The sequence below is a fragment of the Luteibaculum oceani genome, from assembly GCF_007995015.1.
GTDB classification, from domain to species: Bacteria; Bacteroidota; Bacteroidia; order Flavobacteriales_D; family Luteibaculaceae; genus Luteibaculum; species Luteibaculum oceani.
Genome location: NZ_VORB01000005.1, coordinates 230,686 through 288,356 on the forward strand (window position 1 = coordinate 230,686; position 57,671 = coordinate 288,356).

A 57,671-nucleotide genomic window follows, 5' to 3' on the forward strand; every position below is an offset into this window, starting at 1 on the left:
GCCACCGTCCATGTAGATGCCAACACTACATTTAAAAACGCGACGATAGTCGTTAAAAACGGAAAAATTGATGCTATTGGAACCCAAGTTGCCGTTCCAGTTAATGCCGTTAGCGTCGATTTACAAGGAAAACATGTTTACCCCTCATTTGTAGAGCTTTATAGTGCTTACGGAATTTCTGAAGCGCCCAACAAAAAAGGCGAGTATCCCGTATACGAATCTACCAACCCAGGCGCCTATTATTGGAACGATGCCATTCGCCCTCAAATGGATGCCGCTGGTATGTTCTCACCCGACCAAAAATCCGCTGAAAAATGGAGAAAAGCTGGTTTCGGGGTTTCGCTAAGTCATCACCAAGATGGTATTGCTCGCGGAAAAGGACTTGCCGTTACTCTTGGGGATGGAAATACTGAAGAAAATATCATCGATTTAAAAAATCATGCCTTTTTCTCTTTTGATAAAGGGTCCTCTTCTATGAGTTACCCCTCGTCTCTTATGGGTAGTATAGCCTTGCTTCGCCAGGCATTTTACGATGCTAAATGGTACAGCGATGCCAAACCAGAGAAAAAGAACATAAGTTTAGAACACTTGTCCCGTCAACTTAATGCTCCTGGTTTTTTTAAGGTTAGCGACAAGTTAGATCTTTTGAGAGCCGAAAAAATAGCGCAAGAATTCGGGCTTTCTTGGATTTATGTAGGCGGAAACGACTACTACCAAAACCCAGATTTATTTAGAAATAAGAATATAAAATTGGTTGTTCCAATTAATCATCCAAAGGCCTACGATGTAAGCAACCCACTTGCTACTTCTATGCTGGCTATGGAAGATTTAAAGGAATACGACTGGGCTCCAATGAACCTATATACCCTCAGTAAAAACGGGGTTCGCTACGCCCTTAGCGCAAGCGCTCTGGAAAAACCTGAGGAAATTTTTAAGGAAATAAGAATTGCTTTAGACGCTGGAGCAAATGAAAAAGACATCCTGGCTGCCCTAACCACTATTCCTGCACAATTTGCTGGGATAGATAAGCAAGTGGGTAGCCTTGAACGTGGAAAATTGGCCAACTTCTTAATTACCAATAAGCCAATTTTCGAAAAAGGAAGCAAAATTATTACCAATGTAGTACGCGGAAACGGATTTGAAATAAACCCGGAACCCATTGCCGACTTTGCTGGAAAATACCTGGTACAACTTGGAGAAAAGGATTTCGAATTAAGCATTTCCGAGGATAAAGATTCTTATAAAGCAAGTTTGATGTCGCTTTTATCCGATAGTACCAAACACAAGGTAAATGTTAGTACACAAGGCTTTGGAATCAACCTATCTTTTAAATTGAGTGATGAAGAAGGTTACTATAGAATTCAGGGAAGAAAAAGTGAAAACGGACTAAAAGGAAGAGGAAGCGACCCAAAGGGTGTTCCTTTCAATTTCTCCGCCACATCCGAGGAAATGGAGGAAAATGAAAACAAAAATTCTGAGGAAAATGAAAACTTCCCAGTTTCGAGTTTCTCTTATCCTATGAAGGCATTTGGATATCCTGCATTACCAGAGAAACAATCCATCTTAATTAAAAATGTAACGGTTTGGACCAACGAAAAAGATGGGGTTTTAGAAAATACGGATGTACTGATTAGCAATGGTGTAATTGCCCAAATTGGAAAGAACCTTCCCAAGGCAAACTGGACCGTAATTGATGGAACCGGCATGCATTTAACACCTGGAATTGTAGATGAACATTCTCACATTGCAATTTCCAAGGGAGTAAACGAAGGTGGGCAAGCTGTAAGTGCCGAAGTAAGTATAGAGCACGTTGTAAACCCAGAAGACATCAACATTTATCGCCAATTAGCAGGTGGAGTTACCGCTGCCCAATTGCTGCATGGTTCTGCCAACCCTATAGGTGGTAGATCGGCCGTTGTAAAACTGAAATATGGAGAAAGCCCGGATGAAATGCTAATTAATAATGCGGATGGCTTTATAAAATTCGCATTGGGTGAAAACGTAAAACAATCGAATTGGGGTGAGCGCTTTAATAGCCGTTACCCACAAACGAGAATGGGTGTTGAACAAATGTATTACGATGCATTTCATCGTGCATTGGAATACAGAAAAGCAAAAGAAAGCGCACGTACTGCAAAAGACAAACCCCCATACAACATAGAATACGAAGTATTACTGGAGATTTTGGATCGCAAACGCTTCGTAAGCTGTCACTCCTATATCCAATCTGAAATAAATATGCTGATGCATGTGGCAGATAGCCTTGGCTTTAACATCAACACTTTCACCCACATTCTAGAGGGGTACAAGGTGGCCGATAAAATGAAGGCACACGGAGTTTCTGGATCTACCTTCTCTGATTGGTGGGCATACAAATTCGAGGTAAAGGATGCCATTCCGTACAACGCTGCAATTATGCATGAGCAAGGAGTAAATGTTGGTATTAACTCCGACGATGCCGAAATGGGTAGAAGATTAAATCAAGAGGCATCTAAAATTGTTAAATATGGTGGCGTATCGCAGGTGGAGGCCGTAAAAATGGTTACCCTAAACCCTGCAAAAATGCTACACATTGATAACAGAGTGGGAAGCATTCGAGTTGGAAAAGACGCAGATGTAGTCCTTTGGTCAGATGTACCCCTTACCCAAAAAGCAAAGGTTAAATACACTTTAATTGAAGGTAAAATTTACTACAGCGAAGACCAGGAAAAAGCTGCTTTAGAGCGCGACCAAAAACAAAGAGTTGCCATTATCAATAAAATGATGGCCGACAAATATGGTGACAAGCGAAAGCCAACCGCCGCTAAGCGCGAAAAAATGTACCACTGCGAATCATTTAACGAATCAAGCGAATCACACCATGATTAAGAAATTATTATCACTAAGCATATTGTTGGGTGCATCTATATCCCTTTTGGCTCAACAAACTTTAATTTCCAATGCCACTTTGCATTTAGGAAACGGAGAGATTATTGAAAACGGATTTATTGGCTTGGGAAGCAATGGCGAAATCGATTACCTCGGAGTATCGGCTCCCCTTAATGCCTACAAAGAAGAAATAGACGCTACTGGGAAACATGTTTACCCAGGCTTTATCGTTCCCAATACTACTTTGGGTCTGGTTGAGATATCTGCCGTTAGGGCCTCTAGAGACCATGCAGAGACAGGATCATTTAACCCCAATGTTAGATCGCTAATCGCATTTAATTGTGAGTCGGATATCATCCCAACCGCAATGGATAACGGGGTTTTAATTGGACAAATCACTCCAAGAAGCGGAAGAATTTCTGGAAGCTCTTCTGTTGTAAATCTCGACTGTTGGAACTGGGAGGATGCTGCCCTTAAAACCGATGATGGGATTCACGTTAACTGGCCAGCGCCTTCTTACCGAACCGGATGGTGGGCCGAACCAGGCGGAATAAAGCTTAATGAGAAATACGACGAACAGGTTATAGAGCTTTCAGACTACCTCAAGAATGCGAAAGCTTATAATGCGAGTACATCCAACCTGAAGGACCTAAGATATGTGGCCCTTGGGGGACTTTTCAAAGGGTCGAAAACCCTATACATCCACACCAATTCTGCACATGCAATGCTTGACGCCCTTGAGTTAAAAAAGCAATTGGGTATAGAAAAGTTGGTGTTTGTAGGGGGGTATGAAAGTCATCTTATTCTCGATGAACTGAAAACTGCACAAACTCCAATAATCTTAAGAAGATTGCATGAACTGCCCATGCATCCAGACGATCCATTACACCTCCCCTACCAGCTTCCAGCCATTTTAAATAGAGCAGGAATAACTGTAGCCTTAGACGTTGCTGGAGATATGGAACAAATTCAGGTGCGTAATCTTCCCTTTTTAGCTGGAACGGCTGCCGCCTATGGGGTGAGCACAGAAGATGCGGTGAAAATGATTACACTAAATACCGCTATAGCTCTTGGAATTGATGACAAAGTTGGCACCCTACAAAAAGGAAAACACGCCACACTTTTTGTCTCCGAAGGAAATGCCCTGGAACCCATGACGAACAATGTAATTATGGCTTTTGTAAAGGGTAAACCTGTTGATTTAAACGACAACAAGCAAAAACAGCTCTACAAAAAGTATCAGGGCAAGTACAATCAATAATATCCTACTCAACTAATTTGATAAAACAGCTGCAGATATCTGCGGCTGTTTTACTTTAAACCCATTTATAACTGGGATATTTGAAAATCTAATCCTCAACTCCAATTAATACTTCCATCACTTCAGAGGGCGAGAAATTCATATTATCTTCCACCCTCCAAAAAAAATTTAATGTCGGATAAACGTCTTTTTCTACTCGATGCTTACGCTTTAATATACCGTGCTTATTACGCGTTTATTAAAAATCCTAGAATCAACTCCAACGGCCTAAATACCTCCGCTATTTATGGTTTTACTAATACGGTAGTCGATCTAATTAGAAGCGAAGACCCCACCCATATTGCTGTGTGTTTTGATGTTTCGGGTCCAACGGAAAATCACATGGCTTATGCCGAATACAAGGCAAACCGAGAGGAAACCCCAGAGGATATTAGAATAGCGATTCCATACATCTATAAAATTTTAGAGGCCTTTAATATTAAAACCTACGGCTTAGAAGGCTACGAAGCCGACGACATCGTTGGAACTTTTGCAAAGCAAGCTGAAAAAGCAGGGTTTACCACCTATATGATGACCTCGGATAAAGACTACGCTCAACTGGTATCGGAGAATATTTTCATGTACCGCCCTGCTAAATCCGGAAAAAAACCAGAAATCTGGGGTATTCCAGAAGTTCAAGAAAAATTTGGAGTAAGCACCCCAGAACAAGTCATAGACTTTTTAGGTATGATGGGAGATAAGGTGGATAACATCCCAGGTATCCCAGGTGTAGGAGAAAAACGTGCCAAGGACCTTATTGCAGAATTTGGTTCTATGGAAGGATTGTATGAAAATACCGACAAGCTAAAGGGCAAACTAAAAGAGAACGTAGAAGCGAATAAGGAGCAGGCCTTTTTGAGTAAACAATTGGCTCGTATAAACCAAAACGTCCCATTGGAGTGGGATCCAAACGAAACGATAAGGCAAGAACCCAACAAGGATCAATTAAGAGAACTCTTTGGCGAACTGGAATTCAGAACTCTGAGCCAACGTGTTTTAGGTGAAAAATTAACGGTAGCAAGCTCTTCCAATCAACAGACCTCCTTATTCGGAGATGATGAAAACGAGGAAATAGCTGAGGAAGGTACTAGCATGCGGACCATAGAGGACGTAAAGTACGATTACCAACTTCTGGAAGGGCAAGCGGGAATGGCCACCTTAAAGGAAGTGCTTTCCGAAGCCGATGCCTTCTGTTTTGATACCGAAACAACCGATTTGGATGTATGGAAGGCCGATTTAATAGGCATGGCATTTTCTACCAAAGCTGGAACTGGTTATTACCTCCTTTTGGAGGGCACAAAACAGGAGAAAACAAATTTTCTGCAGGAATTACAGCCTTTTTTTAGTGATGCTACCAAAATTAAGATAGCCCATAACCTAAAATTCGATGCTGGTATTCTCGCCCAATTTGGCCTGGAATTAAAAAACCCCGTTTTCGATACCATGGTAGCACACTACCTTATCAATCCAGATATGCGTCATGGGATGGATGCCCTATCGGAAGCCTACCTCAATTACCAACCTATTTCGATTGAAGATTTAATTGGGAAAAAAGGAAAATCCCAAAAGTCGATGGATACGGTAGATAAGGAAAGGGTAGCCGTTTACGCAGCCGAAGATGCCGATATCACTTTTCAGCTTTACGAACTTTTCTCCAAAAAACTGAAAGAACTAAATGCCGAAAAGCTATTCACCGACCTAGAAATGCCTTTGGTAGAGGTATTGCTTGAAATGGAAACGCACGGTATTAAGCTAGATGCTGATATGCTAAAAGCCCAATCGGAGAAAATGGTTGAAGACATTCAGCAACTTGAAAAATCCATCTACCAGCATGCCGGAACCGAATTTAAAATTAGCTCACCAAAGCAATTGGGAGAGATTTTGTTCGACCGCTTAAAAATTACCGACAAGCCGAAAAAGACCAAGTCGGGCCAGTATGCTACCAGCGAAGATATTTTGGTTAAATACAAAGAGAATCATCCCATAATTGAAGATATTATGGGTTATCGCCAGCTGATGAAACTTAAGTCTACCTATGTAGATGCCTTACCTCAACTTATTAACGAAAAAACGGGGCGTATCCATACCAGTTTTAACCAAACGGTAGCGGCTACAGGAAGACTAAGCTCCAACAATCCCAACTTGCAGAATATCCCTATTAGAACCGAGCGAGGTAGAGAAATTCGAACTGCTTTCGTTCCATCAGATAGTAACCACACCCTAATTGCTGCCGATTATTCTCAAGTAGAATTACGCATTATTGCGGCTTTGGCTAAAGACGAAAATATGATTCAGTCTTTCCGAGATAAAAAGGATATCCATGCAGCAACCGCGGCGAGAGTTTTTGGGGTGAATATAGATGAGGTAAATCGCGAACAAAGATCCCGAGCTAAAGCGGTGAACTTTGGAATTATTTATGGGCAATCGGCTTTTACCTTGGCAGATCAATTGGGAATAAAACGAGGTGAGGCAAAGGAACTTATTGATAATTATTTCAATCAATATCCAGCTATAAAAGCCTTCTTAGAAAACCAGAAGGAATTGGCAAGGAAACAAGGGTATGTGGAAACCATCATGGGCAGACGCCGTTATTTAGCAGATATCAATTCACGAAATGCCATTGTTAGAGGTTTTGCAGAGCGAAACGCGGTAAACGCTCCTATACAGGGTTCAGCAGCAGATATCATCAAAAAAGCGATGATAGATATTCATCATTGGTTATCAGAAAGCAAACTTAAAACCAAGATGGTTTTACAGGTGCACGATGAATTGCTTTTTGATGTTCCGAACGAAGAAATTGAGGCGCTGTGCAAAGGAGTTGAAGAACGCATGGAAAATGCGGTATCACTTGCCGTACCGCTTGAAGTGGAAATTGGAAAGGGAAGCAATTGGCTGGAAGCCCATTAAAATTCTGATTCTGCATTAATTATCTACCTTTGCAGGCCAATTATTAAAGGGAAAATGGAACAAAGCGGATTGCGGATTGCAGTTGATTTCGATGGCACCATAGTAGAGCATAAATATCCTGCTATTGGGAAAGAAATGCTTTTTGCTTTCGAAACCTTAAAGCAGTTGCAGAAAAAAGGCCATACTTTGATTCTCTGGACCTACAGAATTGGCGAAGATTTAGAAGCTGCAGTGGAGTATTGCAAAGAAAACGGCGTGGAATTTTACGCTGTAAATGCAAACCACCCAGAAGAACAATGGACTCCAGAAATTCCTAGAAAACTGGATGTAGATTTGTTTATCGACGATAGAAATGTTGGAGGATTTTTGGGGTGGAGTGAAATTTGGCAACGACTGCATCCAGAATCTGGCCCCCTAGATTATCAACTTAAAAATCCCGATGCCCATAAGAACTTCCCGAATGAAAGTAACTCGGGTGGATTTTGGAAAAAACTTTTTAGCTAATGATCAAGCTTAAATCGGCTGAGGAAATAGAATTAATACGCCAAAGTGCGTTGGTAGTAAGTAAAACATTGGGTGAAATTGCCAAGGTAATTAAGCCTGGAATTACTCCTTTAGATTTAGATAAACTTGCAGAAGAGTGCATTCTAGACCTAGGTGCTAAACCTGGTTTTAAAGGGATGTACGATTACGAGTTTACCCTTTGCACATCGGTAAATGAGCAAGTTGTACACGGCATTCCCGACAAACGCCCCCTACAAGAAGGCGACATCATTTCTGTTGATTGCGGATCCTACATGAATGGATACTACGGAGACCACGCATATACCTTTTGTATCGGCGAGGTTAAACCCGAAGTAAAAAAATTGGTGGATACCACCCTGGAATGTCTTTACAAAGGAATTGCAGAAACCAAAGCTGGAAACCGAATCGGAGATTTGGCTTTTGCCATTCAAAACCATGCCGAAACCAATGGTTACGGGGTAGTTCGTGAATTGGTTGGCCACGGTTTAGGTAAAGACCTCCACGAAAAACCAGAAGTTCCCAATTATGGTAAGCGCGGAAGGGGTACCATGCTTAAGAACGGTATGACGCTAGCTATTGAACCTATGATAAACATGGGAGTTAAGGAAGTAAAGCAACTTTCTGACGGTTGGACCATAGTAACCGCCGATGGCAAACCAAGTGCCCATTTTGAGCACGATGTAGCCATTATTAACGGTCAACCCGAAATATTATCCACTTTTAAATACGTAGAAGAAGCCCTAGGCTTAGATGTTACAGCATGAGAAAGCTCTTTCATTTTCTATTGACAACGATACCTAGGCCAGTCCTAATTATCTTGTCCTACCCCTATAGAGCTTTTGCTCGTTTGTGGTACGCGGGAAATAAGTATACCTGCCCAATTGAAGGTAAATCGTATCGCAAATTTTTGCCTTATGGTGCCTTAAATATCAGGGAAAACGCTTTGTGCCCGGGATCTCTATCCCTAGAGCGTCACCGTTTACTTTGGCTATACCTAAAGGAGAAAACCAATTTCTTTACTGCACCAAAATTAAAGATGCTTCATGTAGCGCCTGAGCAGTGCTTTCTAGACATTTTTAAAAAGCAAAAGAACCTTGATTACACAACTGGTGACTTGGTTTCTCCTATTGCAGATGTTAAAATGGATCTTCATAATCCACCCTTTGATGATAACACCTTTGATGTGGTATTTTGTAACCATGTACTAGAGCATGTAGACGATGCAGATAAGTGCATGCGCGAGTTATACCGTATCATTAAACCAGGTGGATGGGGTATTTTCCAAGTTCCATTGGATACCACAAGAGAAGAAACTTTGGAAGATCCAAGTATTACTTCTGAGGAAGACCGTTTAAAGCATTACTGGCAAAAAGACCATGTTCGTTTGTTTGGTATGGATTATCCAAAAAGATTGGAAGCTGCTGGGTTTGATGTAAAAACAGAAGACTACACCAAAGAAATAGGACCAGAGTTAACCGAAAAATACTGCCTGATGAAGGGTGAGCTGCTTTTCTTTTGCTCTAAATAAAACTATACCAAATCGTTAAAAACTAAAAGTCAACTTTAGGGTTGGCTTTTTTTGTGCCTTATAATTCCGTGATCGCAATCTATTATGCAAAGGCAAAAGTGTTTCGATAAGCTAAAGCAGTGCTTATAGATATTTCGATTAGCAATTGAAACTGGTCAAAAATTAGTCCAACAAAAAAGGGCGATTGCATTTGCAATCGCCCTTTATTATTTCTTTACAAGTCGACTTAGTGGTTGTGGTCGCTGTGATCTTCAGTCATTTCTTCAGCTTTCTCACCTACAGCTTCCATAGTTGAGTCAACCTTCTCACCTGCTTCTTCCATGGTCTCTTCCATGTCGTTAACAGCCTCGTCGAACTTCTCGTTCATTTCTTTTTCTACTTCTTCTACTTTAGTTTCAGTTTCAGAACCACAAGAAACTGCAAACATCCCTGCCAATGCAGCAAATAATAATACCTTTTTCATTTTTAAACGGGGTTTAATTAGGATACAAATCTTAAAATATTTTGTGAGTATAAAAAATGTGCTTTACTATATTTGAACAAACTCAAAAAAATAAGATCGTTATGGCCTTTGAATTGCCTAAATTACCTTACGCACATGATGCTTTAGAGCCGCACATAGACGCTAAAACCATGGAAATTCACCATGGAAAGCATCACGCTGGATATACAACAAAATTAAATGGAGCTATTGAGGGAACAGATTTAGCTGGAAAGTCTATCGAAGATATCCTTAAAAATCTAGACATGAGCAATGGCGCTGTAAGAAACAATGGTGGTGGATATTACAATCACTGTCTATTTTGGGAAGTAATGAGCCCAAATGGTGGTGGAAATCCTAGTGGTGCCCTTGCCGATGCTATTAACGAAGCTTTTGGTTCTTTTGAAGCGTTTAAAGACAAGTTTTCTGCTGCCGCAGCTACACAGTTCGGTTCAGGATGGGCTTGGCTTTGTGCTCACCCAGGTGGAAAAGTAGAGGTTTGTTCTACACCTAACCAAGATAACCCTCTGATGCCTAGTATTGGTTGCGGTGGTACTCCTATTTTAGGTTTAGATGTTTGGGAACACGCTTACTACCTAAACTACCAAAACAGACGTCCAGACTACATCGAAGCTTTCTTTAATGTAATTAACTGGGATGAAGTTTCTAAAAGATACGAGGCAGCTAAATAACTAGCTTCCCGCAATATTTTTCATCTTTGCCCGTGTAGCTAATACACGGGCTTTTTTATGCGATTATTTTTCCTCCTTGTTATATTAACTGTAATTCCTTTTGCCTCCTCTTATGGACAGGTAAAAGAAATTTTTGTCCAAGAAAATGGTACAACCGTTATTGAGGGAGTTCCAGAATTAAAAAAGAGTACCGCATTGCTCATAACGGTGCTGCTCGGACCCGTGGGTGGGCATAGAGTTATAATGGGAACTAAATCATGGGTCCCACTGGTATATACCCTTACCCTAGGAGGTGGATTGGGTATCGTTCCACTGATCGACTTTTTTGCCACTCTTTTTTCCAAGGATATTAAAGAATATCAAAACCAGGGCCGAGTTCTAATGTGGCTAAACAAAAAAGGAGTACCCAGAGGCACTCCTTAAATATTTCATCGAGAATAATTAATTATTCCACGGTTACAGATTTTGCCAAATTTCTTGGTTGATCCACATTACATCCTCTCATTACTGCTACGTGGTAAGAGATTAGTTGTAGTGGAACTACGGTCAATAGTGGCGTAAATAATTCGTCGCACTCAGGTACCTCAAAAGAGTAATCCGCCATATCCTTAACGTCCTTATCTCCCTCGGTTACAATAGCGATAACCTTTCCGCTTCTTGCCTTAACCTCTTCTATATTACTTACCACCTTTTTGTATGATGGTCCCTGATTGGCAATTACAAAAACAGGCATGTTCTCGTCTATCAACGCAATAGGACCATGTTTCATTTCTGCCGCCGGGTAACCTTCAGCATGGATGTATGAAATCTCTTTAAGCTTTAATGCCCCCTCAAGTGCAACTGGGAAATTAATTCCTCTTCCCAAGAAAAGTGCATTGGTCGCATCCTTGTAGATTTCTGCGATTACTTTAGACTCTGCAGCCTTCTCCAATACGCGCTCTACCTTGTCCGGAATAGATTGGAATTCGAACAAATATCTGTTGAATTGAGAGGTATTGATTGATCCCTTAAAATGCGCTATGTGAAGTGCCATCAAGGTGGCAACTGTTACCTGAGCCGTAAACGCCTTGGTAGATGCAACTCCAATTTCTGGACCGGCATGGGTATAAGCTCCCGCATCGGTAACCCTTGAAATGGTAGAACCAACCACATTACATATACCTAGGGTTGTAGCACCTTTTTGTTTTGCAATTTCTAATGCTGCTAGGGTATCTGCTGTTTCACCACTTTGGGAGATTGCAATAACAATATCATCGTCGTAAATAATTGGATTGCGGTATCTAAATTCAGATGCATACTCCACCTCAACCGGGATGCGAGTAAGTTCTTCGAATAGGTATTCTGCAACCAGTCCGGCATGCCAAGAGGTACCACATGCAACAAAAATTATTCTTCTTGCATTGGCAAGGGCACGTTCGTAATCTCTAATTCCACCTAGGGCTATTAACCCCTTATCAAGGTGGATTCTACCACGCATGGTATCCTTTATAGACTTTGGTTGCTCATATATTTCCTTGAGCATGAAATGATCATATCCACCTTTTTCTATGGCTTCTAATTCCATTTCTAGCTTTTGAACATATGGCGTCTTTTGCTGATTTTTAATGGTCTTAATAGAAAGACCATCCTTTAAAGAGGCAACCGCAATTTCTTCTTCCTCCAAGTACACCACATTTTTGGTATAATCGATAATAGGTGTAGCATCCGAAGCCAAATAAAAGTCTCCTTGCTCACCAATACCAACAACTAGTGGACTTCCCTTCTTGGCCGCAATTAGCATATCTGGATTATCCTTCGATAAAACCACTATAGCATACGCTCCAACCACCTCGTTTAAGGCTATTCTTACTGCTTCCACGATATCCACCTTTTCATTAGCCTGGATATCTTCTATAAGGTGAATTAAAACTTCGGTATCGGTTTTAGACTCAAACTTATGTCCACGAGCCATAAGTTCCTGTCGCAAAGACGCATAATTTTCTATGATCCCATTATGGATAATAGCCAATTTCTTATCTCCAGAATAATGAGGGTGTGCATTAACGGTACTTGGTTCTCCGTGGGTAGCCCAACGGGTATGACCAATTCCAACAGTAGCATTGGTGTCTTTTCCTTCCAGAGCTTCCTGTAACAAAGCAACTTTTCCTTTGCTTTTTGTTACATCAATCACTCCATCTTTGTACAAGGCAACCCCTGCACTATCATATCCTCTATATTCGAGTCTTTTTAGGCCATTTATAATGATGGGGCAAGCTTGCTTTTGCCCTACGTAGGCTACAATTCCGCACATAAAATAATCTGGTTTTTATAGGCGAGTGAAATATACAATTAATTCAGGGCGAAGCCCGTCTTCCTCGGCTTTTAGTAGTAAAGTTCTATTTGCCGAAACCCCACCAGAAGCTGGAATTAATCCAAAGCCGAAAAATTCATCAGTTCGGATAGAATATTGTTGTATAAATCTAGCAATGTGGAAGGTATACCCCCCTTTTTCTTCATCGTAGGCTCCACCGAAATAACTAGACCCTTCCAATTGATCTGGAAGTAATCGTAGCGTCCCGTCCTCATTTAACTCAACCAGAATTAAATTTTTAGATGGACCGAACTTCTCTGCCATTACATCCCTTTTAACTGGAAGAAATAACTCTGCCTGCGCAATACCTATTGGAGCAAGCGCCTTCAAACTATCCAGCTTATCGATATGAAATTTGGCAAACAACCCTCCTCCAGTTTTAATTAATCCGTAGGTGGCCTCGCCTGTATTGTTAAGTTCTAATTCAGCTTCTGAACCAGTAAAGTCGTGAAGGATAGTAGTACTTCTCACGCTATTTCCCGAAACAATCAGCTGGTATTTGTAGGTAGAATCTGGATCGGATGTATAATGGTAATAGATATCCAGGTTACTGTATATGCTCGATGGGTTTACAACAGCCACCGAACCATCACCCGAACCAGGTATGCTCACCGATTTAACCTGCAACCCTTTAAAATACTCAGCGAAATTCTTGTTATTCAAGAAGTTATCATCGGTAGAGTTTTTTAATAGGTATTCACCCAGCTCCTTCTTTAAAGGCAATTTAAATTGGGCACCGAGGGTATCACCGTTAACTACTATTTCATCGGGAGAAAACTTCAACATCCCAGCAGTATCCACTACCAAATTGGTTTGCTCTGTGTTAAAAATCCTATTGGAATAGTATGTGGAGTCCACATTTAAATCCTCGGCCAATTGATACACCTCCATTTGATGTGCAAAATCTTCAGAACCATATACTGAAGAGATAGCCATGGTTAGGTTAACACTGTCAATTTCGATTTCAGCTCTATTTGTAATCACCGATGCATTGCTTGATAAGCGCACTTGAAATTGATTACTATAGTTTGCTGTTCCGGTGTGGGGATCGTTATATACTCCAAGCATTAGTGCAGATAAATTATCTGTAACAATACTATCTGCTTTTATGGTTTCCCATTGAAAGGGAGCTCCTTGTGTGGATTTAAAACTTAGGATATCACCTTCGGGGAGTAAGTCATCACTTAAATTTCCCTTTGGTTTTTCACATCCAACTAATACCAAAAAAAGAGCGGAAAACCCTAAGGCTTTCCGCACTAAAACTGAACTTATCATGTTAAAAACAATCTATTCTTCTACAAGAACGGCGCTCTCTTCAATTATTGTGTTGTATAGCTCATTACAAGCTTCAAAATGCTCATCTTCTGATGGCTGAATGGTATTTACATCCAACTCATTACAGAAAGATCCGAACTTCTCGCTTGCATCCTCGTCTGCCAATACCACTGCATCTGCATACTGCATACCCAATTGGTATAGGTTTTCCACACTTGGATTTTTAAGCACGTCTTGATTTTCTAACTCAATTCCATCGAAATTTAATTTGGCTGGAATGTTGTTATTTAATTTGTTTTCTAGCTGACCGCTATACGTTGAAAATACGACTTTACTTTCGCTAAAGTGAGGATCGTTGTGATATACTTTTTTCAGATAAACTGGAAGAAAAGCAGACATCCAACCGTGACAGTGAATGATATCTGGAGTCCAACCCAATTTCTTAACCGTTTCGATTACCCCTTTACAGAAGAACATCGCTCTTTCATCGTTATCCTCGAAAAACTCACCTTCCTTGCTAGCGTTTACCGCTTTTCTTTGAAAATATTCCTCGTTGTCAATGAAATACACCTGCATTCTACCAGCGGGTATAGACGCAACCTTAATGATCAGTGGATGGTCGTTATCATCAATGATAAGATTCATTCCACTTAAGCGGATTACTTCGTGAAGTTGGTGTCTTCTTTCGTTGATACACCCATACTTTGGCATGAAAACACGAATTTCTTTACCTGATTCTTGTGTTTTCTGTGGAAGTTTTCTACTTATGTCTGAAATTTCATTGGAAGGAAGGAAAGGAGTGATTTCTTGAGATACAAAAAGAACCTTGGGTTTTCTCATAGACATAAACTTGGGAAATTTTGAATTACAAAAGTACTAAATTTTACCCGCTTTAGCAAGTGCTAAACACGGCTATGGCCCTAATTCTCACCCACTAAACACATTATTTCCGTGCTGGTAATCGATAATTACGAAGATTTATCCCTTTACAGGGAGAAATTGGGAGATAAACGCATTGGTTTTGTTCCCACTATGGGGGCCTTGCATCGGGGGCATTTACACCTGGCAGAAACATCTATTAAACATTGCGACGCTACCGTTGTAAGTATATGGGTGAACCCGAGACAGTTTAATGATAAGGAAGATTTTGAGAAGTATCCTCGAAATTTCGATGAAGACATTAAAAAACTCCGTAAAGTGGGTGTGGATGTTGTGTTCATTCCCAAATCCGAAGAAGAACTCTATAAAGCGAATCGCTTAAAACAAGAGGCTCGCGATTTAAAAGGATTGGACAAGCCGCTTGAAGGAATGTTTCGAACAGGGCATTTTGAGGCCGTAGTTGAAGTGGTTTATCGACTTTTCTGCACGGTTAAACCATCCGTAGCCTACTTCGGAAAAAAAGACTTCCAACAGTTTCGCATCATTGAGCATTTTACGAACAGCAATGATTTAGGAATTGAAATTATTGGGTTAGAAACCATAAGAGAAGAAAGTGGACTCGCCATGAGTTCGAGAAACGAAAGGCTTAACCAACAGGAAAGAGCGGCTGCCGCTGGAATCTATAAAACACTTAGTTGGATAAAAAACTCATGGAACGATAAGCACAAGAGTCCTGAAGAAATAAAGGAAGAAGCGGCAAACCAGTTATTGGCTATTCCGGGACTTAAATCAATAGACTATTTGGAAATAGTTAACGAAGAAGATTTAAACCCGGTGAAAAACGGAAGTTCAAATACCGCAAGAGCCTTTATTGCGGTTTACCTGGGGCCAGTAAGATTAATCGATAATCTCTCTTTAAATAACTAACTTTGCACCATGCAAATCGAGGTTGTAAAAAGCAAAATCCATAGGGTATCTGTTAGCGAAGCCGATTTAAATTATATCGGTTCGGTTACCATAGATGAGGATCTTATGGATGCCGCTAACATGATTGAGGGGGAGAAGGTGCAGATTGTTAATATTAACAACGGTGAGCGCCTTGAAACATATGTAATTAAAGGAGAGCGTGGATCGGGTAAAATTTGCCTTAACGGACCAGCTGCTAGGAAAGTTGCAGTGGGTGATATCGTTATCATTATTTCCTACGCCATTTTAGATTTCGAAGAGGCAAAAACGTTTAAACCCTCGTTGGTTTTCCCCGATGAACGAACCAACAAACTAAAGTAATCCGTTGAAATCAAAATTATTTAGTGTCTTAAAAGTTGCCTTCTTCCTGTGCCTGGGATTAGCGATTATAGTTTTGTTTACCGGCAAACTATCCGAAAAAGAAAAGGCTGAAATTTGGGAAGCAGTATTAAACGCCGACTACTCTTGGATATTACTATCCATGCTATTTGGAACCCTTGCCCACATCAGTAGGTCATTTCGCTGGAAACAGCTTTTGGAACCCATGGGGCATCATCCATCATCTGCAAATACTTTTTTCGCCGTAATGGTTATGTACTTCGCTAACCTGGCTGTACCAAGATTAGGCGAAGCCACTAGATGCGTAATACTTAGACGTTACGAAAAAGTTCCAATGGAAAAGTCTTTTGGAACAGTAATAGCCGAGAGAGCCATCGATTTATTATTCCTTGGATTTATTTTTCTGATCACCCTTATTTTTGAGTGGGACATGCTTTGGAAAGGGATAGACTCCCTTAAAACAATGGGAAACAGTGGCAATCCGAATTCGGAGAGTGAACCAAGCTTAGTACTTCCCATTATGGCCATTATCGGCTTAACTATCGCTGGCATCCTTTTCTTTTTCAGAAAAACTGAAAGAGTAAGAACCATATATGCAAAGGTGGTAGAACTAATCATAGGGTTTGTCTCTGGATTAAAATCCGCCTTTAAGGTAAAAAAGCCCCTATGGTTTGTCGGGCATTCACTTTTTATCTGGTTTATGTATGTTATGATGGTTTGGATTTGCTTTTTTAGCATGCCCGAAACTTCTAACCTACCCTGGGAGTCTTCTTTTACGCTGCTAATTTTTGGATCCTTAGGAATTATCATCGTTCCAGGTGGACTGGGAATTTATCCTGCCATAATGAGTGCCGTACTTTTATTATACGGCGTACCCGAGGCCAAAGGGTATGCATTTGGTTGGATTGTTTGGTTAGGCCAAACCCTCCTTCTTGTTTTATGGGGAATTATATCGCTAATTTTACTTCCCGTATTCAACAAGAAGAATAAACATGTCTCAACAGCTGACGCCTAACCCGAAACTCTTTACACTAGATAAAGCCACAGATCTTGTTTCTGAATGGAAACAAAAAGGCGAGGTACTCGTGTTTACCAACGGCTGTTTCGACATCCTACATCCCGGGCATGTAGATTACCTTCAAAAAGCTAAAAATTTAGGTTCCAAACTCATTTTGGGACTCAATTCCGACGACTCTGTACGAAGATTAAATAAGGGACCCGAAAGACCTTTAAATTCGGAATGGTCTCGAGCTTTTGTTTTAGCTGGTTTAACAGCCATAGACATGGTAGTGCCTTTTAACGAGGATACTCCCCTTAAATTAATTTCCGCCTTAAAACCAGATATTTTGGTAAAAGGTGGAGATTACGACGAAAGTGAGTCCGACCCCACCTCTAAAAACTACATTGTAGGTAAAAGAGAAGTGGAGGAATTTGGTGGTAGTGTTAAAACCATTCCCTTTTTAAACGGATTTTCAACCTCGGATTTAGTAGAAAAAATTAAACGATTTGGCTAAACTTAAAAAAGCTTTTTTCTGCAGTAACTGTGGATATGAAGCCTCCAAATGGCAAGGCAAATGTCCTGCATGTAACCAGTGGAATACCTTTACAGAAGAAATTATTTCTAAACAGAAAAGCAGCTCCACCAGCTTTGTCGCAAAGGCCGAATCGCATCCCAACAAGCTAGTAGAGGTAAATTCAGAGGAAAAACCCAGAATTATATTAAAAGACGCAGAATTAAACCGTCTCATGGGTGGTGGAATTATGCCTGGTTCTGTGGTCTTGCTCGGTGGGGAACCCGGAATAGGTAAAAGTACCTTGCTGTTACAACTGCTTCTTCAGTTTCATCAGGAGGTATTATATGTTTCGGGTGAAGAAAGCAGCCTTCAAATTAAAGATAGGGCCTCAAGAATCTCATCTACTATTCCCAACACCTTTTACATTTCCGCCGAAACCGATATAGGTCAGATTGTGAAATACGCTAATGAGTTAAAACCCAAACTATTGGTAATTGACTCAATACAGACGCTTCAGCACGAATTAATTGATTCCGTTCCAGGTTCTATCTCGCAGATTAGAGCTTGCTGCGGCGAGTTAATAAAGCTGGCTAAAACCACCGATATCCCAATTTTTGTAATTGGTCATATTACAAAGGATGGTCAAATTGCAGGACCCAAATTGTTAGAGCACATGGTAGATGTTGTTCTGCAGTTCGAGGGCGATCATCAATATTTCTTACGACTTTTAAGAGGGGTAAAAAACAGATTTGGAAACACCAATGAAATTGCCCTGTACGAAATGCAACAGGGTGGATTAAACCCCGTAGCAAATCCTGGAGAGGTTTTTATTAGTGGAAAAGATGAAAACTTAAGCGGAACGGCCACTGGGATAATACTAGAAGGAGTTAGGCCGCTACTTATTGAGTCGCAAGCCTTGGTTTCCAGCGCGGTGTACGGAACACCTCAGCGCTCCGCAACAGGCTTTGATGTTAAGCGATTAAATATGCTTTTAGCCGTTTTAGAAAAGCGCTGTGGTTTTAAGTTAGGAGCAAAAGATGTGTTTTTAAATATTGCCGGCGGATTTAAAATAAACGATACCGGATCTGACTTAGCGGTCGTGATGGCCATTTTAAGCAGTGCTGCGGACATTTCCATCCCAGCAAAAACAGCATTTGCAGCAGAGATAGGATTAACCGGAGAAGTAAGACCAGTTACTCGTTTAAATCAGCGAATATCGGAGGCTGCCAAATTGGGCTATAAACAACTATTTGTATCCAAATACGCCAAAAATATAGATGGGGACTTACCTCAATCTATTGAAGTAGTCCCCATCAGTCAGATTAACGAAGCGGTAGCCCGTTTATTTGCTTAGTTGTTCTCCCCTTCTACTGAAGGTTGAACCGGAGCATCCGCCTTGCGATTAATTATTTCAAATATCTTATCCAGATTCGGTGTAAGAATTATCTCTATTCTACGGTTCTTAGATTTATCTGCAGGATCTATTGGGTGAAACTCAGATCTACCCGCAGCAATTAACTGGGCTGGGTTAATTTTAGAGTTCTCTACCAAAATTTCAACTACTGCAGTTGCTCTCAATACAGACAATTCCCAGTTATTTCTTGGGATAGCTTTAGAGTAAATCTTGTCTGTGTCGGTATGCCCTTCTACTAAAACCTCGATATCCTTTTGCTCCTCAAGTACCTGAGCAAGTTGCTTTAACGCCTTTTTACCCTCGTTGTTTATTGCAGTGCTTCCAGAAGGGAAGAGAAGTTGAGCTTCTACCGAAACATAAATTTTTCCATCGCGCTGCTCTACGGTTAATCCTTTATCAGAATAATTGGTAAGCGCCTCTATTAGCTGATTTGTAAGGCTTTCAAATGCCTTATCTTTCTCAGCAATTAAAGACTCCAACTCGTTTACTCGCTGTTCTCTTTGTTTTAGCTTTTCGCTAAGTTCAACCAAAGACTGTTCTTTAATCTTTAATTCTCTATCTAGCTTGTTCAGCGCATCCTCGCGTTCTTGAAGTTCTGCTTTGGTTCCCTCCAATTCCGCCAACAATTTTTGTTGTTCTATTTGAGAACCTTTTTGCAACAAAGCATACTTCTCTAACAATTCGTCATTAAGAGAGTTAATTTTATCGTAGCGCGTTTGCAGCTTTCTTAAGATATCCCCTTGTCTAAGGGTATCGCTTTTAAGCTTACTATTCTGTTGTTGCAGGCGATCCAGTTCAATTTGTAAATCCTTCAATTCCGCTTTCGCTTGATCTAGTCCACCTCTTAACTCCTGGTTTTCTGCCTTAAGTTTATCGTGGCTCGATTGCAATTCTTGGAATTTCCTAGCTGGAACACAGGCTGTGAGTCCAGCAATTAGGGCTATGATTACAGTTAATCTCATGCTATTGTTTGGATTTGGCCGAAAGTTACTTAAAGCTCTCTCTGGCTGAACCTATTTGTTCGCCAGCTTCGAATATTTTAACAAGGTAATCCCCTTCAGGAAGCTCCTCACCATTTAAATTGGCATAAATACATACATCCATCTGCTCATTCTCGTATTCTACCTCACGCATTTCGGTGTAAACCGGCGGAGCATCTGGGTCCTGACCATTTTGTTTAGGTAATATTACTTGACCCTCCGAGTTTTCGACGGCTATGTAAATTTTCTTTTTACCTGGAGCGGTGGTGATGTTTTCACCCAGGGTAAAGCAAACTTTTAATATTTCTATTCTCCTAGCTCTCCCGGTTTCTGATTGCTTCCCAGAGTTTCTCAATCTAATTCCTTCAAAAAGAACATTAAACGTTTGAAGGATGGACGCTTTTTTCACCTTTCCTTTTAGCTCTTGCGCAGTGCTATTAAGCCTATTATACTCCTGCTGCGTACTGCTTAGCTGCTGCTTAATATTGGTGTTTTCAGTGATAAGCGTTTTGTTAAGGGTATTTAGACTGTCGATGGTAACAACATAACCTTTCATAATAGTTCTAAGAGTAGTTACTTCGCGCTTATACTTTCTAATAAGAGCAATATTTCCCTTGTTTTTAGCTATCTCGTCCTGCAGCTCTTCAATTTTTTCTTTTTGAGTTATAATTTCCTCTTGCAGTTCGGTATTATCCGTTTCTAGCTCGTTGTATTGAGCAAGCATCTCATTTAACTCGTCGTTTAGGGCATTTTTATCTTGAGCAAGGTTTTCATTATAAAGGTTGATTTGCTCGATGGTCGATCTATTTTCGAACATCATCCAAGACAGGGCACCACAGGCTATTACAAGAAATGCGATAATTCCTAAGTAAAGTTTTTCCCTAGATGGAAGCTCTTTCCAATTAAAATTTCCTCCCTTTTTATCCATAATTCGTTAAATTAAACAGAAACCTACCACATGATTTCTGATTTGATCAATCTTCTATTTCCTCGACTCTGCTATATCTGCGAAGCGGGGTTAATGCCAAACGAAGATAATCTTTGCTTTGCTTGTAAGGCTATTTTACCACAAAGTAAGTTTCCTCCCTCGTATAACAATCCCACGGCAAAGGTATTTAGAAGTAGGAATAATTTAAACTGGGGATACAGTTTAATGGAATTTAAAACGGGGGGATTTTCACAAAAAATCCTACACGCCCTAAAATACCGCAATGCCAGATCCATAACAGAAGGACTCATAAACCCAGAAGTATTTACTCCCGTTTTTAATGCTTACCCAAAACCAGACCTTATTCTACCCGTGCCGCTGCACCCCAGAAAGTTAGCCATGCGTGGTTTTAACCAAGCTGAGGCAATTGGACTAACCTTACAGAAAGAGCTAGGAATAAAAATGAATTGCGAATGTTTACGTCGAAATCACTTTAATAAATCCCAAACCAAAAAAAACCGATTTCACCGTCACGCCAGCAGTAAAAACTTATTTTCATACCACGGCCCCGCACCCGAACACATCCTATTGGTAGATGATGTGATTACCACTGGGGCTACGCTGCACAGCATTTTAGATATTTTACCAACGCAAAGCCAATTTTCCATTTTCACACTTGCCCGTGCTTAGATAAGTAAATGTATTTTTGCTCCATGGCGGAAAGTTTATCATTGGAGGGATTAAGCACCAAGGAAGAAAAATACCAAAGTGCAATTCAGCAAATTACAGCGCTCACTTCTGGCGAAACAAATAGTGTTGCCAATATGGCCAACTGTGCTGCGGCATTAAAACAGTTCTTCAATCATTTCTGGATTGGTTTTTACCTAGTAGACAGTAATGACGAACTAGTTTTAGGCCCATTTCAAGGCCCAATTGCTTGTACACGAATTAAAAAAGGAAAAGGAGTTTGTGGTACCGCCTGGAAAGAAGAAAAAACGGTGATTGTTCCTAATGTGGATGAGTTTCCTGGACACATAGCATGTGCTTCGGAAAGCAAAAGTGAAATTGTGGTCCCCATCTTCTCTCAGGAAAAGAAAGTTATTGGGGTGCTCGATATAGATGCTGATTATTTAAATGCATTTGACGAAATAGATGGGAAATATTTAGAGCAACTAATGCAAATTTTCAGCAAATAATGCGATTTCTAATCCTACTGCTTTCTGTTGTTATTCTGGCTTCTTGCGCAAAAGTTGGCTCGCCAAGTGGTGGAGAAAAGGATACAACACCGCCAAAAATTGTTTCCGCTTCTCCTGCAAACTTCAGTACCAACGTAAATCCCAAACAAATAGAAATCACCTTCGATGAATTCGTTAAGCTGGGAAATTATCAATCCGAGTGGATTGTTTCACCCACCTTAAAGGAAAAACCGGAGGCTAAATTGCGAGGGAAAAAGCTAATTATCTCACTACCCGATAGCCTTGAAGAAAATACTACCTACATTTTCAATTTCGCTGGGACTATTGGCGACTTGCATGAGGGAAATGAGTTAGAAGAAAAGCTTTTTGTTTTTAGTACCGGGGCAGCTCTAGATTCTGGAATGGTAAGCGGAAACACCATGGACGCCCAAAAAGATGAACCACTTGGAAAGACGGCGGTGGGGCTTTTTAGCACGAACGACAGCAATAATTTCCCGCCGAATTACCCCCCTAAATATTACGCACAGAGCAACGATGTCGGTGGTTTTGAGTTTAATTATATCAAAGAAAACAACTATTGGATTATTGCTTGGGTTGATGCAAACAAGAACAAGATTGTTGAGCCCGAAGAACAGATTGGGTTCCTTGGGGAATCCATCAAGCCTTGGTTCGTAAAAAAGCAAGACTCCCTAAAACTCAGGCTATTCTCTAATCCACCGGATACACTTATATCAAGCAAGCAGAAGTTGTTTAATAACCGAAGGGCTGTATTTTCTTTTAACAAGGAAATTGCAGAAGATTCGTTACAAGTTCTAGCGGATGAGGTTGCTTTCGTAGACTACTTTAAAGACAGCTTGGCCGTTTGGTTTAAGCAGGAACAATTGGGAGATAGCCTAATTATTAATCTTAAGGGAAGCACCATAAATCAGCGGGTTAAAATGTACCCGATAGAAGGTATTAACAAGAGAGAGTCTAATAAGTTGAGGGTCATAAACACCTTATCCCCTAAGAAAACATCGGATAGCTTATTCCTGGTATTTTCAGAGCCTCCGGTTTCCGATTCCATCCCCGTAGAGTTATTTAACGAGAAAGATTCTAGTTGGACTGCAAGTGCCTTATATCGGAGCACAATATCCAACCAGTTTTATTTTATAAACCAGGCTCCTTTGGGTAAAACGGTAGTGATTAAAGGACCTACGGTAGAGGGTATTTACAATCATATTAGCGATACGTTGACCTTAAACTACACGCTCCCAAGTAAAGAGGCACTGGGGAACTTAGTGGTGCGCACAACATTGAACCAAACTTTTAGCGGAACCCCTGTTTTTTACTTTGGGATAAAGGGAAAAATGCGCCATTTCCCATACCACTCGGGCAAATTAGATTTGAAACAATTATCGGCCGGACAATACGATCTATTTTTAATTTTTGATGAAGACGGAAACGGAAAATATAGTCCTGGAAATGCTGGCCTCCGACAACAGCCAGAAAGGGTAATTAAATACCCAGGCGCCATCGATATTCGATCGAATTGGGATTTGGAATTGGAGTGGGTTATTCCGTCAAAGTAAAACCATCGGCATCGCCAAGCACCGGAAATTTTACCCTAAAATCGTCTAGCAGCTTTTTGTTAAGCTCAACGGTTAAAACGGTTTCATTTTCTATGGGGCCTGCAACATAATTACCGTAAGGATCTATTGCTGCCGAATGACCGTTGTAGGTAATACCCTTACCGTCTTCACCAACGCGATTAACACCAATAAGATAACACTGGTTTTCAATTGCTCTGGCAGTTAATAATGCATCCCAAGCTGAAACTCTTGCTTGGGGCCAATTGGCGATAAATAACTGTAAATCGAATGGTTTTACTGCAGAATTACGAGCAAAAACAGGGAATCTAAGATCGTAACAAATAAGCGGGTTTATTCTCCAGCCTAAATATTCAATTACCAATCTTTCCTTGCCAGCATTATAGTGCTCATGTTCTCCTGCAAATGAAAACAAGTGGCGTTTATCGTAAGTGTTAATGGTTCCATCTGGAAAAAAGGCAAAGAGACGGTTATAATAGCCATAGGAAGCGTTTCCAACCACGGTTCCTGCAATTATTAAAGCGTTTTTTTCCTTGGCAAGCTGAGAACAAAACTCCTGAACCTTTTTCTGCTCTTCCTCGCTAACTTTTTGCGGTTCCATGGTAAAGCCAACATGAAACATTTCGGGCAATACGAAGATGTCTGCGCTTATTGGATTGGTAATTTGCTGTACTTTATCGCAATTTGCTTGGAAATCGTGCCAGGCAATATCCATTTGCACTAGCGCACAAGAGAGGGATTGTTTCACAGGGCATTAAGTCTTTTTGCAGCTTCAATAAGGACATCATCCTCTTTGGCAAAGCAAAAACGCAACACCTTATTTTGTTCTGGATTATGATAAAAAACCGAAAGTGGAATTGCCGAAACTCTTACTTCCTTAGCCAGCCATTCCGAGAACTTCACATCATCCTCATCGCTTATTTCGCTGTAATTCAACAAACAAAAATAGCTTCCATCGCAAGGAAGGGCCTTAAACTTTCCTTTAGAAATTTCCTTAACAAAAAGATCTCTTTTGGCCTGAAGCGGACTTAAGAGCTCGTTTATTTTGTTTGGATATTTCTCTAAAAAGCTTGCTACCCCCAGTTGCATTGGGGTATTAACAGAAAAAACTGTGTATTGATGAACTTTTAAAATTTCGCTAAGAATAAGCTTGGGCGCAAGGCAAAAACCAATTTTCCAGCCTGTTACGTTTAACATTTTACCAAGCGATCCCACGACAATAGATCGTTCTGCTAGCTTTGGATAAGACGCCATAGAATGGTGGTCTTTACCATCGAATAAAATATTGTGGTAAACCTCATCGGAAAGAATCAGAATATCGGTACCATCAGTAAGGCGTATCAATTGATCGATATCCGCAGAACTCAATAATCTTCCGGATGGATTATGAGGCGAATTAAGAATAACCAATTTAGTTTTTCGATTCACCAACCTTTTAAATTCCTTCCAATCTATACTGTAATCCGGATACTTTAACCTACAATAAACAGGAGTAGCACCTGCCAATTCCACTGCGGGAACATAACTATCGTAGGCTGGGGTAAAGATAATTACCTCATCCCCCTCCTTAACCAAGGCCGTTATTGCCGATTGCAAAGCTTGGGTAGCACCCGAGGTAATTAAAACCTCAGATTGGGGATCGTAGCTTTGCTCGAATTGCCTTTTGGCGTATTTAGAGATAGCTGTTCTTAACTCCAGGGTACCAGCTGCTGGGGCATATTGGTTTTTATTTGCCAACATAGCCTTAGTAACCTCCTCCTGCAAAAGAGGATCTAACTGAGCATCTGGGAAACCTTGAGAAAGATTAATGGCCCCGTATTCGAGGGCCATTTCAGACATCTTAGAAAAGATCGTTTTCCCAACTGCCGGCAATTTGGTTTGCAGAGAAACAGAACTTGCTAACATATATTTTCTTTGGTTTACGACTTACTAACGTAAACTCGGAAATTTAGATTATCTGAAAACTAAATTTAGTTTCCAGTGGTAGATGCTTCAAAGTATCTACGGTTCATACGAGCAATGTGCTCTAGTGAGATTCCCTTAGGACATTCAACTTCGCAAGCACCTGTGTTGGTACAGTTACCAAAGCCTTCTTTATCCATTTGGTCAACCATTTTAAGAACACGCTCCTTAGATTCAACCTCTCCCTGAGGTAATAAATCTAACTGAGATACCTTGGCTCCTACGAAAAGCATAGCAGATGCATTCTTACAGGTAGCAACACATGCTCCACATCCGATACAAGTGGCTGCGTCAAACGCCATGTCTGCATTTTCCTTTTTAATAGGAATTGCGTTGGCATCGATAGTGTTACCCGAAGTGTTAACAGATACGAATCCTCCCGAAGCAATAATTCTATCGAAAGCAGATCTATCTACTGCTAAATCTTTGATAACAGGGAAGGCATCGGCTCTCCAAGGCTCAATATAAATGGTATCACCATCATTGAAAGAGCGCATGTGAAGCTGACAGGTAGTAATTGCTCTACCTGGTCCGTGTGCCTCACCATTGATAAATAGTGAACAAGAACCGCAAATCCCCTCTCTACAATCGTGATCGAAAACTACAGGCTCTTCACCCTTCTCAATAAGTTCGTTGTTTAACACGTCTAACATTTCTAAGAAAGACATGTCTGGGCTAATATTATCTACGGCGTAGTCGACCATTTTCCCTTCGGATTTTGGTCCGTTCTGCCTCCATATTTTCAAGTTTAATTTCATGACAATACTTTTTGGTTTAACCTAACGCGGGAAAAGGTTTATTTATAACTACGTTGTTTTAATTCTACATTTTCAAATACCAGAGGCTCTTTGTGAAGCACAGGCTCCTCTTCTCCTTTGTACTCCCATGCTGACACAAAAGTGAAGTTTTCGTCGTCTCTAAGTGCTTCTCCCTCTTCTGTTTGGTACTCTTCTCTAAAGTGACCACCACAGCTCTCGTTTCTAGAAAGAGCATCTCTACACATCAACTCACCTAACTCAAGGAAATCGGCAACTCTACCTGCTTTTTCAAGCTCTTGGTTGTAGCTATCTTCTGTCCCTGGAACTTTTACATCCTTCCAGAATTCAGCTCTTAAGGCTCTAATTTCTTCGATTGCAGTTTTAAGTCCTTCGGCATTTCTTGCCATACCGCACTTATCCCACATTATTTTTCCAAGTTCTTTGTGGAAGTAATCAACCGTTTTAGACCCTTTGTTATTTAATAATTTGGAGATGCGATCTCTAACTTGCTTTTCAGCTTCATCAAACTCAGGAGTTTCAGTTGAAATAGCACCTGTTCTAATGTCCTGAGATAAATACTCACCAATAGTGTAAGGAATAACAAAGTATCCATCTGCTAAACCTTGCATTAGTGCAGAAGCTCCTAAACGGTTAGCTCCGTGATCTGAGAAGTTTGCTTCTCCTAATGCAAAACATCCAGGGATGGTTGTCATTAGGTTGTAGTCTACCCAAATTCCACCCATGGTATAGTGAACCGCTGGGAATATTTTCATTGGGGTTTCGTAAGGATTATCGTCGGTAATTTTTTCGTACATCTGGAATAGGTTCCCGTACTTCTTCTCAACGATATCTTTACCTAGTTTGATAATGGTTCCGTGGTCTGGATTTTTTAATCCTTGAACGTTCGCTTCCGTTTTTCCGTAACGCTCAATTGCTGAAGCAAAATCTAAAAATACGGCTTGTCCAGTGGCGTTTACACCAAATCCGGCATCGCATCTTTCTTTAGCAGCTCTTGAGGCAACGTCTCTAGGAACCAAGTTTCCAAAAGAAGGATATCTACGCTCTAAGTAGTAATCTCTATCTTCTTCTTTAATATCGGTAGGCTTTAGCTTTCCAGCTCGGATAGCTTCGGCATCTTCCTTCTTTTTCGGCACCCAAATTCTTCCATCGTTACGCAGCGACTCCGACATAAGCGTAAGCTTAGATTGGTAATCACCAGAAACTGGAATACAGGTTGGGTGGATTTGAGTAAAACATGGGTTAGCGAAGTAGGCCCCTTTCTTGTGTGCTTTCCAAGCAGCAGTAACGTTAGAACCCATAGCATTGGTAGAAAGGAAAAATACATTTCCATATCCACCCGTTGCTAGAATTACAGCATGCGCTCCATGACGCTCAATTTCTCCTGTAATAAGGTTTCTAGCAATAATTCCACGTGCTTTTCCATCCACCATTACAAGATCTAACATCTCATGACGGCTATACATCTTTACTTTCCCTTTACCTACTTGGCGAGAAAGTGCAGAATAAGCACCTAATAATAATTGCTGTCCAGTTTGTCCTTTGGCGTAGAAAGTACGGGATACCTGAACCCCTCCAAAAGAACGGTTATCTAATAATCCACCGTATTCTCTTGCGAAAGGGACACCTTGCGCAACGCACTGATCGATAATGTTAGCAGAAACCTCTGCCAAACGGTGAACATTGGCTTCGCGAGAACGGTAATCACCACCCTTTATGGTATCGTAAAACAAACGGAAAACAGAATCCCCGTCGTTTTGGTAATTTTTAGCGGCGTTAATACCACCTTGAGCAGCAATGGAGTGTGCTCTACGGGCAGAATCTTGGAAACAAAATGCCTTTACATTGTACCCAAGTTCCGCTAGGGATGCTGCAGCAGAAGCACCAGCTAATCCAGTACCCACTACAATTACATCAATAAGTCTTTTGTTAGCAGGAGAAACCAATGGCACATTGGCCTTATGACTTTTCCATTTGTCAGCTAAATTTCCTGAAGGTATTTTAGAATCTAATACAGACATACAAATAAAATTTTAGTGGGAGAAATGAGAAAAATGGTGATATAGTGCTACAACCACAAATCCTAAAGGAACTACAATGGAATAGATTTTTCCAAAAGCCTTAATCCCAGGGGTGTATTTGTTATTGTTTACACCAACAGACTGGAAAGCAGATGCAAATCCATGCTGTAGGTGGAATATTAATGCGATGAAAGCCAAGCAGTACAATCCCGTTCTGGTTGGACTTACAAATTTATGCTGTAACTCTTCGAAGTATCTAAACTGATCTGTACCCTCCATTAATCCAGAGGTATCTCCAGCTACATACTTCGTTGCAATTTCTGGAATCCAGAAATCGTAAAAGTGCAGACCCAAGAATAACAAGATTACCACACCTGTAATTAACATGTTTCTAGAAGCCCAAGCAGAATTTGCCTTTGCGTTGTTATACGCATACTTGTTGCTTCTTGCACTTTTATTGCGAGCCTCTAGGATGAAACCCATTACAAAGTGAAACACCACACCAATAATTAAGATGGGCTGCATAACGAACTGGACAATAAAATTCGTCCCCATGAAATGAGATAGCTCGTTAAACACATCCGCACTCAATACCGAAGTAAAGTTGATGGTTAAGTGTTGCAATAAAAAGATGATAAGGAATAAGGCCGAAAGCGCCATTGCGATTTTTCTTCCTACCGATGAGTTCAGTAAACCTGATTTAGCCATAAACTAAATATTATTTAGAGGCAACAAAAGTACACGGCAAAGACTTCCGTTTCAAATTGCACCTTTATTTAGATTCTATCTATTTAATTAAACCTACTACTCTTTGGCTTTTTTAACCTTCATTTCAAGGTATTGTTCACTCCAATTTATCCAGAACTAACACCTAGTTCGTATGTTTGTGAATCTTCAAAAAATGCAAGAAATATTATGAGGTACGAAAACATAGGTAAGGACCTATTTATTAAGAATCGGAAGAAATTTATGGCTAAAATGGAACCCAAGAGTATTGCGGTTTTTTTCAGCAACGACATTCTTCCGACCAATGCCGATGGTACACTACCTTTTCGTCAGAACAACGATCTTTTCTACTTGTGTGGAGTAGATCAAGAGGAAACCATCCTTGTTTTGTTCCCCGACGCACCAGACCCTGCCCTTAGAGAGGTTCTTTTTGTAAGAGAAACTAACGAACATATAGCCGTTTGGGAAGGTGAAAAATTGGATAAAGACAGTGCTACCGAGCAAACGGGTGTAGAAACCGTAGTCTGGACCAAAGACTTTGATGCTAAAATTAAACAACTGGCTTTCTCTGCTAGCTCAATTTATCTCAACAGCAACGAGCATCTTAGGGCTGCTACCGAGGTTGAAACTCGCGAAGAGCGATTAAATAAAGAGCTAATTAAAAAATTCCCACTTCACAATGTCCTAAGGGCGGCTCCTATTATGCACGACCTTAGAGCTAAAAAAGAAGACCGAGAAGTTGAGTTGATGCGCAAGGCCTGCAACATTACCGAGAAAGGGTTTAGAAGGTTGTTATCCTTTGTAAAACCAGGGGTAATGGAATATGAGATCGAGGCGGAATTAATGCATGAATTCCTACGAAATAGATCCAGAGGATTTGCATATACCCCGATTATTGCCTCTGGAGCTAATGCTTGTGTTCTGCACTACATTGAAAATAAAGGCGCTTGTAATGACGGAGATCTAATTCTTTTAGACGTTGGAGCAGAATATGCCAATTACGCTTCCGACATGAGTAGAACCATTCCTGTAAACGGAAGATTTACAGACCGCCAAAAAGCGGTTTACAATGCCGTTTTAAAGGTGCAACGCGATGCTATGAATATTCTTAGACCGGGAATTACCCTTCCAGAATATCACAAAGAGGTGGGTAAAATGATGGAGGCACAGTTATTAGACCTTAAACTGCTTGACAAAACGGACATTAAAAACCAAAACCCTGAATGGCCAGCATACAAAAAGTACTTTATGCATGGTACCTCTCACTACATCGGTTTAGATGTTCACGATGTCGGTTCATGGTCCGACCCAATTAACGTTGGTAATGTATTCACGGTGGAACCTGGAATTTATATCCCAGAGGAAAATTTAGGAGTAAGGCTAGAAAACGACATCTTGATTTCCAAAGACGGTTACGACGACCTGATGGGAAATATTCCAATTGAAGCAGAAGAAATAGAAGAGTTGATGAACGCCTAATCCGCGTTTTATCTTATCAAATGAACCGACCCGGTACGGACTTTTTTAAGTTCTATCGGGTCGCTTATTATTAGCCTCCAACCATATATACCTCCAGGTAATTCCTGTCCAGTATCCAGAAGGGTACCGTCCCAAGGATTTGCGAGAGGATCGTGGCTTTTATACACTACTTCTCCCCACCTATTAAATATCTCCAAGTAAAGCGTTTCCCTATCTAAATTTTCACCCAGAATAAGGAAAACATCATTTTTACCATCCTTATTTTCTGGCGTAAATGCATTGGGAACAAAGAGCCTAGTTTCGGGGATTACCTCGAAGGTTGTAGACAGTTGAGCTGGACAACCAAAGTTACTTTCAACAGCCACTTTTACTCCAAAGTATCCTGGCATTAAATCCAAATTATAGGTCAAAATATCTGTGGCGCTAACTGCGATGGTATCACCATTTTCCTGATTATACAATATCCAGTTTTGACGGGAAATTGGGGTACTACTGTTGTAAAAGAATTGATACGGACCGTTTAATTCAGTGGGAATTTCCGGGTCTAAGCTTAAACTTAACCTTGGAATAGGATACACCTCTATCGCATTAGTACTGTCAATCTCGTCTTTACAGCCATCTGGTGAAACCACACTTTGCTTGATGCTGTAATTTCCATTCCACAATTTTAATTCTCCAGCCTTTGTAGGTGATCCGTTTAAGAAAAACAAAGAGCTAGTTGTATTTACCGAAGTGTCGGTCAAAATTGCTATTAGGGGCTCACAACCTTTAGTTGGTGAAGGCGAAAGATTGAATCCAGCTTGGGCCGGTTCAAAAAATGAAATATCCAAAGTATCAAAAGCTGGTGTGGAGCATTTATCCTCTAGGCGAACAAACAACTTAAAATCTTTCCCACTATTATCGAACTGGAAATTAAGAGGGTTGGCAACAATACTATCCAACCAAATAAATTGGTAATCGTTGGGAATACCTCCACCTGCGCTGGCGAGGTAACTATCGCTGGTATTGGGGCATAATTTCGAATTCCCTGAAATTTCTACCTCCAATGCGGGAAGCTTGTTTAAACGGAACAAGGTGCTATCCGATCGACATCCCTTACTATCGTATATCCAAAAATAAGATGACAATGAACTATCCGTTCGCAGGGTATCATTGATTACGCCAAAATCCGGAAATTCTACCTGGTATGGAGCTCCATTTCCACCCGTAACCGCTGGGAAAAAGGCAAAGGTTTGACCATCGCAAAAATCGAAGTCCAAATTTGAGACTGCCTCCACTTTTGAGGGCTCAGCAACCATTACTTGTGCACTCGCTATACATCCATCAACATCTTCTGCTTGGATGGAATAATTACCTGCTTTTAAACCCTGAAATTGGTTGTTTTGGAATGTGGTTGGCCCCTGAACTTGAAAAGGACCTGTTCCACCAGTAATAGAGTCGATATAAATAACCCCATCTGAAAAACCAAAACAGGATACGGAGTCTACCGAAAAATGTAAAGTTGGACCTTGAATTTCTGGAACAAAAAAGGAAGCTGAAAAGGTACAACCTTTGGCATCGGTTAGGGTAAAACTGTGGTTTCCAGTGGATAAATTTAAATTCTGATTCCCACTACTTCCATCGCTCCAGGAAACAGAGTAGGGCGCCGTGCCTCCAATGATATTATTAATTAATGCCCCACCATTTTGTTGGTTACATTTTTCGCTTTCAATTTGGTAGGTTGCATAGAGCGAATCGGGCTCACCAATAAAAAAAAGGGTATCAAAGGTACAGCCTAAATTATCTGAAATATCGAGGCGATAAGTTCCCGTACAAAGGGCTGGAAAATTACCAGAACTACTGCTCAAGGTGGAATCCAACAAATAAGAAAACCCGAGGTCTGTCCCCCCCGTTGCCTGAAATAGTGCTTGCCCATCGCAGGTTTTAAAACACTTCGCACTATCAATTTGGAAATTAAACAAGGAAACCGGCTCTAGAACCCTAAATTTCAGAGAGTCTTTGTCCGGGCAAGCCGCATCGATTTCGTAATAAACCGTGTAAAGATTGGGAGCAAGCGATTGAACCTCCAAAACACCGTTATTATCGACTGCCATACCAGACCATACTCCCCCTCCTGAGTTGGTTGATAAAGTATCGTTTGGAGCGCCAAAACAGTATGAACCGGGCGAATTTTTTATGCTCGCATCAACCCGCTGAAAAATGGGAATTGCAATTTGACCCGTATCTCCACAGAGCCCTCCTATGGTATATTTTATGTGGGCAGTATCTCCAGTAACCAAAGCAGGATCTAGAATACCATTTTGGGCATTTACTATTCCATCTCCAGACCAAACCCCACCCACATCAACGGCGCTTAAGCTTATTAATCCTGTGTCGTTACAAAGCATTTCTATGGGTTGGATACTCGCATCTAATTTGCTGGTTACCCTTACCAAAATAGTGTCCTTATCTGGGCAGTTATTCTGAAATTCGTAATAAAGTGGATGTTCACCTTCCCCCGCCAATTTCGGATCGAAAACACCACTATTAGAGACACCCGTTCCCGACCAAACACCACCGCTGTTTTTCGATTGCATTTGAACTGGGTCTTCCAATATACAAACGGTTTGTGGTCCTATTATTTGGGCGTCGTTTTGTTGAAATACGGTTATAGTTCTCGATTGAAAATCTCCACATAAACCATCTAGGTTGTAGCTTATAGTGTGTGTTCCAACCCCTGCAACTTGAGGGTCGAATTTTCCATTTGAAACGCCCGGACCACTCCAGACACCTCCGGCCTCATTTGCTACCAAAACCAATGGGTCATCTTCTGAACAAACTTTGGTCGGCAAAGTGAAATTTGCATTTTTCCTTCTCCGCACTTCGATTTGTATGGTGTCTGCCGAGGGACATTTTCCATCAAATCGATAAATAATTTGATGTTGCCCTACTCCTGCATTAGCGGGATTAAAGGTTCCGTTTTGGCTGTCTATTATCCCAGGCCCTACCCAGGTACCACCCGAACTTGATGCACTTAAATTAAATGCTCCTCTATCACTACAAACCACAGAGACAGGACTTATAGTGGGATTGAAATATGGATGAACCGTAATGATCTTTTTAACGGTATCGCCACAATTTCCCTTTATGAGATAGGTTATTTCGTGTTCACCAGGTCCAGCAATTTGGGGACTAAATTTATTCCCCGAAAAAATACCATTTCCCGAGAACGTTCCCGAAGCTGAAACGGTCGAAAGTGTTACTTCGCCATCGTTTTCACACATCTCCGAGGGGGCGGTGAAATCAGCATTTGCCTTATTGATTACACGCAATTTCAACACCTTTTCGGAGGGGCAAACGCCCGCGAATGAATGTACAATAATGTGTTCTCCAATACCCGCTTGAGAAGGATTGAAAACCCCAGTAGTGGGATTTATCCCTGGTCCACTCCACGAACCCCCTTTTTCAACTGCCACCAATTGGAATGGAGGATCGGTTAAACAGAAATTTCCAGGTTGCTGAACATCTGGATTTTTCCTTCTAACCACGGTAATATCCACCATATCTGATGCCGGGCAAGGGTTACCAAATCCATAGGAAATGGTATGCGTACCGGGTCCTGCCACCTGTGGATTGAAACTTCCATTTCCACTTACCCCTGGTCCCGTCCAACTTCCTCCAGCATCAACAGCCGTCAATTGATAAACAGGGTCATCGTTACATAAGGTGGGCACCTCATCGAGGGTCGGATCCTTTTGTCGATTAACTCTTACTTCAGAGGAAAATGATCGAGTGCAAACATTGGTAACGGAATAGGTTAAGGAATGAGGAGAACTTTCCCAACCAGCTAGTTTGGGGTCGAAAAAATAGTTTGGCGCACTTCCTGTAAGTCCAGGCCCCGACAGCACTCCACCAGAAGGAGACACATTAACTGGCACAGGGTCATCATTAGAGCAAAATGGACCTATAGGAACTATTTTAGGATCAGGTTCTGGAACTACCTCATAACTCGAAGAGTCCCTATACACACAACCATCTGCATCGGTAATTTCCATAACCACCTTATTGGTTCCCAATACGGTGCCCTTCCTACTAAAATTACTTTGGTTAACTATGGTATTTCCCTCAAACTGCCACTCCAAATAATTTATAGTGGTTCCATTTACCACACTTGTATTTGAAACTGCGATGAAATCGTTCTGACAGATTTCAGTTGGATCAATTTTTAAAGAAGGATTAATCGTTCCTCGAGGAGGATCTATCTTTTTGGTAAGGGTAAATGGACAGGAACTATTTGAAGTTGAGAAAGGAACCATTTCACATTGGTAAGTCCCCGGTGTATTGATTACCAAATTTTCATCCGTGCCAATGATAAAGCTTCCACCCTCTAACCTTTTCCAAGCATAGGATTTCATTCCGGGAGGTGCGTTTAATGTTAATTCTTCTCCAGGGCAAATGACGTCCTTGGCACTAGAAATTTTAGGTTCTTGGCAGGTGGCATCGATGTATGCATATCCCAAATGCGCCTCTTGACCACAATCGGAAGTCAGCACCTTTAATTTCACCGTTTTCCCCTTGTATTGCTGAAGGTTTATAGAAACAGGCGTCCAATCGCGGTAAAAATAATCTTGGTATTTGGAGAACCCTGGCACTCCAGGTTGAGCCGCCACTACATATTGTATACAAGGCACCTCATTACCATCTGGATCGATAATATCCACCGAAAAAAATGGCCTTTCTCCGTAAGCATGATCCTGCGGATCCTGCAGTACGATGGCGAAATAAAGGGTAATAAGGGCGTTGAGCTCCGTTACTTGATACTCGTATTCTAAAGAGGCTCCACGGGCATAAGCCTCAATTACGGTGGTGGCTCTGTAGTCTCCCAGTCTTGCTATATAACCACCTGCCAAGGGGCTACGCATGGCAATCATAGGAACCAATGGGTCCTTACCGTTATTAAACGTTTTGGTAAGAATAGCGTGCTGGCCTTGCTGGGTATTTTGCCCCCCCTGCGGATCGATTCCATTCCTGGCCTCGGGGCAGGACATATCGATTGATATTTGGTCGGTAACACATCCTACCTGACCTTTCCAACCTGAAAAATTACCGGCTTCAAAAGAAATATTACCGCATTGAGCCCAAAGCATATTGCATATCATCGCAAGCCACATGGCTAGCGCGCAACGCAACATATTTTGTTTGATTGGCTCCATTGAGGTAAAGGTAAAAAAGCTTAATCGGCAATGTTACAAAGTTACTCATAATCAATTTCTTAGATTACCAATAGCAATTCAACGTTAACGTATGAGATTTACTCGACCGTTAATAAACTTTTCATCGCCGTTTTCATCCAAATATTGAATACGCCAAACGTAAACTCCAGGTTTTACAATTTCACCTAAATATCTACCATCCCAGCCTCGGTTTATGTCGTCGGATTGGAATATCATTTCTCCCCAACGATTAAATACCATCATTTTGTAGCCTTCATCTCTTACATTAAAGACAACTGGTTTAAACTCATCGTTTGCACCATCCCCATTTGGTGTAAATCCATTGGGGACAAAAATATCGTGGGCTAACCTGATTTTTATTCTTGCCGAGGCACTATCAAGACAACCAAAAGGAGTAGCAACCCTTAAGTTTACATCTAGGGTGGTAGAATCGTCACCTACTACATAGGTGGCCGTTTTTTTGTTAAAAAAGTGTTCATCGATTACATCCCTGCTATTTGTAACCTGCCAGTTCCAATTAGAGATGTTGGCATTATCGAGGTTATAAACATTTACCACACCAGAATTAATATCCGGGCTGCTTGGCGACCATTTTATTGTCGCATTCGGAAGTGGATGCGAAATAATTACATACTTTATAAGCTGCACATTTCTACAACCATACTTGTTAAAGGTTTCTATTTCTGCATTGTAATTACCAGCGGGCAAATTGGAAACTGTTGCGTTGTTTCCACTCATTATTTTGTCCTTCATCCCCGGCTTTTTTAGCACCCAATTCCAAGTTTGATTTTCTTGAGCGGTATCTGTTAACATGGTTGAAAATGGCTCACAACCATCTGTAAAAATCGGTTTTACCACCGGAAGGGGATGAAAGCTTACAGTGATTTGTTCTGTAACGTTTGGAGAACAACCATCGCTTAGCTCTACCTCCACAATTCTGGTATTATAAACATCTCCATACAGCTGATGTCTCAACTCGGGTCCGGTTCCAATTTGGGCACCAGATTCATCGCGCCAAATGAAGGTATAATTACCATTTCCACCAGAGGCTGTTGCCGTAAAATTGACGTATTCTCCCGAGCAAATCGTTCTGGGTGTACCCTCTGCCGACAAGCTCAAAAGACTTCGTGTGGCAACCTCAAGCAAGGTAGTATCTGCTGGACAGTTATCTCTATCCCAAGCTGTAAAATAATAATTAGTTGGATTGGAATAGCTAAGCTGGGAAGATGTACTTTCCGTGCTAGTGTCTGTATACCACTTGTACTGATATGGCGCCCCGTTTCCACCCATTGCAGCTCCATTAATTTGTTTTTGATCGTTTATGCAAATGGTATCTTTATCATACGGAATGTTAACTCTAACTGAACTTGGCTCAGATAAAGTCAGTGTTTTTTGATTTGCGCATCCAACTGCATCTTCTATTCTCCAAGTGTAAGTTCCGGGCGATAAATTGGCAGCCGTTGAGTTCGATTGCTGCACCCCATTTAGGAAGTGGTTTACATTTCCACTCACATCTTGAATATTACTAACCGTTAAAGTACCATCGTTAAATCCATTACAAGTAATATCGGCCCCGTTCAATGAAAAATCGGGTTGGGGCGAACTGGTAATGGTGAAATTCTGACTTAAGCTACAACCATTATCGTCGGTTAGAGTAACCGTATAGTTTCCTGCACTTAACCCTGATACTGAAGACGTAGTTTCTCCATTACTCCATATATAACTGTAGGGAGGCACACCCCCTTGAGGGTTTACAACTTGGGCATCACCATCACCAGAACCACAATTCTCATTATTGGTATTCATTGAAAACTGAAGGGCTGGTGGCTGAGTAATTTGAGCCAAAGTATCAATAAAGCAGCCAATACTATCCGTTATTCTAATTTGTACCTGCCCAGCACTAAAACCACTTGGATTTGCCGTGTTGGCTCCAGAAGAGGGAGCTGGGGTGTACTGGAAACTCAGACTTCCCAACCCACCTTGATGATTAATTTGAATACCTCCATCCACTCCATTATTACAGGTAACAGGATTTACGGTAAGCGAATTAATCACAATAGGACTGGCCACTGTAATTTCAATGGTAGAATCGCTTGGACAAAGCCCGGTAAACTCGTATCTAATTTGATGGGTTCCGGGTCCTGCCACACTTGGTTTAAAGAAAAAGTCATTTCCTCTAACTTCAATTCCAGTACCAGATATATTTCCTCCCGCAGGACTTGCAAAAACTTGCACCTCACCGGAGTTGTTACAAAGTGCTGAAATAGGGACAATATCAGCTCGTTTGTATTGTACCACCGTATAAATTACCGAGTCTAAACCTCCGCATATTCCCGATACGCGGTACATTATCTTATGGGTTCCTTCTCCCGCTAAAGCAGGATCGAAATAGTAATCGCCACCAACATTGGTTAAGCCCGTTCCAGACCAGCCGCCTCCACTTGGTGCTGCGGTTAGGCGTATGGTTCCATCCGTATCGCACAGCGAAGCATTGGTATTATCAATATTAATTTGAGGCTTAGAGGTAACCTCTATTTGCATGGATTTTGTTAATGGACAAACCGCGTTAACTGTATAGGAAACCGTATGGGTTCCAACTCCAGCAACCGAAGGGTTAAATCCACCATTATCCTCGTCCACAATTCCAGGTCCATTCCATTTCCCACCAGGATAATCATTTTCAAGGGTGTAAACCGTATCGGCATTACAAAAAGGACCGGCAGGGGTTAAGTCGAAAATTGGGCGTACCCCAACATAAATTTCTACAGAATCAGCTGCGGCGCAAGTTCCAGTAAACTCGTAAACCACTTTATGCAGGCCTTCATTTAAATTGGTTGGAGTAAAGATGGGTTTATTCGGGTCTTTTATTCCCTGACCTCTCCACTTACCCCCAGCATCGGTGGGATATAGGGTAACGGGGCCGCCATCGTTACAAACGGTATCTGGTGCCTGGAAAGTAGCAACTGGATTTTGAATTACACTTAATTCCACCGTAGTATCATAAGGACAAAAACCAGAGCCATCGCTTGCCCATGCTTCATAAGCATAAGTAATCTGGTGATTTCCTAAACCAGCAACTGAAGGGTTCCAAGCTCCTGCAGCAGGATCTATAATTCCTGCACCCGACCAAGTTCCCCCAGCGGGTTGCATATTGAGGTAAACTACCTGATCTACGTTGCACTGAGCACCCGGATTATCGAATTGAAAAACGGGGCGTTTAATTACTTCGATAAGCTGAATGGTGGAATCTGGGCAAGCTCCACCAATTTTATAAATCACCGTATCTATGCCAGCCGGAGCTGCACTGGCATTGTATAATCCCGATGGGGAAATGTAATTCCCTATCCACTGACCACCGGGGTTAACCGGCACAAATTGAACCGACCCCTGGTTTTCACAGAAAAAACTAAGGCCTTGAAAAGAGGCATCGGCAGGATCTTGCACCCTTACTTGAAACGAATCCGTTTCGTTACATGGCAATTGCTTTACGTACACCCAATAATTGCCCGGATTACCTTCGTAATAGCTTGGATCAAAAGTTCCGGATGAATCCGTAATTGCATCGCCCCACCAGCGAATAGCAGTTCCATCCCAAGAACCGTCTTTTGGGTTTACCTGAAGTTGAACCGGGTCCTCGTTGGAACATAAAATCCCGGGATCTTCGAACAAAATGGTGTCTTTGGGAAGAATGTTTAAATCCACAAAACTAATAGCCTGACATCCATCGGTATTAATATGCAGCAACCCAATAGTTACCTGACCCGATGTATCTATGATATTGTCTTTTGGAATGTAGGAATTAGGTACTCTTCTAACACTGTCATCCACCAAAATGTAATCGCCTAGAACAGGGTCAAAGCGATAGTATTTACTTATAAATTTTGGGTTACCCGTAATAACCGTATCCCACAACCAAGCGACAGTATCGGTAAACGAACTATCCAAAACGGTATCTACACGAGTTGGATCGGGATAGAATTTATACGACTCTAGCGTTGTAAATCCTCTGGTAGTGTCTAAGAGAACAATTTCTTGTCCTTGACAAAGGGGCTCTACAAAAGAAAATCCAGGTTTTGGAAGGGGGTAGCTATAAATTTGCTTGCGCATTCTAAATGGACACTTGGAATTTGTGGTAGAGAAAGGTTCCATTTCTACAAAATAATGCCCTGGTACAGACGCCAAAGCTTGTTGTCCCACAACAGGAACTCCAGCGCCATTTACGGTATTTAAAGGTGTTATTTCCGCTGTGGAGGCTCCCGATGAACCAAAATTCCCGGGTGCAATGTTATCCCAATAGGCTCTGTTTGTCTCGTAATCTTCTTTCGAGACGTAGTACCATTTGTAGTTATTCATCCCCTCGGGAGCAAAAAGCTTAACCTGCTCTCCTGGGCAAATGGTATCGTTGCTAGCCAACATTTCGGCCTTTCCACAAAGCGCATCCACATAACCCCAACCGGCGTGGGCTTCTAAATAACAATCAGAGGTTTGTATTTGAATTTTAACCTTCTTTCCAAAGTAGTCTCCAAGATAAAGTGAGGCAATGGTCCAGTCTTTCCAAACATAAGACCCAGATGATTTAAACCCGTCAATGCCCGATCTACCCACCACCTCGTATTGCATACAAGGCACTTTTTTATTGGTTGGATCGATAACATTTAAACTGAAATAAGGTAATTCATCAAGCCCATGACCGCTGGGTCTCTCCAGCACAATAGCATAAGCCACTTGGATAATAATATTAGAGGAATCTACATCTATTTCATATGAAATTTCTGCGGCTTGAGCCACTCCAGTCCCCGAGACTCCAGATCCCGAAGGGTTACCTTCATAATCTCCTACCCTTGCCACAAAACCACCTGTTCCGCCACGTAGAGGTGAGGTCATTCCTAATGCCGCAACTCGAGGGTCTGATCCCCCATTAAATCCTGGAGTAATAATTTCATGTTGGGAAAGCATTCCATCCACACCATTTCTGGAGTCTATATTAAACTGGTTATTAGCACATGGTGGGTCGTGAGAAATATTAAATCCCCGATCGGGACAGCCAACTCTTCCGGTCCAATTGGTGAAATTTCCCGATTCAAAGTCCAAATTATTACACCCATTATTACTTTGGGCGTAGGTAACGGAGGAAATACCAAGAAATAGGGCGGCTATAAAGGGGATTATGCGAACGGACATTCCTGAATGTTAATTTTCTGTTAAGACTAAAATTAATCAAAATGGATGCCTAAATAATGATAAAATCCGGATCGTGTTGGATTTTAAAAACGCTACCCGGATTTTAGTTTAATTCTTTGTAGAAAAAGGAGTAAAGCTCGAACTATTTGTTGTCGATTACTTTAGGTACCTTAAAGTAGTCACTATCGGAAAGAGGAGCATTTTTTAATGCCTCCTTTTGCCCTAATGCGGGTTTTTCCTCGTCTGCTCTCCACTGATTTACATCTTCGTTCATGAACAGCAGTGGTTCCACACCCTCGGTATCAACCTCGTTAAGTTTATCTACAAACTCCAACATTTTATTAAGGTCTTTTACCATCTTTCCCTTGTCATCTGTAGAAAATTCCAATTTAGATAACTCGGATAAACGATCGATTAAAGCTTCATTAACTTCCATACAACTTAGATTCTATTTTGTGCTTAATGGCTTCGGAAAGCTCCCGCAGTTCCTCCTTTTCGAAGGATTTCGGCGATATACTATCGTGAATGCAAACCTTAACTTTTCCAGGCCTTGATAAAGCAGTCCACGAATTTACGTTAATAACCTTATGGTTTCCAACAAATGTAACTGGAACAATAGGTGAATTGGTGTCCGCTGCAATTTTAAAAGCACCCGGTTTGAACCCCCTTAATCGAGGTGCAATTTTGCTTATGGTTCCTTCGGGGAATATCACCAAGGAGTTGCCCTCTCGTACCGAAACCCGTGCCTTAACCATAGACCGAGCGGCCTTAACCGGGTCTTGACGGAAGACAGCAATATCCATGTATTTAAAAAAGATATTAAACAAAGGCCACTTTAAAAGCTCGGCTTTTCCCATAAAAAGAAAAGGTTCTGTAAAAACAACGTAGGATACTATTATATCGAAGTAGGAGCTGTGGTTGGGCGTTATAATAAATGGCCCCTGCCCTTGTGGAAACGCACCTTCTACCCTAACTCTATTAAAGCTACCGTAAAAAAGAACCCGAGCCCAAATTCTCTTAAGTTGAAATGCCAGACGAAAATTTTTGTTTTCAGGAACCAGAGTAACCCAAAAAAACGGATAAAATAAAACAAGAGTAACCGTAAAAAGGAGGAAAAAATAAGCCTTGTAAAGAAGTGATAGAATTCCGACCATTATTTTTTCCATTAGAGCGACGCCCAGATATTCCCTTCTAAAATTTCGAGAACATGTGAATCTGGATCGCAAAAATAAAAAGACCGTAGCTTGCTTTTACCCCAAAACTGCTCTTTAATTATTTCTATTCCCAGATTTTTGAGTTTTTCTTTCCATACCTCGTATTCTCCCGGGTAAACCTCAAATGCTATGTGTTGATTTCCATGCGCAAAATGGGCAGGTAGCTGATCTTGCTCTTTACTTTTATCTGGATCGAAAATTAAAAGAACCTGGTTTTCTACTTTAAAAAATAAATGACTTTCGGATTCCGAGATTAGTCGAAACCCAAGTTTATCGCAGTAAAACTCCTTGGAAAGACTTAGGTCCGATGAATACAAACAAACCTCGGTAATGCCAGAGAGGGAAAGGGATGCAGCATTAGTCTTCATAGTAAACGCGTTTCACACGGTCTGAAATCCGACAAAGAATTTCGTATGCAATAGTGTGATTTGCATTTGCCAAGATACTAATTGGATATTGATGACCGAAAATAACGGCAACATCTCCTTCAGAAACATCGAGGTCTCCAAGATCTATCATGCACATATCCATGCACACGTTCCCTATTATTGGCGCGTACCCTTTTTCTGGGAAAAGCACCGAAAAATTCTGATTCCCACTACTTCTGGGCAAACCATCGGCATAGCCAACAGGTAATATTCCAATACGGGTTTCTTTATCTGCAACGTATTTTCTGGAGTAGCCAGCGGACTCTCCTTTTTTCAAGATTTTAATTTGCGAAAGAGAGCTCTTGAATTGCATGGCAAGCTCTAACTTTAATTCTGTTCTGGTGGGGTTATATCCATAGAGCCCTATACCGAAACGCACCATATCGAAATGTGCTTCTGGAAATCGCAAAGCCCCGGCGGTATTAGCTATGTGTTTTGTTAGTCTGTACCCCAAAATCGACTCCAATTGCTTTGCGGTGCGATTAAATATTTCCACCTGCTCCCGGGTAAAATCATTAAAATCTTCCTCGTCGGCAGCTGCCAAATGCGAATAAATTCCTTTTACCCGCACATGGTTAAGCCTCTTAAACTCCTCTGCACATTCCACCACATCGGATGCTTGCATACCCAACCTATTCATCCCTGTTTCTAATTTTAAATGAACGGTAACATCCTTTTTTAAAGATTTTGCTACTTCATCCAACTGAAACAAACTCTGCATTCTATAAATGGAGGGGATTAGCTCGAACTCAATTAAGTCTTCCGCCTCATCTAACCAGGGGTTTAACACTAAAATCGGCAGTTGAATACCCGCTTTCCTTAATGCAATACCTTCCTGAGTAAACGCCACACCAATGTAATCTACCCCATTGTTTTTAAGCATATTCCCTACTTCCACAATCCCACCACCATACCCGGCAGCTTTAACCATTGCCATTATCTTGGTGTTGGGCGATAACTTTAGACGTAGCGCATTGTAATTTCTAACAATGGCCGAAAGGTTTATTTCCAAGGTGGTTTGGTGACGTTGGGTTTGTAAAGCCTGAACCACTTTTTCTAATTGAAATTTTCTTCCGCCTTTTACCAAAACCGCCTGATTATTGAAATTTTGCGATTGCAGCTGATGCAGAAATTCTTTGGTAGATGGATAGTATTTCCCGCTTTTAACCGGTTGAGATTGGAATAAATCTGGACCTATTCCAATGAAATTTTGGATCCCCCGGTTTTTCACTAACTCTACTAACCTAGCGTATTGTTCAACCTTGTGTAGTGGCTCTGCAAAGTCGCTAATGATTAAACATTTTTCTCGCTCGCCCGCTTGCTGATCCAAAAACTCCAAAGCAATTTGTAGAGACTCCACATCGAGACTATACGCATCGTTAATGATAATGGCATTACCAAGGGTTCGGCTGTATTGCTGACGCATGGGTATAGAGCGCAGGGTAGATAGCCTTTCTTGTAATTTATTCACTGGAAGTTTTAGTCGTAAATAACAAACAATTGCCAGCGTACAGTTAAGCACAGAACCCTTATCTGAAAAGGGAATTTTAAAAATATACTCCTCAGGAGCATGAAATACCACCTGAGCCTGATTCGCCTGAATTTGAGTGGTAATGCGGAAGGTAGATTCCATTTCGGAGCCTACCGTGATGATTTCACATTCGGGAATTTCCTCCTTAATAATATCCTGATATTCAAGTGACAGGTGGGTGGGAAGGATGAGGGAAGAGGAGTTTTTAAAAAGCTGAATCTTCTCTCTAAATTTTTCCTCTCTATTCTGAAAGCCTTCATCATGAGCGGAACCCAAATGAGTAAAAACCCCAATGTGTGGCTTAATCAGTCGCTCCAGTTTTTCCATTTCCCCTGGTTTGGAAATTCCTGCCTCAAAAACGCCTAGAGCATAACTATTATCCAGAGGTAAAATAGAAAGGGGAACTCCTACCTGAGAGTTAAAGCTTTTGGGATTTCTAAACAGCGGTAATTCTTCCTCTGTAATTGCGGCAAACCACTCCTTAAACATGGTTTTCCCATTGCTTCCGGTAACCCCAATAACCTTTGAGTGGAAATTATTGCGGGTGTACACTGCCCATTGATGCAGCGCAAAAAGCGTGTCTTTTACCCTTAAATAATGTGCTCCCTGGGGGAATTCATCTCTAATTTCACTAACAATAAACAATCGAATGCCCTTGTTGTAGGCCTCCTTAACAAAAGCATGCCCATTATAATTGGGCCCTTCCAATGCAATGTAAATGGCGCTCGGATCGCTATATATTTTTCGGGTATCGGTAAAAACCGTGGTAATTTGGATTTCGGGTTCACTTTCCTGATACCAAAATCCACCTGTTATTTCCTTTAACTTATTTGATGCTATGGGGAACATGTTACCTAAAATGTTTTCTACATCGCGGTTCGTATTTTTCTCCCGCTCCGATTAATACCGATTGTTGATCCTTTCCCAAACGACGGGAATAACTCGCCTCTTCTCCGCAGGTCATGCAAATAGCGGTTAACTTTAATACCTTGTTTGCAATGGCCAACAAAGCCGAAGATGCGGGAAAGGGTTTTCCAGTGAAGTCCATATCCAATCCTGCCGCAATAATAATCTTTCCACCAAAGGCCAATTCGTTTAAAATCTCAATTTCTGCAGCATCGAAAAATTGCACCTCATCAATAGCAATTATTTCTGCAGTTTCGTTTTGAAGTTGTTTTAGACTGGAAATGGGAACACTTTTTCGAGCTTTTTTATTGTGCGAAACAATATCTTGACCATCATAGCGATTATCTACCTTAGACTTATAACAAGCCACTTTTCTTTGTGCCAATTCGGCTCTTTTCACCCGTCGGAGTAGCTCCTCGGTCTTTCCAGAAAACATTGGTCCACAAATAAATTCGAGTCTTCCCATAAATAAATATTACCTCTAAGCTCGTAAAATCAATAATACATTAAACATTCCTTCGTATTTAGGCTAAGGGATTTATATTTTTGACATCTAAATTAAATGCATGGAGTCTACGTTCTATAGTTTGGAGGAGTTGGTTGAAAAGATCGAAAAAAGCCACAAAAAATTAGCAAAAGGCAAGCTTAATGAGCCGGGATTAAACGAGTTTATTTCCGTGGTTCGCGAGTTAGAAGAACGTCTGCTAATTATGCGCTTCAAGGCCTACGAAGGTGTTATTGAAAAAGGTGATAACCCCGAAGATAAGCCTAGCATGGCTATAGATCTCCGCAACCAAATTTCGCTAATCGATGCTATAGAGGAAGAGGTTCAAAAAGACAAAGAACCTGTTGCAGTAAAGATAGAGCCCGCCAAAGCGCAAGCAACACCAAAGGAAGAAAAAGCTTCCGTACCGGAGATAAAAATCGAGACTAAAACCCCAGAACCCAAAAAACAACCCGAGCCTCCCAAACCTGTAGAACCGGTGGTAGCAGAAAGTAAAGTCGTAGAAAATCAGACGGCTGCTAAAACGGTTGAAAACATAGAGCGCGAACCCAGTTTAAACGATAGATTATCTGAGCAACGACAAGGGAAATCGCTTAACGAAAAGCTAAAAAAAGCCCCAATAGACGACTTGAAAAAAGCCATAGGGATCAATCAGCGTTATCAATTTATCAATGAGCTTTTTAAGCAAAATGCCGATCATTTTAACCAGGTGGTAGACGAGTTAAACAAATGCAATAGCTACAAGGAAGCATTAACTATAGTAAAACGAGATGTTGCCCCAAATTACAAATGGAATGAAGAGGACAACAACGTATTGGCATTTATGGATTTAGTAGAAAGAAGACATCTAAACTAATGATGCGCGCACTACTTATTAGTTTCCTATTACTCTCATTGACCGTACAGGGTCAAAAGAAATTTGCCCAAAGCCAAACCGACACCCTTTGTAGCCCTTATTTTTTCGGAAGAGGTTATGTAAAGAATGGGGTGGACAAAGCTGCGGAATATTTAAAAACCCAATTGCAGCAATACGGAGTAACTCCATTATTTAACCAAGACTACTTTCAATCCTTTACGCATCAGGCCAATATTTTTATTGGAAAACACCGTTTTAGCATTGGAGAAACCGAGCTTCAGTTGGGCGTGGATTACATACCAGATGCACAATCGGGAACTTTTGAGGGTGAGATAGAAGCCATTGAATTAAATCTGCCCGAAACCCTAGACAAGGAGTTTTTTAGAGAGTTGTTTGGAAAATACCCCGAGGGCTCTGTTGCCCTAGCGGTTAATCAGCAGGATTTAAATAAATCGCCTGATCCCAATTTGTACAAGGCTTTGCTTTCTAATTCTTATCCCCTAATCATCTATGGGCATGAAAAGCTAACGGCCTCCGTATCGCAAAAGGCCTTTCGCTACCCCATTTTAAAAACCAGCCTTAAAAACATTCCAGAAAAAACAGCCATAGCGCTGCGGATAAAACAAATAGCCAAACCTTTTGAGAGTAAAAATGTAGGGGGAATCATTTGGGGAAACCCCAGCGATTCGCAAGTGGTTTTCATTACGGCACATTACGATCATTTGGGTGGATTGGATAACGAAACCTATATTCCAGGGGCTAACGACAATGCCTCGGGAGTAAGTGCGGTTTTAAACTTGGCCAAGGACTATGCCCAGCATCCTCCCAAAAAAAACATAGCTTTTCTGTTTTTTGCAGGAGAGGAAATTGGTTTACTTGGCTCAAAGTTCTACACCGAAAATCCTGCCATTTCGCTTGCTAAAACACAATTTGTGTTGAATGTAGACTTGCTAGGGACGGGAGAAGACGGATTTGCAGTGGTGAACGGAAAAACATTTCCAGCGTGGATGGAAAAGCTCGATGCTGCCAATCAGAAGTTAAGTACACCTTTTACCAACATAAAACTAAGGGGCGAAGCGGCTAATTCGGATCACTATTGGTTTACGAAAAAAGGGGTGCCAGCATTTTTCATTTATACCATGGGAGGAATTACGGCCTACCACGATATTTTCGACAAGGCAGAAACCTTACCATTTACCCGCTATGAAGCTGTTTTAGAAATGATTAAGCATTTTATTTCTGAGATATGAGCTTAGGGAAATTGTTTTTAGTACCCACCCCCATTGGCAATTTAGGAGATATCACCGATAGAGCTAAAGTGGTTTTAAACGAGGTGGATAAAATCCTCGCCGAAGACACCCGAACGTCTGGAAAACTACTGCAACATCTTGGCATTGCTAAACCTTTAATTGCCTTTCACGCGCACAACGAGCACCATAAAACCGACATGGTTATCGATCACCTTAAACAAGGTGAAATTCTGGCATTGGTATCGGACGCTGGTACCCCAGGGATTTCCGACCCCGGTTATTTGCTAGTACAATCCTGTGTAGCCAATGGGATAGAGGTAGAAGTACTAACTGGAGCCGTTGCATTTATTCCAGCGGTAGTGGCCAGTGGCCTGCCTTGTAATAGCTTTTTCTTCAACGGGTTTTTACCACATAAAAAAGGACGGATAAAACGCTTAAGTTATTTAGCTGAGCTAGAAGATACCCTAGTTTTTTACGAATCTCCGCACCGCATTGTAAAATCTTTGGAACAAATGTTAGAGGCATTTGGCGATAGAAAAGCATCAGTATCGAGAGAAATCACTAAAAAATTCGAGGAGCACAAAAGAGGGAGCTTAAGCGAACTCTTAAATCACTTTAAAAACAATGCTCCCAAAGGGGAATTTGTAATTTGCGTAGCCGGAAAAAATTAAGCCCATGGAAAGCCAACAATTAGCCCTCACCAAATTTGGAAACTCCCAGGAGGCTTTTACGCTTCAGAATTTTCAGATGCCCAAACCCGTGCAAAAAGAAGCCATTGTAGAAGTAGAAGCTTCTGGTTTAAATTTTGCCGATGTTATGGCCAGATTAGGTCTATACGCCCCCGTTAAAAATCTACCCTTTGTTTTGGGGTACGATTTGGTTGGAAAAGTAGTGGAGTTGGGCAAAGAAGCCGACCCTAATTTATTGGGTAAGAGGGTGGTTAGTTTGGCGCGATTTGGCGGATATAGAAAACATATCAACCTTAATTCCGAGGGGCTCATTCCCATTCCCGATGATATGGCTACAGAAGAAGCCATTAATTACACAACGGCTTTTTTAACGGCCTACCTTATGGCGGAGGAATACACTGGAATTGCTGAAGGCAAAACTGCATTGGTATATTCTGCCGCAGGTGGAGTCGGTTACTTTCTATACCACTTCCTGAGAGCTAAAGGGGTAAAAGCCCAAGCTGTTGTTGGCAGCGCCGAGAAAATATCCACCTTAGTAGAAATGGGATTAAAAGACCCCATTTGGTTGAACTCTGAACTGGAAAATAAATCGGAAAAGTTCGACCTTATTTTTAATGCCCGAGGAGGACAAACGGTAAAAAAAGACTTATCTCGTTTATCTAAAGGTGGAAAAATAATTCTGTTTGGTGCGGCAGATCAGCTTAATCAAAAAGGAATATTGGGGAAATTAAAGTTGCTTTTTGGTTTTGGATTTCACTCGCCTATTAAATTGATTGTGAACTCGCAATCTATATGTGGGTTTAACCTGCTGTCGCTTTCTGGTGAGCACCCTGTTATGGTAGTTAAAAGCCACCACCGAGCAATTCAAAAATTTAAGGAGTTGAACATTCCTACTATTCCGGCAAGTGGTTTTGCACCTCGAGAAGTAGCAAAGGCACATGCACTTTTAGAGTCGGGAAAATCGACTGGAAAAATATTTATAGACTGGACAAAGCATTAATAAATGGCTAGAATTTTAACCGGAATTCAGAGTTCTGGAGAAATACATTTGGGAAATATTTTAGGAGCTATTATTCCTGGAATTGAATTATCTAAAGACCCTAAAAACGAATCTTTCTTTTTTATTGCCGACCTGCACTCCTTAACATCATTAAAGGACGCAGAAGCAAGAAGAGAAAACGTGCATACCGTTGCTGCCGCTTGGCTAGCATTTGGCTTCGACGTGGAGCAAAACACCTTTTACCGCCAGAGTGATTTACCAGAGGTATGCGAGCTTACATGGTACTTAAATTGCTTTACTCCCTACCCTATGTTGGCAAACGCCCATAGCTTTAAGGATAAATCGGAAAATCTAGCCGATGTAAATGCTGGGTTATTCGACTACCCTGTGCTAATGGCAGCCGATATTTTATTGTACAGTGCCAATTATGTTCCGGTTGGAAAAGACCAAAAACAACACTTAGAAATTACGCGCGATATCGCCGAGAAATTCAACCGAGAATACGGGGAAACCTTTGTGGTACCAGAGCCCAAGATAGACGAGAAAGTAATGACTATCCCGGGTACAGATGGAAGAAAAATGAGTAAGTCCTACAACAACTACATCAACATTTTCCTTCCGGATAAAAAACTGCGCAAGCAGATTATGGGGATTGTTACGGACACCAAAACACTAGAGGAGCCGAAAGATCCAGAAACCTGTAACGTCTTTAAGATTTTCGAACTTCTTGGAAATAAAGAGCAAACCGAGGATTTAAGAGCAAAATATTTAGCTGGAAATTTCGGTTATGGACATGCCAAGCAGGCATTGTTCGAACTTATTTGCGAGCGCTTTGAGGAGCCGAGAAGGCGTTTTCATGAGTTTATGGAAGACCGAGAAAAGCTGGAGAATTTGTTACAGATAGGTGCTAAGAAAGCAAGAGCTGTATCAGCGCCAGTATTGGAGGATGTACGGAAAAAGCTGGGGTTTTAGTTAATTTTTCAATTTACCAATTTGGAAAATTAATAATTGGAGGGTCATCCACCACGCTATCTCTCGAGTATCACCAAACTGTCCTGACTTAGACTGTCTAAAACGGGTTTGGGAGGAACTCTATAAAGAGGCTGATTTAGACATCTTAAATCCCGGGCATTAGGCGGGGTAAATTCTCCTTCTAAAAGATATTTCAAACTCTCGTCTTCCTGCAGTTGGGTTACAAATTTTGCCCAAATGGGCAATGCGGTTTTTGACCCTGCCCCACTAGAAAGCGAACGGAAATGAATATCGGGATAATCGGCACCTACCCAAGCACCAGCAGAAAATTTTGGAGTGTATCCTATAAACCAACCATCAGATTGATTTTGGGAAGTTCCGGTTTTACCTGCAATGGGGCCTTTTAATTTATAGGAATTCCGCAAAGCTCGAGATGTGCCCACATTTACTACCGACTCCATCATATTCGTCATAATGGCGGCTACATTTTCGGTAAAAATTTCTCGCTCCACCTTAGTTTTTTCCTCATATAGCACTACATCATTTATCCCTCTTATGCTATTAATATAACGGGTGGATAAGCGTTTCCCGCCATTGGGAAAACAGGTATAGGCATTCACCATCTGAAATAAACTAATATCTGGAGTCCCTATGGAGATACTGGGTACTTGCGGTAATTCTCGGGAAATACCCATTTGCTCTGCCACATTTAGAACATCAGACAATCCAGCCCTCAATAATACCTCTACCGAAATAACATTGATGGAGTGCGTTAAAGCACCTTTCATAGTGTACTCACCATGGTAAGAGTTACTTGCGTTTCTTGGGCGCCAATCATCAAATTGGTCGAAAGATTTTCTGCGGTTTTTAAAGTAATTACAAATGTTTACGCCCTGATCTACCGCAGTTACATAAACAATGGGTTTAAAAACTGAACCTACTTGTCTCGCGCTTTTAACGTGGTCGAATTTAGATTTTGAAAAATCCCTACCGCCGACCCAAGCCAAAACCTCCCCGGTGTTTTTAATACAGGTAAATCCAGCTCGAAGACGCAGCAAATCTTTTTTAATATCTCTTAAAAGCGAATCGCTTTCCGCGGTTACATTTCCTGTTTCCAAAGCTTTGCAAACCTTTTGATAGCCCGGATATTTATTTAACCGTATAAGTCTAATAAGGGTAGCTTTATTTCTACGCCATTGTACATCCGTCCATTCTCGGTCGAACTTTTTTTGGAGTTCATCCAAATGAGATGTTAAGGCTGCTTCGGCATATTCCTGAACTTTAGAATTTATGGTTGTGTATACCCGTAAACCATCGGTATATGGATTGGGTCGATTATATCCAAAATACTCCTTCGAGCTACAAATTTCCTCCACCCTTTGCTTAATATGCTGAAGAAAATAAGGGGCTAAATCGTCGTTTTTCTTTTGGGATAAAACTAAAGGTGCTTTCTGCGCTTTGGCTAATTGGGAATAAGACAAATATCCCAGCCTATTCATATTTTCTAATACCAAGTTTCGTCTATCCATGCAACGATCGGGAAAACGCTGAGGGTCGTAAAAGGAGGTGCCGCGCAGCAAAGCCACTAGGGTGGCCATTTCTACCAAGCTTAACTCAGCAGGTTTTTTATTAAAGTAATAATCGGCGGCGGTATAAACCCCATAATTATTATGGCCAAAAGCTACCGTGTTGAAATAATTCTGAAGAATTTCCTCTTTGCTATAAAAGCGCTCCAGTTTAAGCGCAGTAATCATTTCTCTTAGTTTATGAAACACCAGGTTGTTCGTCTCATACCCACTTCTAGGAAACCACTGCTTTACCAACTGTTGCGTTATGGTGCTACCCCCGCCAGAGGCTTCGCCTAGTATGATGGTTTTTATCAGCACCCTACCTAAGCTAATGAAATCCACCCCATTATGGTCGTAATAACGGCTGTCTTCGGTGGAAATTAGACATTTAATTAAGGGTTTTGGAATTTCGTTGAAAGAAATACAACGACGATTTTCAAGGTACATTTTGCCAAGCAAAACACTATCTCCGGTGTAAATTTCAGTTGCTTGAGCTAGCTCGTAGTTTTGAAGCTCGCGATCGGAGGGAATATCTATTAGGTAACCATTCCACAGTAGCCAAAGCATCAAAACAGCGAACACCCCAAGGGATAAAATTAGTTTTATAAAAAGCCTAGCATAATTTGGCATGAGTTAATGTGGATACTTAAGATTTATCAGAATTGACTCCAAAAATAGCTTTTGGAGTCAACAAACACCCCTCACGAAACTCGGGGTTAAAAGATCAAGCCTCTACCACTACGCAATCGGCAAGTTGGTGCCGCTCCTATTGAGCTTGGATTTCTGCATTTACCTGTAAATTATAAGAATGTCGCCCCTACAGGGCTGGGGTGTTCTTGGGCTTGTTATGGTACACCACTAGACTCGGAGCTTTCATCCCGCATTTGGGCAGAATCCCGTTAACCATATTCGAACTCAGGCAAAAGCATGCTTATAAGCCAATTAGCCACTAGCCAATAAGCAAGCACCGTATCACCCCGTTGGGGTTTATTACCGCTCTAACCCTATTGTGATAGAATACTTACACCCCCTTCAGGGGTTTAGTAAAACCAAGCATCGACACTAAAAACCGAAGCAGTCATACCGCATTTGGGCGGAACCCCGTTAACCCAAAGTTCGAACTCAGGCAAAAGCCTTCATCCATTCATCCTTCATCCCTTTCATCCCCATTACAGAATGAGAAGCAGAGCGAGAATGAGGTACCCCAAAGCTGTCATCCCGACGAAAGGAGGGATCCCGTTAACCAAGTTCGAACTCAGGAAAATCCAGCCCAATTAGCTAATTCGCCATCCCTTTAACTGTCAACTTTTTTCGGGGCGGAACAGATTATTAAATTCACCTACCTTTTTATCTTTACCACATGTCGTCATTATATAGACAATTAACGGTTCTCCTGATTATATTTTTAAATTATCTACCATCGGGCCAATGTCAAAATTGGGCAGGCAAAAACTTTTTAATACCCTATTACAGTAATCCTGGGGAAAGGTTTGGCGATGCCGTTTTGAATCATCTTACTTTAAAAATAACATCAGCATATTGCTTGGATTCTATCAAAATCACATATCCTGATGGAAACTTTGAATATTTAAAAATAACCGCTTCAAAAGATAATTTTCATATTATTAATCCGGCCTTCTTTTTAGATCATCCAAGACCGTTCAGGATTAGAACGCACCGATCAGCTATCTTAATTGAAAGCCCAAAGGACATAGCAGTTCATGCATTCGCTCGTGAACTAAACTATTCTGTTTTACCTCTTAGCTTTTCGGACACACTTTTCGCTATTAACCATACAAGTATTTGGGAGACATCCCCCGGCCACACCTTCAAAAATCGTACTGATCTTATTGAAATTATTTCAACTGAGGATAACAATGAAATTACCTATCGTGAATTTAATGGTACAGACTTCTCGACAATTAGGGAAACAATCGATAAGTATGAATCATTAATAATAAACAACAGTATTCCAACCTCCCTAAAACATCCAAATGAATCCGTTAAGGCTACAACCCTCAGCCAAAACATAGTTTCTTCCACGAAACCTGTTGTTGTATTCACCACTAAAGCTGCTACGAAAGAATATGAAATACCAGACAGTTGTGATTATACATTTAATAGTTGCAGAAGATTATTAGAGTCTTATTATGATCAACCCAACTTAATTCAACAAATACCGGTTTCTAAATGGGGTAAAAAATACCTAACTGGGCAAATCAGGGATCGAAAGGACATTTTAGATAATGACCCCTATTCTTGCGATGAAGGCACCATTATAAAATCTAACCTGGAAAATCATTATGATTATCTGGAAATTATTGGCTTACAAGATGACTTAGTAAGTATAACTACTATAGACAGTTCATGGCAAGTAGCGCTGGCAGGACTAACAGACCCAAGTCCCTTTGGTACTGCAAGAATTCAATTATATGGGAAAAACGGAGGCTTGATCTCCATTTCCTCTGAAAACAGTTTTCAAGTAAACCAATTTTCTTTCTCTGGTTTAATCGATTCCACTTTCTTTAGTAGGAAAGTAAGCCTTAGTAACAACCTATGCTCCTACCCAAAATTTTCGAATTATTACTTCAATATTTTCCCTGTATCAGATTTTAAAAGTAATTACTTAAACACCCTTGAAAATACAGGATCATGGACCCTAGACATAAAAGGAAGCCAAGGTGGTAACTCCTCCAATGGAAATTTCTTTAAAGTACTTATCGATTCAAATTTTAAAAGCGGTTTTTTACTTAATGGAAAGGACATCAGTATTAATTGGTTGGATGAGGGCATTGATGGATATGCTAGCGGATTTTTAAAGGTTGAACAAGTAAAAGATGCATGGATCCGAAATAAAAACAATATACCATTTGGATTATTTTCTTTCAATTATCAAAGAGATTTTGAATCCAGTATTCATAATGGGGGTTATTACCTAGATTCAGAAGTATCAATTTGTGAACAATGTGGAAGCTGTAATATTCAAACAATAAAAAATATTTGTTTAGGGGATACTGCCTTTTTTACTTCGCAAGTTGATGTTCCCTACCTACCTGATGAAGTGAATTACCTATGGGATTTTGGAGATGGCAATATTTCTACCTCAGAATCTCCCTTTCATCTTTATGGTGATACTGGGGTTTATAATGTTTCATTAACTGTAACTGATTTTTCTGGGTGTTCATTAGGCTCCAGCTTTCTCTTGTTCGTTGGAAATCTCACGAACAAAATAAGTTTTACTGACTCCATTTGTGGAATTACAGATGTTTCAGTTGCTCCTAATACCATTAATTCTCCAGATACCCTTCATAGGGTTTATCGAAGTACTAACGAATCACCTTTACCAATTCCTGATGTTGGGATTTCTTTTGATTGGGACGGAACTGAAAGTGAAACGGACTCATTTCTTGTTAGCTCTATAAATATTACCCAGCAATATATTCTTCCAGGTACTATTGACTCTATATGCATAAACATAAATCATGGCGAAATTTCAGATCTTCATTTGATTTTAAAGTCGCCTGATAACCTTGTATATGTTTTAAAGGAACCAAATAATTTTTATCTCGGACCAGATTTCCGGAACACCTGTTTCTCTAATATTCCTAGGTCCACATTTGCTGGCTCCGATGCTCCCTTTACAGGAAATTTTCAAACAGAATTTGGGGATTTCCCTACTGGAGGAATAGGTTCGGATATAACCGGAGAATGGAAATTATTAATTGGTGACAAAATAGCTACAGATATAGGCGAACTGCTCAACTGGTCCATCTACGTTTCTTCTGCCAACTTTGTAGATTACAGCTGGTCTAACAATACCAACCTGGTTAGCCCACCCAATGGTCAAGGCGAAAGCGTAATTCGTGTGAGTGAGCAAGACACTTTTTTACTCACCTCCACCTCCCTTGCAGGTTGTTCCCGAGTGGATACCATTGCCCCTTTTGTAGGTAGAAACCCCGTGGCACTCTCTCACCAAGACACCCTGCTTTGTAACATCTACGAAGACTTCGATTTAAATCAACTCATTACCGATTCGCTGAAGCTTACTAATGGCGTTTGGACCATCCTCAACGGTAACCCCGCTAATCTCTCAGGCTCTCTTTTCGACAACCGCGGGATTCCCGCTGGTGATTACCAGTTTCTATACACCCAAGATATTTTCTGTGGAAAAGACTCCGCGGTGGTGAATGTTACCGTGACCGAACTTCCATTTTTAGGGCAAAACGCTATCGATACACTTTGCGATACCGAAAATCCTCTGGATCTATTCCCGTACCTAGGAAATGATGTTACTTCAGGTGGATTCTGGACCAATTACGACGGAGTGCCAGAAGCGGCTTTTGCCGGCAATACCGGGATCGTTGATCCTAGAAAAGTGAACGAAGGCAATTACTTTTTCTACTATAAAGTTCCCGTTGCAGGTTGTCCAGCCGACTCCTCCAATGTCAACCTTCAAATCAACCACCAACCCGATGCAGGTTCCAATGGAGATACCATCATTTGTGAATCAGGGATTCCCCTTACCCTGCTCACGGTACTTAACAACAACCCAGAAACAGGTGGTACCTGGACCGATTTAGATAATTCAGGTGGTTTAGATGGGCAGCTCTTTAGAGGAATAAACACGCCCAACAACCCCAACGAACAGACTTTTACTTTCGACTATACCATAAAAGGTAAAAAAGCCTGTATCGATTCTTCGGCATTGGCTACCGTTCGTGTTATTGCCGCTCCAGAGCTTACCTTCTCAGCCGATTTCCCTATTCTTTGTAAAGATTCTGCTGTTACCATTACCGCTACTATGGTTGGAAACGGTCCTTTTGATCTTGAAATCTCCGATGGCAACGGAAATACCTATCCTGCGCTTAACGAGCTACCGGTAATTAACTCCTATCAATTCTCTCAGCCGCTTTCCGATATCACCACCTTTTCGGTAACTCGAATGATAGACAATAGCTCTCTGCGTTGTCCAATCGTAAAACCTGCAGCCATCGAAGTGGGCGTGTTTGAACCCATCGTAGCAAAACTCATCGAAGAAGACTGTATCCTCAATCCCGATGGAATCTCTTTCCTTGGGTTTACACCCGTTATTGAACTCTCTGGCGGAGACGGAACCAACTACAAGTACGATCTTTTTGTAGATGGAAACCTAGTTAAATCCGGCGCTCCAGCCCCAAGTGCTGTGCATAGGCTGGATACCCTTCCCAACGGAGTGGAATATTCCTATCGTTTTTACGACGGATCCAACTGTCCTGATGTAGAGGCTGTATTTAACCGTCGTCCAAGAAAATACTGTGAGTGTGCCACCTTTGCGGGAACCATGGACATAAATCCACTGGAGTTTTGTGAATACGAAACTGCGGTGGTGCCTAACGTATCCAATTCTTTCCTAGAACCTGAAGACACGCTCTATTACATCCTTCACGATAGAGCGGGGATTGTTTTAGGAGAACGTTTAGATTCTAACCAGTTTCCTTCCTTCGATTATTTCCCTGCGCTAGAGTTCAACAAGACCTATTACATTTCTCCTATTGCAGGAGATCGCCTAGGTGGCGGAATCGACCCCATTGACACCTGTGTATCGGTTGGAGATGGTACGCCGATTATCTTCCGTCCACAACCTGCCGTTAACTTTAGCAGTTTGGGTGGCGACATCTGCGAGG

At 41.2% G+C, this 57,671-nt stretch carries 42 protein-coding genes (2 of these 42 only partly in view); 23 read left to right on the forward strand and 19 right to left on the reverse strand.

What is annotated here, in order from left to right; genetic code table 11:
* The 6 genes from FRX97_RS07050 to FRX97_RS07075 form a co-directional block, all read left to right on the forward strand.
* On the forward strand, nt 1-2,868 hold the 3' portion of the coding sequence (locus FRX97_RS07050; RefSeq protein WP_170227064.1) for an amidohydrolase family protein. It extends 120 nt beyond the left edge of the window; 2,868 of the gene's 2,988 nt are visible here — the last part of the coding sequence; its start codon lies beyond the left edge, outside the window; its stop codon occupies nt 2,866-2,868.
* Nucleotides 2,861-4,129: an amidohydrolase family protein gene (locus FRX97_RS07055; protein ID WP_223266582.1), complete on the forward strand. Its 1,269-nt coding sequence runs from the start codon at nt 2,861-2,863 to the stop codon at nt 4,127-4,129. The genes FRX97_RS07050 and FRX97_RS07055 overlap by 8 nt, the downstream gene beginning before the upstream one ends.
* 171 nt (nt 4,130-4,300) lie before the next feature.
* Nucleotides 4,301-7,075, forward strand: coding sequence for a DNA polymerase I (gene polA, locus FRX97_RS07060; RefSeq protein WP_147014489.1), 2,775 nt, complete (start codon nt 4,301-4,303; stop codon nt 7,073-7,075).
* A 54-nt stretch (nt 7,076-7,129) separates the two neighbouring features.
* Nucleotides 7,130-7,579: a BT0820 family HAD-type phosphatase gene (locus FRX97_RS07065; protein WP_147014490.1), complete on the forward strand. Its 450-nt coding sequence runs from the start codon at nt 7,130-7,132 to the stop codon at nt 7,577-7,579.
* Complete coding sequence (gene map / locus FRX97_RS07070; RefSeq protein WP_147014491.1) at nt 7,579-8,364, forward strand: type I methionyl aminopeptidase; 786 nt, start codon at nt 7,579-7,581, stop codon at nt 8,362-8,364. The genes FRX97_RS07065 and map overlap by 1 nt, the downstream gene beginning before the upstream one ends.
* The gene (locus tag FRX97_RS07075; RefSeq protein WP_147014492.1) at nt 8,361-9,128 is read left to right on the forward strand and encodes a class I SAM-dependent methyltransferase; all 768 of its coding nucleotides are present in this window, start codon (nt 8,361-8,363) and stop codon (nt 9,126-9,128) included. Before map ends, FRX97_RS07075 begins: the two co-directional genes overlap by 4 nt.
* Nucleotides 9,129-9,354: 226 nt before the next feature.
* Here the strand turns inward: FRX97_RS07075 and FRX97_RS07080 are convergent, their stop codons facing one another.
* Complete coding sequence (locus FRX97_RS07080) at nt 9,355-9,591, reverse strand: hypothetical protein (protein WP_147014493.1); 237 nt, start codon at nt 9,589-9,591, stop codon at nt 9,355-9,357.
* A gap of 101 nt (nt 9,592-9,692) precedes the next feature.
* Here FRX97_RS07080 and FRX97_RS07085 point away from each other — a divergent pair, with 101 nt between their 5' ends.
* Nucleotides 9,693-10,301, forward strand: coding sequence for a superoxide dismutase (locus FRX97_RS07085; protein ID WP_147014494.1), 609 nt, complete (start codon nt 9,693-9,695; stop codon nt 10,299-10,301).
* A gap of 57 nt (nt 10,302-10,358) precedes the next feature.
* Nucleotides 10,359-10,724: a hypothetical protein gene (locus FRX97_RS07090; RefSeq protein ID WP_147014495.1), complete on the forward strand. Its 366-nt coding sequence runs from the start codon at nt 10,359-10,361 to the stop codon at nt 10,722-10,724.
* A gap of 22 nt (nt 10,725-10,746) precedes the next feature.
* Here FRX97_RS07090 and glmS read toward each other — a convergent pair whose 3' ends face one another.
* Genes glmS through FRX97_RS07105 form a run of 3 tightly spaced genes read right to left on the reverse strand, consistent with a single transcriptional unit; the run spans nt 10,747 to nt 14,766 of the window.
* Complete coding sequence (glmS, locus tag FRX97_RS07095) at nt 10,747-12,591, reverse strand: glutamine--fructose-6-phosphate transaminase (isomerizing) (RefSeq protein ID WP_147014496.1); 1,845 nt, start codon at nt 12,589-12,591, stop codon at nt 10,747-10,749.
* A gap of 15 nt (nt 12,592-12,606) precedes the next feature.
* Complete coding sequence (locus FRX97_RS07100) at nt 12,607-13,926, reverse strand: DUF4270 family protein (protein ID WP_147014497.1); 1,320 nt, start codon at nt 13,924-13,926, stop codon at nt 12,607-12,609.
* Nucleotides 13,927-13,938: 12 nt separating this feature from the next.
* Entirely contained in the window at nt 13,939-14,766 is an 828-nt protein-coding gene (locus tag FRX97_RS07105; RefSeq protein WP_147014498.1) for a glycogen/starch synthase, read from the reverse strand.
* Between the two features lie 111 nt (nt 14,767-14,877).
* Here FRX97_RS07105 and panC point away from each other — a divergent pair, with 111 nt between their 5' ends.
* The 5 genes from panC to radA are packed head-to-tail and all read left to right on the forward strand — an operon-like array spanning nt 14,878 to nt 18,978.
* Nucleotides 14,878-15,732, forward strand: a complete 855-nt coding sequence (gene panC / locus FRX97_RS07110; RefSeq protein WP_170227065.1) for a pantoate--beta-alanine ligase — start codon at nt 14,878-14,880, stop codon at nt 15,730-15,732.
* A 9-nt stretch (nt 15,733-15,741) separates the two neighbouring features.
* Nucleotides 15,742-16,092, forward strand: coding sequence for an aspartate 1-decarboxylase (gene panD / locus FRX97_RS07115; RefSeq protein WP_147014500.1), 351 nt, complete (start codon nt 15,742-15,744; stop codon nt 16,090-16,092).
* A gap of 4 nt (nt 16,093-16,096) precedes the next feature.
* A complete protein-coding gene (locus FRX97_RS07120) occupies nt 16,097-17,125 on the forward strand; it encodes a lysylphosphatidylglycerol synthase transmembrane domain-containing protein (RefSeq protein ID WP_147014501.1) in 1,029 nt (342 codons plus the stop codon).
* A complete protein-coding gene (gene rfaE2, locus FRX97_RS07125; protein WP_147014502.1) occupies nt 17,103-17,624 on the forward strand; it encodes a D-glycero-beta-D-manno-heptose 1-phosphate adenylyltransferase in 522 nt (173 codons plus the stop codon). Before FRX97_RS07120 ends, rfaE2 begins: the two co-directional genes overlap by 23 nt.
* A complete protein-coding gene (gene radA / locus FRX97_RS07130) occupies nt 17,617-18,978 on the forward strand; it encodes a DNA repair protein RadA (protein ID WP_147014503.1) in 1,362 nt (453 codons plus the stop codon). The genes rfaE2 and radA overlap by 8 nt, the downstream gene beginning before the upstream one ends.
* Here radA and FRX97_RS07135 read toward each other — a convergent pair.
* Both FRX97_RS07135 and FRX97_RS07140 read right to left on the reverse strand, forming a co-directional pair.
* Complete coding sequence (locus tag FRX97_RS07135; RefSeq protein ID WP_147014504.1) at nt 18,975-20,000, reverse strand: OmpA family protein; 1,026 nt, start codon at nt 19,998-20,000, stop codon at nt 18,975-18,977. The two genes, radA and FRX97_RS07135, sit on opposite strands and share 4 nt — an antisense overlap.
* A gap of 25 nt (nt 20,001-20,025) precedes the next feature.
* Nucleotides 20,026-20,946 carry a coiled-coil domain-containing protein gene (locus FRX97_RS07140; protein ID WP_147014505.1) on the reverse strand — a complete coding sequence of 307 codons (921 nt, stop codon included), beginning with the start codon at nt 20,944-20,946 and terminating at the stop codon, nt 20,026-20,028.
* Between the two features lie 30 nt (nt 20,947-20,976).
* Between FRX97_RS07140 and FRX97_RS07145 the strand changes: the two genes are divergently transcribed.
* From FRX97_RS07145 to FRX97_RS07155, 3 genes are read left to right on the forward strand one after another with little or no spacing between them, the layout of a single operon-like run.
* Nucleotides 20,977-21,636 carry a ComF family protein gene (locus FRX97_RS07145; protein ID WP_147014506.1) on the forward strand — a complete coding sequence of 220 codons (660 nt, stop codon included), beginning with the start codon at nt 20,977-20,979 and terminating at the stop codon, nt 21,634-21,636.
* Between the two features lie 23 nt (nt 21,637-21,659).
* On the forward strand, nt 21,660-22,142 hold the full coding sequence (locus FRX97_RS07150) for a GAF domain-containing protein (protein WP_147014507.1): 483 nt from the start codon (nt 21,660-21,662) through the stop codon (nt 22,140-22,142).
* A complete protein-coding gene (locus tag FRX97_RS07155) occupies nt 22,142-23,713 on the forward strand; it encodes an Ig-like domain-containing protein (protein ID WP_147014508.1) in 1,572 nt (523 codons plus the stop codon). The genes FRX97_RS07150 and FRX97_RS07155 overlap by 1 nt, the downstream gene beginning before the upstream one ends.
* Here the strand turns inward: FRX97_RS07155 and FRX97_RS07160 are convergent.
* From FRX97_RS07160 to FRX97_RS07180, 5 genes are all read right to left on the reverse strand, one after another.
* Nucleotides 23,697-24,479, reverse strand: a complete 783-nt coding sequence (locus FRX97_RS07160; protein WP_147014509.1) for an amidohydrolase — start codon at nt 24,477-24,479, stop codon at nt 23,697-23,699. The two genes, FRX97_RS07155 and FRX97_RS07160, sit on opposite strands and share 17 nt — an antisense overlap.
* Complete coding sequence (locus FRX97_RS07165) at nt 24,476-25,636, reverse strand: methionine aminotransferase (RefSeq protein ID WP_147014510.1); 1,161 nt, start codon at nt 25,634-25,636, stop codon at nt 24,476-24,478. Before FRX97_RS07165 ends, FRX97_RS07160 begins: the two co-directional genes overlap by 4 nt.
* Before the next feature lie 65 nt (nt 25,637-25,701).
* Entirely contained in the window at nt 25,702-26,451 is a 750-nt protein-coding gene (locus FRX97_RS07170; RefSeq protein WP_147014511.1) for a succinate dehydrogenase/fumarate reductase iron-sulfur subunit, read from the reverse strand.
* A gap of 38 nt (nt 26,452-26,489) precedes the next feature.
* Complete coding sequence (locus FRX97_RS07175) at nt 26,490-28,490, reverse strand: fumarate reductase/succinate dehydrogenase flavoprotein subunit (RefSeq protein WP_147014512.1); 2,001 nt, start codon at nt 28,488-28,490, stop codon at nt 26,490-26,492.
* 12 nt (nt 28,491-28,502) lie between these two features.
* Entirely contained in the window at nt 28,503-29,198 is a 696-nt protein-coding gene (locus FRX97_RS07180) for a succinate dehydrogenase cytochrome b subunit (protein ID WP_147014513.1), read from the reverse strand.
* 207 nt (nt 29,199-29,405) lie between these two features.
* On the opposite strand from FRX97_RS07180, the gene FRX97_RS07185 reads away from it, so the two are divergent.
* Nucleotides 29,406-30,695, forward strand: coding sequence for an aminopeptidase P N-terminal domain-containing protein (locus FRX97_RS07185; protein WP_147014514.1), 1,290 nt, complete (start codon nt 29,406-29,408; stop codon nt 30,693-30,695).
* Nucleotides 30,696-30,703: 8 nt separating this feature from the next.
* Here the strand turns inward: FRX97_RS07185 and FRX97_RS07190 are convergent, their stop codons facing one another.
* The 7 genes from FRX97_RS07190 to FRX97_RS07220 all read right to left on the reverse strand — a co-directional run bounded on the left by FRX97_RS07190 (nt 30,704) and on the right by FRX97_RS07220 (nt 45,634).
* Nucleotides 30,704-35,887 carry a T9SS type B sorting domain-containing protein gene (locus FRX97_RS07190; protein ID WP_147014515.1) on the reverse strand — a complete coding sequence of 1,728 codons (5,184 nt, stop codon included), beginning with the start codon at nt 35,885-35,887 and terminating at the stop codon, nt 30,704-30,706.
* 84 nt (nt 35,888-35,971) lie between these two features.
* A complete protein-coding gene (locus FRX97_RS07195) occupies nt 35,972-41,089 on the reverse strand; it encodes a gliding motility-associated C-terminal domain-containing protein (RefSeq protein ID WP_147014516.1) in 5,118 nt (1,705 codons plus the stop codon).
* 142 nt (nt 41,090-41,231) lie between these two features.
* Nucleotides 41,232-41,525 carry an Asp-tRNA(Asn)/Glu-tRNA(Gln) amidotransferase subunit GatC gene (gene gatC / locus FRX97_RS07200; RefSeq protein ID WP_147014517.1) on the reverse strand — a complete coding sequence of 98 codons (294 nt, stop codon included), beginning with the start codon at nt 41,523-41,525 and terminating at the stop codon, nt 41,232-41,234.
* Nucleotides 41,515-42,243, reverse strand: a complete 729-nt coding sequence (locus tag FRX97_RS07205) for a lysophospholipid acyltransferase family protein (protein ID WP_170227066.1) — start codon at nt 42,241-42,243, stop codon at nt 41,515-41,517. The genes gatC and FRX97_RS07205 overlap by 11 nt, the downstream gene beginning before the upstream one ends.
* An 11-nt stretch (nt 42,244-42,254) precedes the next feature.
* Nucleotides 42,255-42,671: a VOC family protein gene (locus FRX97_RS07210; RefSeq protein WP_147014519.1), complete on the reverse strand. Its 417-nt coding sequence runs from the start codon at nt 42,669-42,671 to the stop codon at nt 42,255-42,257.
* Nucleotides 42,661-45,111, reverse strand: coding sequence for a bifunctional UDP-N-acetylmuramoyl-tripeptide:D-alanyl-D-alanine ligase/alanine racemase (locus FRX97_RS07215; RefSeq protein ID WP_147014520.1), 2,451 nt, complete (start codon nt 45,109-45,111; stop codon nt 42,661-42,663). The genes FRX97_RS07210 and FRX97_RS07215 overlap by 11 nt, the downstream gene beginning before the upstream one ends.
* A gap of 1 nt (nt 45,112) precedes the next feature.
* Nucleotides 45,113-45,634, reverse strand: a complete 522-nt coding sequence (locus FRX97_RS07220; RefSeq protein ID WP_147014521.1) for a thymidine kinase — start codon at nt 45,632-45,634, stop codon at nt 45,113-45,115.
* 100 nt (nt 45,635-45,734) lie between these two features.
* Here FRX97_RS07220 and FRX97_RS07225 point away from each other — a divergent pair, with 100 nt between their 5' ends.
* Genes FRX97_RS07225 through trpS form a run of 5 tightly spaced genes read left to right on the forward strand, consistent with a single transcriptional unit; the run spans nt 45,735 to nt 50,440 of the window.
* Nucleotides 45,735-46,529, forward strand: a complete 795-nt coding sequence (locus tag FRX97_RS07225) for a hypothetical protein (protein ID WP_147014522.1) — start codon at nt 45,735-45,737, stop codon at nt 46,527-46,529.
* Nucleotides 46,529-47,779: a M28 family metallopeptidase gene (locus FRX97_RS07230; protein WP_147014523.1), complete on the forward strand. Its 1,251-nt coding sequence runs from the start codon at nt 46,529-46,531 to the stop codon at nt 47,777-47,779. The genes FRX97_RS07225 and FRX97_RS07230 overlap by 1 nt, the downstream gene beginning before the upstream one ends.
* The gene (rsmI, locus tag FRX97_RS07235) at nt 47,776-48,450 is read left to right on the forward strand and encodes a 16S rRNA (cytidine(1402)-2'-O)-methyltransferase (protein ID WP_147014524.1); all 675 of its coding nucleotides are present in this window, start codon (nt 47,776-47,778) and stop codon (nt 48,448-48,450) included. Before FRX97_RS07230 ends, rsmI begins: the two co-directional genes overlap by 4 nt.
* A gap of 4 nt (nt 48,451-48,454) precedes the next feature.
* Nucleotides 48,455-49,468 carry an alcohol dehydrogenase catalytic domain-containing protein gene (locus tag FRX97_RS07240; RefSeq protein ID WP_147014525.1) on the forward strand — a complete coding sequence of 338 codons (1,014 nt, stop codon included), beginning with the start codon at nt 48,455-48,457 and terminating at the stop codon, nt 49,466-49,468.
* Between the two features lie 3 nt (nt 49,469-49,471).
* A complete protein-coding gene (gene trpS / locus FRX97_RS07245) occupies nt 49,472-50,440 on the forward strand; it encodes a tryptophan--tRNA ligase (RefSeq protein ID WP_147014526.1) in 969 nt (322 codons plus the stop codon).
* A 56-nt stretch (nt 50,441-50,496) separates the two neighbouring features.
* Here the strand turns inward: trpS and FRX97_RS07250 are convergent, their stop codons facing one another.
* Complete coding sequence (locus tag FRX97_RS07250; RefSeq protein ID WP_147014527.1) at nt 50,497-52,638, reverse strand: transglycosylase domain-containing protein; 2,142 nt, start codon at nt 52,636-52,638, stop codon at nt 50,497-50,499.
* Nucleotides 52,639-53,368: 730 nt separating this feature from the next.
* On the opposite strand from FRX97_RS07250, the gene FRX97_RS12255 reads away from it, so the two are divergent.
* Nucleotides 53,369-57,671 carry part of the coding region annotated (locus FRX97_RS12255) for a PKD domain-containing protein (protein WP_170227067.1) on the forward strand (this coding region is incomplete at its 3' end). Its footprint extends 729 nt past the window's final position, so 4,303 of the 5,032 annotated nt are shown.

Bases quoted from the DNA above. Each gene is read 5' to 3' on its own strand.
- FRX97_RS07170 (WP_147014511.1), bottom strand. From the start codon at position 26,451: ATGAAATTAAACTTGAAAATATGGAGGCAGAACGGACCAAAATCCGAA.
- FRX97_RS07105 (WP_147014498.1), bottom strand. From the start codon at position 14,766: ATGAGAAAACCCAAGGTTCTTTTTGTATCTCAAGAAATCACTCCTTTC.
- FRX97_RS07210 (WP_147014519.1), bottom strand. From the start codon at position 42,671: ATGAAGACTAATGCTGCATCCCTTTCCCTCTCTGGCATTACCGAGGTT.
- FRX97_RS07085 (WP_147014494.1), top strand. From the start codon at position 9,693: ATGGCCTTTGAATTGCCTAAATTACCTTACGCACATGATGCTTTAGAG.
- panD (WP_147014500.1), top strand. From the start codon at position 15,742: ATGCAAATCGAGGTTGTAAAAAGCAAAATCCATAGGGTATCTGTTAGC.
- FRX97_RS07100 (WP_147014497.1), bottom strand. From the start codon at position 13,926: ATGATAAGTTCAGTTTTAGTGCGGAAAGCCTTAGGGTTTTCCGCTCTT.
- FRX97_RS07080 (WP_147014493.1), bottom strand. From the start codon at position 9,591: ATGAAAAAGGTATTATTATTTGCTGCATTGGCAGGGATGTTTGCAGTT.
- FRX97_RS07165 (WP_147014510.1), bottom strand. From the start codon at position 25,636: ATGTTAGCAAGTTCTGTTTCTCTGCAAACCAAATTGCCGGCAGTTGGG.
- FRX97_RS07250 (WP_147014527.1), bottom strand. From the start codon at position 52,638: ATGCCAAATTATGCTAGGCTTTTTATAAAACTAATTTTATCCCTTGGG.
- FRX97_RS07150 (WP_147014507.1), top strand. From the start codon at position 21,660: ATGGCGGAAAGTTTATCATTGGAGGGATTAAGCACCAAGGAAGAAAAA.
- FRX97_RS07140 (WP_147014505.1), bottom strand. From the start codon at position 20,946: ATGGATAAAAAGGGAGGAAATTTTAATTGGAAAGAGCTTCCATCTAGG.
- trpS (WP_147014526.1), top strand. From the start codon at position 49,472: ATGGCTAGAATTTTAACCGGAATTCAGAGTTCTGGAGAAATACATTTG.
- FRX97_RS07220 (WP_147014521.1), bottom strand. From the start codon at position 45,634: ATGGGAAGACTCGAATTTATTTGTGGACCAATGTTTTCTGGAAAGACC.
- map (WP_147014491.1), top strand. From the start codon at position 7,579: ATGATCAAGCTTAAATCGGCTGAGGAAATAGAATTAATACGCCAAAGT.
- FRX97_RS07225 (WP_147014522.1), top strand. From the start codon at position 45,735: ATGGAGTCTACGTTCTATAGTTTGGAGGAGTTGGTTGAAAAGATCGAA.
- rsmI (WP_147014524.1), top strand. From the start codon at position 47,776: ATGAGCTTAGGGAAATTGTTTTTAGTACCCACCCCCATTGGCAATTTA.
- FRX97_RS07190 (WP_147014515.1), bottom strand. From the start codon at position 35,887: ATGGAGCCAATCAAACAAAATATGTTGCGTTGCGCGCTAGCCATGTGG.
- FRX97_RS07215 (WP_147014520.1), bottom strand. From the start codon at position 45,111: ATGTTCCCCATAGCATCAAATAAGTTAAAGGAAATAACAGGTGGATTT.
- FRX97_RS07145 (WP_147014506.1), top strand. From the start codon at position 20,977: ATGATTTCTGATTTGATCAATCTTCTATTTCCTCGACTCTGCTATATC.
- FRX97_RS07065 (WP_147014490.1), top strand. From the start codon at position 7,130: ATGGAACAAAGCGGATTGCGGATTGCAGTTGATTTCGATGGCACCATA.
- rfaE2 (WP_147014502.1), top strand. From the start codon at position 17,103: ATGTCTCAACAGCTGACGCCTAACCCGAAACTCTTTACACTAGATAAA.
- FRX97_RS07155 (WP_147014508.1), top strand. From the start codon at position 22,142: ATGCGATTTCTAATCCTACTGCTTTCTGTTGTTATTCTGGCTTCTTGC.
- FRX97_RS07175 (WP_147014512.1), bottom strand. From the start codon at position 28,490: ATGTCTGTATTAGATTCTAAAATACCTTCAGGAAATTTAGCTGACAAA.
- FRX97_RS07185 (WP_147014514.1), top strand. From the start codon at position 29,406: ATGAGGTACGAAAACATAGGTAAGGACCTATTTATTAAGAATCGGAAG.
- FRX97_RS07135 (WP_147014504.1), bottom strand. From the start codon at position 20,000: ATGAGATTAACTGTAATCATAGCCCTAATTGCTGGACTCACAGCCTGT.
- FRX97_RS07230 (WP_147014523.1), top strand. From the start codon at position 46,529: ATGATGCGCGCACTACTTATTAGTTTCCTATTACTCTCATTGACCGTA.
- FRX97_RS07240 (WP_147014525.1), top strand. From the start codon at position 48,455: ATGGAAAGCCAACAATTAGCCCTCACCAAATTTGGAAACTCCCAGGAG.
- FRX97_RS07055 (WP_223266582.1), top strand. From the start codon at position 2,861: ATGATTAAGAAATTATTATCACTAAGCATATTGTTGGGTGCATCTATA.
- FRX97_RS07195 (WP_147014516.1), bottom strand. From the start codon at position 41,089: ATGTCCGTTCGCATAATCCCCTTTATAGCCGCCCTATTTCTTGGTATT.
- FRX97_RS07075 (WP_147014492.1), top strand. From the start codon at position 8,361: ATGAGAAAGCTCTTTCATTTTCTATTGACAACGATACCTAGGCCAGTC.
- FRX97_RS07205 (WP_170227066.1), bottom strand. From the start codon at position 42,243: ATGGTCGGAATTCTATCACTTCTTTACAAGGCTTATTTTTTCCTCCTT.
- polA (WP_147014489.1), top strand. From the start codon at position 4,301: ATGTCGGATAAACGTCTTTTTCTACTCGATGCTTACGCTTTAATATAC.
- FRX97_RS07180 (WP_147014513.1), bottom strand. From the start codon at position 29,198: ATGGCTAAATCAGGTTTACTGAACTCATCGGTAGGAAGAAAAATCGCA.
- FRX97_RS07090 (WP_147014495.1), top strand. From the start codon at position 10,359: ATGCGATTATTTTTCCTCCTTGTTATATTAACTGTAATTCCTTTTGCC.
- gatC (WP_147014517.1), bottom strand. From the start codon at position 41,525: ATGGAAGTTAATGAAGCTTTAATCGATCGTTTATCCGAGTTATCTAAA.
- glmS (WP_147014496.1), bottom strand. From the start codon at position 12,591: ATGTGCGGAATTGTAGCCTACGTAGGGCAAAAGCAAGCTTGCCCCATC.